The following is a 56717-nucleotide window of genomic DNA, read 5'->3' on the forward strand; positions in this document are numbered from 1 at the left end:
CCAGCGCCCGTCCGCGGCCAAGTCCCGTACCGCGTCCTCGATGATGCCGAGCAGCGGGGTCAACTGGTCCTCGGGGCGGTCCAGGTTGTCGGTGGAGAGCAGCCAGAGGGTGACGACCTCGACGTCCGTCTCGGCACACCAGCCGAGCAGTTCCTGGATCTTGCTGGCACCGGCCTGGTGTCCCTGCTCGGGGCTGCGGGCGGAGGCCTTGGCCCAGCGCCGGTTGCCGTCCAGGATGACGCCGATGTGCTTGGGCACCTGGTCGTGGTCGAGGCGGCCTTCCACCCGGCGCGCATAGAGCCTGTACACCAGGTCGCGCAAACTCACCGATTCCACCCTCTCGTTGCCTTCCGGGGGCCCGCCGCCGCCCCGCACTCCGGCAGCCCCAGGGAAAGCACAGTACTGCCGACCGGTCACGGCGGCCCAACTCGGTCTGTCACAAGTCCGTGATAAGCAGGGAAACGTGACTGAATCGCTCCGCTACCTCGCCGCCGCCGACCGCTACGACTCCATGGAGTACCGCCGCACCGGGCGCAGTGGCCTCAAGCTTCCCGCCGTCTCGCTCGGTCTGTGGCACAACTTCGGTGACGACCGCGCCCTGGATTCCCAGCGTGCGATCCTGCGCCGGGCCTTCGACCTGGGCGTCACCCATTTCGACCTGGCCAACAACTACGGCCCGCCGGCCGGCTCCGCCGAGCTCAACTTCGGCAAGATTTTCGGCCAGGACTTCGCCGGGTACCGGGACGAGCTCGTCATCTCCACCAAGGCCGGCTATCTGATGCACCCCGGGCCGTACGGCGAGTGGGGTTCGCGCAAGTACCTGCTGTCCTCGCTCGACGCCTCCCTGAAGCGCATGGGCCTGGACCACGTCGACATCTTCTACTCGCACCGCTTCGACCCGGAGACCCCTCTGGAGGAGACGATGGGCGCGCTCGCGTCCGCCGTCCAGCAGGGCAAGGCGCTGTACGTGGGCGTCTCCTCCTACACCAGCGAGCAGACCGCCGAGGCCGCCCGGCTCCTGAAGGAGATGGGCGTGCCGGCCCTGATCCACCAGCCGTCCTACTCGATGATCAACCGCTGGACGGAGGAGGACGGGCTGCTCGACACCCTGGAGACGGCGGGCATGGGCTGCATCTCCTTCGTGCCGCTCGCCCAGGGCCTGCTCACCGACAAGTACCTCAAGGGCATCCCGGAGGGCTCGCGCGCCACCCAGGGCAAGTCCCTGGACCCGAACCTGCTGAGCGACGAGGTGGTACGCCGTCTGGTCGGCCTGAACGACATCGCCTCGCGGCGCGGCCAGTCGCTGGCGCAGCTGGCACTCGCCTGGGTGCTGCGCGACCCGCGCATGACGTCCGCGCTCATCGGCGCGTCCAGCGTGAAGCAGCTGGAGGAGAACGTGGCGGCACTGGCCGGACCGGCGCTCACCGACGAGGAGTTGAAGGAGATCGACACCTTCGCGGTGGACACCGAGGGCACCAACATCTGGGCCGGCCGCAGCTGACGGCACCCGTCTCGGGCCGCGCATCCCCGCCTCGGCCGGGGGGTGCGCGGGCCGGCACGGCCGACGGAAGCGGTGCCGTACGGCTTCCACGGCCGTACGGGCCCTGGGGGCAACGGAGTTGACTGCGGCCCCGGCCGCCCTCGGCCGGACCGCGCGGATAGGGCCCGGGCGAACTCGCTCCGCCGGTAAGGGACTTGGCCGTTCGCGCGCTGCCGGTCGGACGTGATCCAGAACCTTCGGCCGCGCTTCGCGAGGAACACTCCCGCGCGGAACACCCCGCACATGAAAAAACGGGCCGGTCCGTGGGGGGGATACGGACCGGCCCGAGGGGGGGTTTCCACCATAACCCTTCGTAAGTGATGCTGGGCGCCACGGCGCTCCGGAACTACGCTCCGAAACCGGGCCAGTACGGCACGGCGGTCCCCCTCAGGAGTGACCCGGGTACCGGGAGCGGCCTTGACCGTGCAGGTCAGAGGCTCGCGGCCGGGTCGGCGGGGCACTCACGGGCTCGTTCGGAGGGCGGAAATCCGCTCCGGATGTGCTTCACCCCACTGGCCCAAGCGGGACAGCACCGTGTGACCGTCCGGTGCCGTCCCGTGCACGAGAGCGCTTGCCCCGCGCGTCCCGCCACGCCCTCCGATCTCGCGTCAGCCCTTGCGGCGCAGCAGCGAGACTCCGTCCGCCTCCGCCACCCGTACGTATCCGTAGCGCGCGAGCGTGGTGGCGTACTCCTGCTCCTGCCGGGGGGCCGGGTAGGGCCAGGGCCCCGGCGGGTAGGGCCAGGACTCCGGAGGGACGCGGTCGTAGGCGATCCACTGGGCCGTGGGCGGCGGGATGGGGCCGTCCGTCGAGTACAGCGTCCAGTGCACCGGGAAGGTCGGGAACAGGGCGACCGTGGTACGTGAAGTGAGCTGCGGCACCAGGCGGTTGGAGGCGGCGACGGTCGCGCCGTCGGGGATGCGGCTCAGCAGCTCGCGTACGGCCGTGACGTGCGGGGTGGTGCGCCAGGTGGAACGGTGGGCGATCTGGGCGAGCGGGAAGGACGGGACCAGGATCAGCGTCACCGCCGCCACCGTGGCGAGGGAGGCCCGCACGTGCCGCCGGGCGAGTGGGTCGTCGGCGGCGGCGTACGGCCGCAGTGCGTCGATGAGGGCGGCGAACACCACGGGCATCAGGACGGCCGTGTAGTGGAAGGCCGTCCCCCAGTGGAAGGCGTTGGTGGACAGCATCCGCCAGCCCAGCGTCGGCACCGCGATCAGGGCGAGCGGTGAGCGCAGCGCGATGAGCGCGGCCGGTGCGAAGACGAGGACGAGGGTGGTCGCCTTCACCTCCGGCCGCACCGCATCGAGCGGCGCGAGGGCCAGCGTGGTGAGCAGGGAGTGGTGACCGGACGCGAGGTTGGCCGCGTGCGCGTAGGTGCCGGCCGGGTTGAAGTACGGCATCAGGAACTTGAATTCGAGCGCGCTGCCCACCAGGCCGAGGACGGCGGCGGCGATGCCGAGGCGGCGCGGGCCGCGCCAGGCCACGTACGCCCCGATCGCTGCCAGGGTGAGTCCCAGGTCCTCCTTGACCAGGAGCAGCGGCACCGCCCAGGCGATCGCGCGCCGCCAGCTGCGCCGTGCGAGTGCTTCGAGGGCGTAGGACACCAGCGGGACCGCGAAGCACACCTCGTGGAAGTCGAACCCGACCGCGGAGGCGATGCCCCAGCTCAGCCCGTATCCGCACGCCACGACGTGGGCGGCCCGGCGGCCGAGGACGCGGGCGGCCTGCCGGGCGAGCGGCACCACGGCGAGCGCGAGCAGCGCGGCCTGGGCCACGAGCAGGGTGTACGGGGAGGGGAAGGCGCGGTAGAGGGGGGCGAGGACGGCGAGCACGGGGTGGAAGTGGTCGCCGAGGAGGTTGAAGCCGTCGCCGCGCAGCGGGACGACGGGCGCGCGCAGCCGGGCGTACGCGCGGACGGCCTGCTCGAAGATGCCGAGGTCGTAACCGGTGGTGCGGACGAGCGCCTGGCGGCGGGCCGAGACGGTGGCGTACAGCAGGAAGAGCGCGGCGGCCCACCCCCACCACAGGAGGGCGGGCCGGCCGATGCGTACGCGCGGGATGCGGAAGATGACGGGTACGGACGTGCTCGGCGACCGCGCGCCCCGCCCTACCCTTTGATCGGCAATTGTCCCCATATGCCCCGATGCTAAGCAGCGCGCGTGGGCCTCAGTGGCTTCCGCGCCTCGATCAGGAAGCGTGTCGTGTGCGCGACGAAGGGGCCTTCGGTACGGATCTGCTCGTCCAGCGCCTTCAACTGGTCGCGGTACTCCTCGACCGTGAAGCCCGGCACCATCCAGATCACCTTGCGCAGGAAGTAGACGACGGCGCCGATGTCCAGGAACTCCGTCCGCAGCTTTTCGAGCCTCAGGTCGACGACTTCGAGCCCGGCGCTCTCGGCCTCCTTGCGCGCCTTGCCGGGGTCGCGCCCGCCGCGCACCTCCGGCGGCTGCGGTCCCAGAAAGTACTCGACGAGCTCGAACACGCTTGCCGGGCCCACCTGTTGGGAGAAGTACGTACCACCCGGGGAGAGGACGCGGGCGATCTCCGACCACCACGTGGTGACGGGATGCCGGCTGACGACCAGGTCGAAGGCGCCGTCGGCGAACGGCAGCGGGGGCTTGTCCTCGTCGGCGACGACCGCCACTCCGCGCGGGTGGAGCAGGCCGGTGGCGCGGGCGACGTTCGGTGGCCAGCCCTCCGTCGCGACGGCGAGCGGGGGCAGCTGCGGCACGGCGGCGAGGACCTCGCCGCCGCCGGTCTGGACGTCGAGGGCGGCGGTGGCCTTCGCCATCCGCCCGGCCATCGAACGGGCGTACCCCCAGGACGGCCGCTCCTCGGTCGCCCGGCCGTCGAGCCAGGAGAAGTCCCAGCCGTCGACGGAGACGGACGCGGCCTCGTCGATCAGTTCCTCGAAGGGGCGGTTGTTGTGGTTCCTGATGTTTCGGCCCATGCTGCGGACCCTACGCGGCGGCCCTGCGAGCGACTACCGTTTATCCATGGGCCGATGGAGGGACGGAACGGGCGAGTTGAGTGTGCTCGACGGCGCCGGGGAGCCGGTCCCGCCGGTCCCGCTGGAGATCGCGGCGTCGTACCGGGCCCGCACCCGGGGGCTGCTCGGCCGCGACGGCATCGACGGCGCGATCCTCCTCACCCCGGCGAGCAGTGTGCACACGTTCCGGATGCGCTTCGCGATCGACGTGGCCCATCTGGACCGGCGCTTCCGGGTGATCGCGGTCCGCACGATGCGCCCGGGCCGCCTCGGCGCGATCCGGCCGCGGGCCCGGTACGTCCTGGAGGCGGAGGCGGGCGCGATGGCCGCCTGGGGCCTGCGTCCCGGCGTCCGGATCGCGATCGCGACCGGTCAGGATCTCAGGACTTGAGCTTGGCCGCCTGCGCAACGGCGAGCTCGGACGGAATCCGGGGCGTGTCGTCGCCGGAGACGTCGACGGCGTAGTACGTCACGACCGTCGTGCCGCTGCGGACCACCAGGAACACCATCGGTACGGGGTCGCCCTGCGCGGTGCCCATCAGTTCGTACGCGAGGGCCTCGTCGCCGACCTTCGGCGCGGGCACCTCCTTGACCTCGGTGAACTCGTTGGGCTCCAGGTCGCCGCCCTTGGTCTTGAACCCGTCGGCGCAGGCGTCGATGGCGGTACGCAGCCGGGGCAGCACATCGGTCGCGCCGGAGGGGTGGGCGCCGAGCACCTCGGTGACGACGGTCTGGTCGGCCTGCCCGTCCTCACTGGCCTTCACCAGGCGCCGGTAGACGGTCGCGGAGGGCGCGGGGTCGGGCGTGCCGTTGATGACGGCCACGAACGGCATGCACTCGGCCTTGGCCGTACGCGAGCTGCCGGTGGGGGTGCCGCCCTCCAGGGGTTCGGCCGAGAAGTCCTTCACGTCGCCGGTCACCAGCGCGGCCTTGGCGAGCTGATCGCCGCTGAGCGCCCCGGCGGCCGCCTTCACCTGCGCGGTACCGCTCGCGCCCGGCGCGGCCGAGGTGTCCCGCACGGAACCCTCGGCACCCTGGCCACTCGCCCCGCCGGGCCCGCACGCCGCCGCGGCGGCGAAGGCGATCAGACACACCCCAGCCGTTGCCACACGGCTCCGTACCAGCCTTGGCTTCATACCCCGCACCGTAACAACCACTCCTGTGGATTGGCTGGGTCCTGGCCCACCCTTTTCCCACCCCCGACGGGCCGCCGGAGCACGGCACTGCCGCCGCCACAGCCCGGATACCCGGGGTGGGGGGCGGCTAACTCGTGCGGGGCGAGGGCCGGTTGATCCCGTCCGCAGGACGCGCGGACCGCTACCCGCCGCTCCGCGTGAAGCTGACCTCCACGCGGCGGTTCTTCTTGCGGCCGTCCTCCGTCGAGTTGTCCGAGATCGGGTAGTCCTCGGCGTAGCCCCGGATCTCGAAGGTGACGTCCGGGCCGAGAGACAGGGAGAGCGCCTTCTGGACCGCGTCGGCCCGCTCCTTCGACAGCACCACGCCGTGCTCGTGCGTGCCGAGGTTGTCGGTGAAGCCGAAGACGCGGACGTTGCTCGCCTTCTGCTTCTTGATCTCGGCGGCGATGCCCTGGATGCGGTCGTTGGCGTCGGGTGAGAGGGCCGCGCTGTCCATGGCGAACAGCACCTCAGCCTGGAGCGCGAACGTCACGCTGGTGTTGGTGTCCGAGCGGCGCTCCTCGCCGCCCTGGTCCTCGACGATCGACTTGATGTCGAGCACCTTGGGCGCGGCGAGCGTGCCGCCCTCGGGAAGCTTCAGGTTCGGCGAGGTCCCGTCGACCTTCACCGAAGGATCGGTGGTCGCCTCGGTGCCGGGCAGTGGGGGGCTGCTCGGCGTCTCGTCGGCGTACGCGGTGGTACCGCCGGCGGCCAGGACTAGCGCGGCGGCGATCGCTACGGCTGCGTGCCGGGTTCTGGTCATGGTGCGATCACCCGGAGACGGGGACGGTCATGGTGGGGAAGGTGGGGAGCTGGAAGTCGAGCTGCTGGGCGCTGCTCGGCGGTGCCGGGAACTGAGCGAAGAAGGGAATCGCCTGGCCGGGCTCGATGCCCAGGATTCCCATGGTGCACAGGCACTTGCCCCCGGTGTCGCGGAGCACGTAGTACCGCTTTTTGCCCACCTTGTCCACGAGCGTCGCCCCCGCGACTGACTGGCCGCTGGCGAGGACGTCACGTTCGGTACCGGCCCACGAGGCCGTGCCGTAGAACTTCGCGCTGCCAGTGTTCTTCACCTGTCCGGACACCGTTACGAACCCGCCCGAGTCCCGCTTCACGCTGGTGATGGTGAGGACCATGCCCGCCTGCCCCGTCGTCTCCGCGAGTTTGGTCGTGGGCGTCGCGTCCGGTGAGGACGCGGTCGTCTTCTGGCTGCCGTCCGTCGAGGACGACTGCGCCGACGTAGTGGTATGCGCCTTGCCGTCCTGGCTGTCACCGCCGCATCCGGCGACGGTCAATGCCACGGCGACCGTCATTGCTGCCGCCACGGCCCCCCTCCGGGGCCCCCACGTATGCCGAACACTCATCGGTGCCATTCCTCTGCTCGTCACTTGGTGTCAGTCGACCAGTTTCACGGTGAAGATCTTCTCCAGATCGGGCATGGGATCGACGGGCATGTCCTGGCCGTCACAGGTGATCGTGACCGGAGACGGCGTAGGTGACGATGTCGGCGTCGGTGTGGGCGTGGTTGTCGGCGTCGGACTGGACCCGCCACCGCCGTCCCCAGCTTCGGGCGGAAGACTGCACCTCAGCTCGATCATCGCTGTGGCGCGAGCGGTCCCGTGCTTCTGCTCGGTACCGGGAATCACCGACTTACCGACCGTGTAATCGGTCGTGGTACCCACGGTGAACATGAACTGGCCGACGTCACCGGGGTGAGGGTCGAAGCCTGTCAGATCGGCATGGTTCTGCGCTGCGAAGTTCACGGCCTCGGCCCGCGCATCCGCCAGGACGATGCCGTCCTTGAAGATGTTGTCGAGCCCGCCGGAAGTCGTGAGCGCCGTCAGTACCTTCGGGCCCCACTCCTCTCGGGCACGCTGTGCGGCTGCGAGTGCCGCCGCGTCGGCCGCGCCTTGGGCACCGTTGCGCGTGGCAGCCGCCTGACCGACGGCGAAGAAGGCCAACGCGAGAAAGAGCAGACCCGCCACCATCACGATGTAGATGGGGAAGGCCTGCCCTTTGTCCGAGCGGGCTGGTGCGGTCAGCCTCCGGCCTTGATGTTGTCGATCTGCTGCTGGATCTTGGCGGTGATCGCGGAGCCAATGCCCGTGGCCATGATCCCCGCAATGATCGCCACCACCACCAGAATGATCCCCAGATACTCGAACGACGTCTGCCCCCGATCCCGCTCCCCGGAGGCGTACCGGGCGCGGGTCCGGGTGATGGCGGTGTCCCTCCAGCCGCGCACCCGCAGCTGCGCGGCGACGGCGGTCCTCAGCAGCGTGTCCTGCGGCATCTCGCGGCTCTCCTCCGGTTGCGGCATCGCGTACGTCACCGGGAACGTAAGCCGGGGCCAGGGGGGCCACCGAGGGTCCAGGGGCCCAAATGCGGGCCCAAATGCTGGAGTTACGCATGGCTCACCCCCAGCCAGCGGGCGATCGCCTCGCTGCGGGTCGTGCTGTGCAGCTTCGCGAAGATGCGGTTGATGTGGTTCTTGACCGTCTTCTCGCTGATGAAGCACGTGGCCGCGATCTGCTGATTGCTCATGCCCGCCGCGATCAACTCCATCACCTCGGCCTCCCGCGAACTCAGCCTGAAGTCTTGCCTGTTGCGCATGGACACCGCTCGCCGTGCAGTTGAAGACTGTGCCACAACCGGTTGCAGTTGCGAAAGGGGTTCCGAAGAAATGGCAGCCGGCCGATCCGGTTGCCCGCGTACATGAGCCAGCAGCGCGTCCGCCGCCGTGGCCGTGAACGCCGCCCTTCCCTGCCCCATTCCCCTTACCGCCGCCGTGAGTTCGTCTGCCGTGAACTCGCCGTGGACCAGGTAGCCCCCGGCGCCGAGACGCAGCGCCTCCCGCACGATCTCGCTCTCACGGCTGTACGTCAGCATCATTACAGGTGCAAGGACCACCAGGTGCGGCAGTGCCGAGATGCCGTCGACGCCCGGCATCCGTACGTCAAGGAGGATCACGTCCGGGCGGTGGCGCAGCGCCGCCTCGTGCGCCTCGTGGCCGTCCGCCGCCTGCGCCACCACCTCGATGCCCTCGCGGCCGTGCAACAGCGCGGCCAGGCCCGCCCGCACCACCGGATTGTCGTCCACCACCACGATCCGCAGCGGCCCCCTCTTGACGCGGCCACCCCCGTACGTCATGCCTTCGCCCGGCACCGCGCCTCCTCCGGTGGTCATCACGGCCTCAACCTCGCTGACGCGCAGGGGAGTTCCACCCGCACCTCGGTACCCGCGGCGGCGCTTCCCCGCCCCACTCTGATCCGCGCGCCGATCGCCGCGGCCCGCTCCACCATGCCCACCAGGCCGAAGTGGCCCGTTCGCTTCAGGTCGTCGAGGGTGGTGCCGGGCGGCAGGCCCCGGCCGTCGTCCTGGACGCTGAGACGGAACAGGGCGCCCTCGACGCCCGCCGACACCTGGACGCGGGCCGGGCCCGCGTGCCGGTGGGCGTTGTCCAGGGCCTCGCCCGCGATCGTCAGGAGCTGGCGGGCCACTCCCGCGGGGAGCATCGGCGCCGGGTCCCGGCCCAGCACCCGCCACTCCGCCCGCACGGCGGTTCGGGCGGTGAAATCCGCGACCAGGGACGACAGTTCGCGCAGCACGTCCACCTCGCCCCGCGTCCGCCTGAGGTCGCCCAGGAGTTCGCGGGACTCCGCTGCCGCCCGCCGCGCGGCCCGGGCCACCAGTTCGGCCCGGTGACGCAGCGCGGCCGGGTCCATCCGGTCCGCGGAGGTCGCCAGGCCTTCGGCGGCGAGGGCCAGACCGTGCAGGGTCTTGGCCACCGAGTCGTGCAGGTCGCGGGCGAGCCGGGCCCGCTCCTCCTCGACCGCGTCGTGCACGGCGAGCCGGGCCCGGGTCTCCGTGAGGGCCTGGCTCGCGGCGCCGAAGCGGAACAGGAGGTTGCGGATGGTGACCCCGACCGCGCCCGCCATCACGCAGAAGCCCGGCAGCAACAGGGCGCTGGCGTCGGCCAGTTGATGGCGCGGGCCGGTCGCGTACACCAGGGTCAGGATCGCCACTTGGAGGCCCGCGAAGACACCCGCGCCGCGCCAGCCGTAGACCAGTCCTGCCAGGAGCGGGGTGCACGTGGTGACGTAGCCGAGGGAGGACTCCGGGGTCGCCGTGATGAGCAGCAGCGCGCCGAACACCGCGTCGACGGCCAGCAGCCAGGGGTGGTTGAGCAGCAGCGGGCCGAAGCGCTCCCAGTCGCGGAACAGGACGTACGAGCCCATGAACGTGACCAGGACCGCCAACCCCACCAGCAGGCCGGGCGCTCCCTTCGCGGCTCCCGCCAGCGCGAAGGGGGCGCCTGTGGCGATCATCGCCAGGCGGAACCCGAACACCTGGCGGCACATCGCCTGGAGGGCGTTGACCTGGAGGGCGAGGGTGGGCGGCCGCAAGGGTTCCGTCGTTGCTCCGCGCGGTAGCCGCATGTTCAACCCCCTTGCAGCAAAGGCCGGTTGGAGGATCACTTCGGGCCTCCCAGGAAGCCCCCGAAGTCCAGGTCGGCCCCGTACACGAAGCCCACGCTGAGCAGGATCAGGGTGCCCGGAAGCAGGAAGGTCGTGACGGCGAAGGTGGCCTTGGGGACCGCGCGGGCCGCTTTGCGCCGGGCGTTCTGCGCGTCGGTGCGGCGCATGTCGGCGGCGATCGCTATCAGGGTGTCGACGATGGGCGCGCCCAGCTCCTCGCCCTGCTGGAGCGCGGTCACGAACATCGCGACCTGCTCGGAATCGTTGCGCTTGCGCAGTTCCTCGAAGGCCTGGCGGCGGCTGACGCCCATGTCCATCTGGCGCAGGGTGATGCGCAGTTCGTCCGCCCAGGGCCCCTCGTACTTGTCGGCGACGCGGTCCAGGGCCTGCCGGAAGCCGAGGCCCGCGCTGACCACGACGGCGAGGACGTCCAGGAAGTCGGGCAGGGTGCGTTCGATGTGGTCGCGGCGCACCCGCACCGCCGACCAGATGCCGACCTCCACCCAGAACAGGGCGAAGCCCACCATCACCAGGGCGATGATCCAGTGCCCTTCGAGCAGCATGATCAGCGCCGCCGCCGCGCCGAGCGCCCCGTACACCGCGCGGCGGGCCGCGTACCGGTCGACGGTGAGGCCGCCCGGGTTGCCCGCCAGGTCGATCTGGCGGCGCTTCCTGGCGACCCGCTCGGGGCCCATCATCCGCAGCACGGCGGGTGCCCAGCGCATGCCGAGCCGGTCGACGGCCGACCCGACGGCCGTGGTGCGCGTCGCGCCGACCTCCAGGGCCACCGAGAGGTCGCTCGGGAGCTTCACCTCGGCCCGGTACATGCGGATGCCGAGGAACATCCCGTACACGCCCAGGCCCATCAGGGCCGCGAAGAGCAGTCCCATGTGTCGCTCACTCCCCTCTCTCGTGCCGGGTGGTCATACGTCGATGCGGGACAGGCGTCGGACCACGAAGAATCCGAGTGCGTACAGGGCGATCGAGACCAGCACGGCCGCCTGGCCGAGGAAGGCGCCGGTCATCCGGTCGAGCGCGCCCGGCATCACCGCGTTCAGCATCAAAAGTGCGGCCATCCCGAAGCCGGGCACGGCGTACGCGGTGACGGTCACCTGTGCCAGCGTGGTGCGGACCTCGCGCCGGGTCTCCTTGCGCTCCTCCAGGGTGGTGGTCAGGTTGCGCAGCGAGCTGACCACGGTGCCGCCCGCACGGTTGGCGAGCACCAACGTCGTTACCAGGACGACCAGTTCACGTGAGGGAAGACGCTCCGCGATCTCCCCCAGGGCGTCCTCCAGGGACTCGCCGACGGCGAGGCGGTCGGTGACCCGGCCCAGTTCCTCGCCCGCCGGCGCCTCCATCTCCTCGGCCGCCATGGCGATCGCGGTGCGCAGTGCGAGACCGGCCTGGGTGGCGTTGGCGAGGATGCGGGACAGTTCGGGCAGCTGGTTGATGAAGCGCTCGATGCGCTTCTGGCGCTGCCAGTTGAGGAAGGAGTTGGCGCCCCACAGCGCGGCGAGCCCGGCGAGCGGGCCGAAGAAGGACGCGAGGACGGACGCGGCGATCAGCCACAGCGCCGCCACCCCGGCCAGCATGTAGACGAAGAACTCGCCGGGGGTCAGGTCCAGGCCGGTCGCGGCCAGCTTCAGCTCGATGCGGCGGCCCAGCTTCGTACCGCGCAGCCGCCGGTCCACACCCCGGAAGGGGCGGTTCCGGCCGGATGCGTGCGGGGCGCCGGGGTTGCTGAGCCGGTCGATGAGGGCGTCGCGCTGGGCGCGGCCCGCACCGTAGGAGCGCAGCCCCAGGACCGCCAGCACCCCGGCGAGCAGGTTGACGCCGAGCGTGAGGAAGGAGAGGTTCATCTGCGCGTTCCCTGTCGGTTGGCGTGGGCGTGCGGCCAAGTGGCTTCGATTGCAGGTCAGTTGGCGTGGCGGACGGCGAGCTGTTCGGCGTGCGAGGCGACCCCGTACGCCTGGGGGACGGGTTGGTTGGCGAGGTAGAGGCGGTCGGCGACGCGCCGGGGCAGCGGGAAGTACTGGAAGCGCCCGTGGATGCGGCCGTCGGCGGCCATCGGCTGGGCGTCGAAGCGGCAGACCGTGGTGATGCGGTACGGCTCCCGGCCGTGCGATTCGAGCAGGGCGATCTCGGTGATCTTGCGGGCGCCGTCGGCGTGCCGGGTGAGCTGGACGATGACGTCGACGGCCGAGTTGATCTGGTCGTGCAGCGCCTCGAAGGGGACCTCCACCTCGGACATGGAGGCCAGCGTCTGGAGGCGCATCAACGCGTCCTCGGCGCTGTTGGCGTGGACGGTGGCGAGCGAGCCGTCGTGTCCGGTGGACATCGCCTGGAGCATGTCGAGCGACTCGCCGCCGCGGACCTCGCCGACCACGATGCGGTCGGGGCGCATGCGCAGCGAGTTGCGCACGAGGTCGCGGATGGAGATGTGCCCCTTGCCCTCGACGTTGGGCGGACGCGACTCCAGGCGGATGACATGGGCCTGCTGGAGCTGGAGTTCGGCGGAGTCCTCGATGGTGATGATGCGTTCGTGCGGCGGGATCAGACCGGAGAGCGCGTTGAGGAGCGTGGTCTTGCCGGTGCCGGTGGCGCCGGACACGATGACGTTGAAGCGGGCCTGTACGAGGCCGGCCAGGAGCAGCAGCATGTGCTCGTCGAGCGAGCCGAAGGTGATCATCTCCTGGAGCGTGAACGACCTCGGGAAGCGGCGGATGGTGAGCGTCGCACCGGTCAGCGACAGCGGCGGGATGATCACGTTGACGCGCTCGCCGGACGGCAGCCGGGCGTCCACCATCGGGTTCGACTCGTCCACGCGGCGGTTGACGGTCGACACGATCCGCTCGATCGTCTGCATCAGCTGCTCGTGCGAGGCGAAGCGGAGCGGGAGCTGCTCCACCCGCCCGCCGCGCTCCACGAAGATCTGGTCGGGACCGTTGACCATGATCTCGGTGATCGAGGCGTCTTCGAGGAGCGGTTCCAGGATGCCGAGCCCGAGCGCCTCGTCGACCACCCGGCGGATCAGCTGGGCCCGCTCGCCGGTGGAGAGCACCGGGCCCTCACGGCTGATGATGTGTCCGAGCACCCGTTCAAGGCGTGCCCTGCGCTCGGCGGCGGCGAGGGACGACATCTCCGCGAGGTCGATCTCCTCCAGGAGCTTGGCCCGGTAGGAGGCGACCAGATGGCCGTCCTCGCGCCCGGGCCCCGTCTCCTCGGGAGCGGCGATCCGTGCCCGCAGACTCATGTCCTGTCTCCAGTCTTCTCGGGTCGGCTCGTTCGCATCAGTTCTGCGGCCGGAGCTTCGGCATGGTCGACGTGCGGGTGGCGGTGCCGAAGAAGCCGTCGCCCAGGCCGGGGATGACGCTGGGGATCGCGATGGTGACGGTGTACGCCACGCCGCCTCCGCCACCCCCGGCGGGCGCCACCTGCGGCTTGAGCCAGCCACTGACCGCGGCCGTGCCCGCGGCCACGGGGTCCGGCGCCGGCTCGCCCGCCCGCGGCTCGTCCAGGCTCGCCGCCCGCGCCGCGGCCCGCGCCCCCGTGCCCGCCTGGTTCGCGGCGTACGCGGCCACCCCCAGCTGGATCGCGGCGAGGCCGACGAACAGCAGGATGGTCACGAACCCGATGTATTCCAGGGCGACTTGGCCCCGGTCGCCGCGGTCGCGCCCTCGGTGCGTACGGATGCGCACGGCTCAGCGCTCCTTCACGTGGGCGGCGGTGCCCTCGATGGAGAAACCGTTGAGGACACCCGGGACCAGGATGGGGATCTTCAGAGTGACCTTCGCCCCGTACATGCCGGCCCCGTCCGCTCCGCAGGCAGGAGGACCGGCCTGCAGGGACGAGGGCACCTCGCGCAGGGCCGCCGCCTGGCACGCCGCGCCCCCGTTCTCCGCCGCCGCCCCCGCCCGCGCCCCCTCGTCCGCCGCGTTGCCCGCGAGGACGAAGGCGTAGCCGACCAGGGCGCACTGCCACAGCGCGACGAGCAGGAGCAGGATCAGCGGGACCACGCCGATGAACTCGATCACCGTCTGCCCCCGGTCCCGCCCGCCCGCGCCGATCCGCCGCCCCCGCACCCCGCGAGACCGCACCCCGCGCACCAGGCGCACCGCCCGCATCAGGCCCCCCTGCGCCGGAGCACCAGGCCGGAGCCCCGGGCGGCGCGCGCCTTGGCTCTGCCCTCGGGCGCCTTGAGCAGGCCGATCTCGCCGGCCAGCGCCCACAGCGCCTGCTTGACCGTGCTCCTGCTGTCCAGGTCCTGGAGCCGGCCCGCGTCCACGGCGGCCTGCAGTTCTTTGAAGTGGGCCGGTACGGCGGTCTGGGCGACCCGGGTGCCGGTGATCTTCTGGACGAGCGGGGGCTGGATCTCGGTGTTGCGGGTGTGCCGGTTCACCACGGTGGTGGTCTCCTCGGCCTTGCGGATCTGGAGCCGGTCCCACATCCGTACCGTCCGTTTGGCGCCGCGCACGGAGACGACGTCCGGGGTGGTGACGAGGAGTGCCACGTCGGCCATCTCGACCACCGCCGCGTTGGCGGCCGTCGTCTGGGTGCCGCAGTCCACCACGACGGCCTCGTAGCGGGTGCGCAGGGCGCCGATGATCTGGCGGGCGGCCCGGTCGGTGACCTCCTCGCCGCGTTCGCCCTCGGCGGGGGCGAGCAGCAGGGCGAGCCCGCTCTCGTGGTTGAAGACGGCGTCGGCCAGGACGCGGGGCGAGATGTCGGTGATCGCGGCCAGGTCGGCGATGGAGCGCCGGAACTGCACGTCCAGGTAGGAGGCCACGTCCCCGGCCTGGAGGTCCAGGTCGAGCAGCACGGTGGTGCGGCCCGACGCCCGTGCCGCCAGGGCGAGTTGGACGGCGACGAGGGTGGTGCCGACGCCGCCCTTGGCCCCGGTGACGGTGGTGACGGTGCCGCCGGGCCCGGTGAAGACGTCGAGGCTCGCGCCCAGGTGGCGGCGTACGCCCGCGGACCACTGGGCCGCCGCCTGCACGCGGACCGCGAGCTCCTCGTACGACAGCGGCAGCGCCACCAGCCCGCGGGCGCCGGAGTCCATCGCGGCGGAGAAGACGGCGGGCCCGGCGTCGGAGGAGATCAGGACGACGCCGACCGCGGGGAAGCGCAGGGCGACCTCCCGGATCAGTTCGAGGGCCGGTACCGGGCCGATGCGCTCGTGGACGAGGACGACCTCGGGGAGTTCGTCGAGGGACTCGCCCGCGAGCCTGGCCAGGGTGTCGAGCAGCTGCGTGGAGTCGCCGACGGGCACCGCGGGCTCGGCGTCGGGGAGCTGGCTGAGCAGGGTGGTGACGGATCGGGCGGCGTCCGCGTCGGAGACGGCCGGAAGGATTCGGGTGGTCATCCGCACCTCACTGGTCCTTTTCGAGCCGGTACGTACGGTCACCGGGCGGAATCGTGCTGTCGCCGTTGCCGCGGCCGACCAGCGCGAGGCGGACATGGGTGGCGAACGACTCGGCGTAGGCGACCCGTTGGGCGTCCAGGGTGCTGAGGGCGAAGGTGATCGGGACGGCCTGGGTGGTCTGGTTCTTGTCGGAGGCGCTCGGGTTCAGCGCCTGCAGCGAGCCGACGGCGAGGACCCGGGCGTTCGCCACGATCAGCTTGGACTCGGGGGTGTCGCCCTGCTTGGTGGCGGCGAAGGTGGCGAAGATGTTCACGTTGTCGTTGCCGTTGATCTTGCCCGCGACCCCGGTCGACGCGTCGATCATGATGGCGATCTCCTGTTCGCCCGGCTTGAGTTGGGGCCGGTCGGTGAACATGCCGGCCTGGAGCAGCGAGCCCTTGGTGAGATGGGTCGCGGCCATCTTTCCGATGACGTCCGAGAGATCGGTGACCGCGCCCTGCGAGAGCCAGCGTTTGGGCATGCTCGTCCTGGCGAACTGGTCGGCCTTCAGGGGCGCGTAGGCGTCGATGTCGTCCTTCAGTTTGTACGCCGTCACCTCGGGCCCCACCTTGGAGTCCACGTCGCTGATCACCGTGAGCACTCCGGCGAACGCTCCGAGGGCGCACAGGAGCGACAGGAGGAGAAGGATGATGCCGCGGCGCTGGCGGGAGTTCATTGACCGTACGACCTCGTTCGCTGACGTGGGGCAGAGCGGGCAAGTGGCGTGCTGGTGGCGGGCGTTGTGGTCAGGGCCCCGGGGCGATGGCGCGGCGGCGCTCGGCCCGGGTGAGGGGCCGGGCACGGTGGGCGGAGGCGGGTACGGGGCCGAGGGCCGCGGCCGCGTGCGGCGGGGCGGGCTCGTCCTCGGGCGGCTGGTGCGAGGCACAGAAGCCGCACCGGTCGCCGATGAGCTCCATGGGGCACCAGCGGCACTGCTCCCGTCTTACGGAGGCGACCAGTTGGTAGAGCACCGCGATGTCGGGCAGGTAGGCGGCGAACTCGGTCAGCTTGCCGGTTCCCCACCAGGCGGCCGAGTCGGCGGGCAGGGCGGTCTCCTGGACTGCCTTGATCCCCCAGGCCGGGGCGAGCGTGTGGGTGATCCAGTCGGGGCTCGCGGGCCCTCTGGCGAGGAGCAGCTCACAGGCGAAGTCGGGCCCTTCCAGGGTGGCCGCCGGGCCGACCTTGACGAGCTGGGGCCGCGGGTTGGCGAGGACGGCGAACTGACTCCCGGGCATCCACGACTTGGCGTGCGCCGTGAGCCCTACCGGGACGCGTTCCAGGCGGGCCACGGAGTTGAGGACGGCCCCGGTGTGGATGTAGTGCGAGAGCAGCCGGGCCGCCGACGCGATGACGCCGGGGCTGAAATCGCACACCGACAGTTGCCTCAACTGCCTTACCAGGATGGCGAGTCCGAGCGGCGGCAGATCGGATTTGATCAGCGCGATCCGATCGGTTTCCAGGAGCGACCGGACGGTGTGCAGCCGGTGTTCATGGGCCGCCGGAATGGACGCCGGACAGAAGGCGATGACATACCCGTGCTGTTCCAGGAGACGGTGCATGTCGACGAGCGCGGAGTCGAGCGGCTGGGCGTCCGGCGACTGGAGCAGCGCCGCGAGGGGCGTCTGCGGGTCGGTCGGCGGCAGCACCAGGTCGGGGCTGGTGACGGCTATCGCGGTCGGCACGTCCCGGACCCCCGTTCACTGATCGCGGTCGCCACCTTGGGGCCCCCGTTCCGTGTGGCGCGCGAGCCTGTGCGAGCCCCCACGACCGCAACTGATCCCTGCAATTCCCACCTGCATCAGCACTTTATCCACGACCTACCGGCCGGAGAACCGTCTTCTCCTTTCCTGTGTGCTTCCGAGGCCGGTTTTGGTGCGCGTGGGACGGGAGTTGCGTACGAAGTCGGCCATGCCGTGGGCCGGAATTGATCCCGCACCGCCGGAGGGGAGCCGCACCCGCGCCGGTGCCCGGCCGGACACCGGGTCCGTGCGGGAGGTCTTGACAACCGAATTGGTCTGGACCAAGTTGTGCGACCAGGACGACGACCTCCCAACTCCCGTCCCGCTTCCCCGCCCTCCTCACCTCCCACCCCCGCACTCCCCACCCTGCCCACCCTCCCCACTCCCCTCCCGGAGGCAGCAAGTGAACCGCGCGAGACATGCAAGGCTCGCCTTGGCCGTGGCCGCGGCCGGCGCCCTGTCCATAGCCGGGTTGGCCGGCACCGCCCAGGCGGCCGACGTCAACAACGCCAAGAACGCCGGGTTCGAGTCGGGCCTCGGCAACTGGAGCTGCTCGGCCGGAAGCGGCGCGACCGTCTCCTCCCCCGTGCACGGCGGGACCGCCGCCCTCAAGGCCACCCCGTCGGGCTCGGACACCGCCCAGTGCTCGCAGACCGTCGCCGTGAAGCCCAACTCGACGTACACGCTGAGCGCCTGGGTCCAGGGCAGCTACGTCTATCTCGGCGCGAGCGGAACCGGCACCACCGACGTCTCGACCTGGACGCCCGGCACGGGCAGCGGCTACGGCCAGCTGACCACCACCTTCAAGACCGGCTCCGCCACCACCTCGGTGCAGATCTACACGCACGGCTGGTACGGCCAGACCGCCTACTACGCGGACGACTTCTCGGTGTTCGGACCGGACGGCGGCGGGGGCGGCGACCCGGCCCCGACGGTCCCGGGAGCGCCCGCCGGCCTCGCGGTCGGCTCGGTGAGCTCGTCCTCGGTGAACCTGTCGTGGGGCGCGGTGACGAACGCGACCGGGTACAACGTCTACCAGGGCGGCACCAAGGTGCAGTCGGTGACGGGCGGTTCGGCGACCGTGACCGGGCTGAGCGCGTCGACCTCGTACCAGTTCCAGGTGAGCGCGACCAACGCGGCGGGCGAGTCCCCGAAGTCGGCGGCGGTGACCGGCACCACCTCGGCCTCCGGCGGCAACCCGGGCGGCGGCGGCAACGTGCCCAAGCACGCGGTGACCGGCTACTGGCAGAACTTCAACAACGGCGCGACCGTCCAGAAGATCAGTGACGTGCCGGCGAACTACGACATCATCGCGGTCGCCTTCGCGGACGCCACCAGCACGCCGGGCGCGGTGAGCTTCACGCTCGACTCGGCCGGTCTCGGCGGTTACACCGTCGACCAGTTCAAGGCGGACATCGCGGCCAAGCACGCGGCGGGCAAGTCCGTGATCATCTCGATCGGCGGCCAGAACGGCACGATCTCGGTGAGTGACTCCAACTCGGCGAACAACTTCGCCAACTCCGTCTACTCGCTGATGCAGACGTACGGCTTCGACGGTGTCGACATCGACCTGGAGAACGGCCTCAACTCCACCTACATGACCCAGGCGTTGAAGTCGCTGGCGGCGAAGGCCGGGAGCAAGCTGGTCATCACGATGGCCCCGCAGACGATCGACATGCAGTCCCCGTCGAACGAGTACTTCAAGACGGCGCTCAACATCAAGGACATCCTGACCGTCGTCAACATGCAGTACTACAACAGCGGTTCCATGAACGGCTGCGACGGCAACGTCTACTCGCAGGGCACGGTCGACTTCCTCACCGCGCTCGCCTGCATCCAGCTCCAGGGCGGACTCGACCCCTCGCAGGTCGGTCTCGGTCTGCCGGCCTCCACGTCCGGCGCGGGCAGCGGCTACGTCTCGCCGTCCGTGGTGAACGCGGCGCTCGACTGCCTGACCAAGGGCACGAGCTGCGGCAACTTCAAGCCGTCGAAGACCTATCCGACCCTGCGCGGCGCGATGACCTGGTCCACCAACTGGGACGCGAAGTCGGGCAACGCCTGGTCCGGCGCGGTCGGCCCGCACGTCCACGCCCTTCCGTAACGCGCGGCCCACCACGAACAGCAGCGCCGCCCGCTCTCCCGGGCGGCGCTGCTGCCGTGCTGTCCCAGCGGGTCAGGCCCTACGGGTCACGGCTTGGGCAGGGTGCAGCCCGCGCGGCTCAGGTCGATCTTGTTGCCGGCGCCTATGCAGGGAACGATGATGTACGTCTCCTCGGCGTAGTTGATGCCCTGGCGGACGGTGACGTTGCCGTTCTGGTCCACCTCGCACGGGTTGTTCTCCGTGCAGCGCTCGCCGTCCTCGTTGCCGGTGTTGTTGACGGCGACGACCTTGCCGGTCGTCGTGTCGATCACCGGGGAGCCCGAGGTGCCGCCGATGGTGTTGCACGACGGGGTGTAGCGGACCGAGTCCTTCCAGGTCCAGTCGCCCTCCTTCAGCCGGTAGACGAAGCCGTCCACGTTGCAGCTGTAGGTGCGCTTCCAGTAGCCGGACACGACCTTGATGGCCGAACCCTGCGTCGGATGGGCGTCGTTGAGGGTGAGGGCGCTGATCCCGTAGCTGCTCTGGATCTGCGCGTAGGTCGTGTTGAGCTGGTAGATCGTGATGTCCGTGTCGGTCATCGTGGCGTACGCGACCTTGCTGGCGCGCAGGGTGGCGACCTTCGAGCCGGAGGCGTTGAGCAGCGAGAAGGTGCGGGACGACGGCTGGTTGGTGATGACCTCGCCGGCGGCCGGGAATCCGGTCTCCAGGCAGTGGCCGTTGGAGAGCACGAGCGCGGGGTCGCTCGGCTGTGAGCTGGGCGTACGGACCACCGAGCCCGAACAGTTGCTCAGCGCCACGGTGCCGGCGAAGTTGACCGCCTTGACCGGGGCCGGGGCGGCCTTGCCGACGGAGGTCTGCGCGGCGACGGGGGCCGGGCTGTCGGTGGGCTGTGCGGCCACGGCGGGTACCGCGCCGGCCGCCGCGAGCAGCAGGGCGCTGACGGCGCCGAGTGCGCCGACGAAGGACTTCTTCATGTGGGGGTTCCCTTTTTGAGGGTGCTCGGATGATGAAGGAGTGCTGTTTTGTCATGCGCATTGTTGGGGGTCACGCGGTGAACGGGCAAGTGGACAAAAGGAGTTGTCGCGGCGGCGAACGCGTTCGAGGGCGCCCTCACCGGAAGGGCGCCCTCGGTTCTGCGGGGTCGGCGTGGTGCCGGGCCGTGCGGCTAGATCACCAGGCTGAGCAGGGCCGCCACGGCGAATCCCGCGACCGACAGGACCGACTCCAGGACCGTCCAGGACTTCAGGGTGTCGCGCTCGGTGATGCCGAAATACTTGGCGACCATCCAGAAGCCGCCGTCGTTGACGTGCGAGGCGAAGATCGAGCCCGCCGAGATCGCCATGATGATCAGGGCCAGGTGGGCCTGGGAGTAGCCGGAACCCTCCACCAGGGGGACCACGATGCCGGCCGTGGTGACGATGGCCACCGTCGCCGAGCCCTGGGCCACGCGCAGGACGACCGAGATCAGCCAGGCCAGGAGGATCACCGGCAGGCCGACGCTGTGGAAGGTGCTGGCGAGCGCGTCGGCGATGCCCGACGCCTTCAGGACCGCGCCGAAGATGCCGCCCGCGCCGACCACGAGCAGGATGTTGCCGACCGGCTTGAGCGAGGAAGTGGACACCGCCTCAAGGGACTTGCGGGACCAGCCGCGCCGGATGCCGAGCAGGTAGTAGGCGAGGACCAGGGCGATGGTCAGGGCCACGAACGGGTTGCCGAAGAACTCCAGGACCGAGCGGAGCGTGGAGGGGTCGAGGGCGATCGAGGAGAACGTGGCGGCCAGGATCAGGATCAGCGGGGTGCCGATGATGGCGAGTACGGCGCCGAGCGACACCGGCTCCTCCCGCGGGGTGACGCCGGAGGCCTGCTGCTCGGCGGCGACGGCTGCCCTGGCCTCCTCGGCGGCCTCGACCATGTCCTGCGGGACCTCGACGAAGATCCGCTTGCCGATCCAGGCGGCGTAGCCCCAGGCGGCGAGCACGGACGGGATGCCGACGAGCGCGCCCATCAGGATGACCCAGCCGAGCGAGACGTGGAACAGACCGGCGGCCGCGACCGGGCCGGGGTGCGGCGGCAGGAAGGCGTGGGTCATGGACAGGCCCGCGAGCAGCGGCATGCAGTAGAGCAGGATCGACTTGCCGGAGCGCTTGGCGGCGGCGTACACGATCGGCGCGAGGACGAAGATGCCCACGTCGAAGAAGACCGGGATGCCGAAGATCAGGCCGGTGAGACCCATCGCGAGGGGGGCGCGCTTCTCACCGAAGAGGGTGAGCAGCCGGGTGCTCAACACCTCGGCGCCGCCGCTGACTTCGAGGATCGCGCCGAGCATCGTGCCGAGGCCGATGATGATCGCGACGTGTCCGAGGATGCCGCCCATGCCGGACTCGATGACCGAGACGGCGGCGGACTTCTGCACGGTGCCGAAGAGCTCGGTGACCGAGAGCCCCGCGCCGAGGCCGACGGCTATGGAGACCGCGAGCAGCGCCACGAAGGGCTGGAGCCTGACCTTGATGATCAGGAAGAGCAGCAGGGCTATGCCCAGGACGGCGACGGTCAGCAGACCGGCGGTGCCGCCGATGAGGGGGAGGATGCCGCCCGTGTGCACGGGGGGTGGTGGGGCGGCGGCCGCGACAGCGTGGAACAACATGTGCCAACTCCGTTGTACAGCAGGGGGGTTCCAGGGCAGGGGGGACCGCGGCACGGCGCCCCGGCGGTCCGGGGCGCCGCACCGTGCGGCGGGTCGAGCGGTGTGACTAAGGGCAGCAAGGAACTAGGCGTCCAGCACCGCGAGGGCGTCGATCTCGATGAGCAGGCCCGCGGGGAGACCGACGTACACGGTGGTACGGGCGGAGGCGGGGGCCTTGAGGCCCTGCTCCTCGAAGTACGCGTTGTAGATCTCGTTCATCTCCGCGAAGTGGTCCACGTCCGTGAGGTAGACGCGCATCATCATCACGTCGTCCCAGCTCGCGCCGCCCTCCTCCAGGATCGCCTTGACGTTGGCGAAGGTCTGCAGGGTCTGCTCGCGCAGGGTGGGGCCCGCCGGGGTCGGCGCCTGGCCCTCCACCGCCGGCAGGAAGCCGACCTGGCCCGCTACCTGGAGGATGTTGCCCTTGCGCACGCCGTGCGAGAACTTGGCGGGCGGCGTGGTGTGCGTGGCCGGGGTGATGGCGGTCTTATCGGTCATCGGAACTTCCTTGTGCGGAGGGGGTGTTGGGTGCGGTGCCGGAGTACTCGCGGCTGATCGCTTCCGCGGTGCGGCGCACCTGGGGAAGCAGGGTGAGGAGTTCCTCGGCCGTGACGACGACGTTCGGCGCGGACACCGACATGGCGGCGACGACCCGGCCGTCCGCACCGTGGATGGGGGCCCCGATGCAGTTGATGGACTCCTCGTGGCCACCGAGGTCGGTGGCCCAGCCCTGTTCGCGCACCGTCGCCAGCTCCGTGAGGAAGGCGGCGGCGTTGGGTGTCGAACGGGACGTGTAGGTGGGGTAGTCGAGCTTCTCCGCGACGGCGCGGCGCTCGGCCTCGGGCAGGTCGGCGAGCAGCAGCTTGGCCACGGCGGCCACCGTTATGGCGACGGGCTTGCCGATGCGGGAGTACATCCGCACCGGGTAGCGGCTCTCGACCTTGTCGATGTAGAGGACCTCGCCCTCCTCGTGCACGGCGAGGTGGACGGTGTGCCCGATCCGCTCGTTGAGCGCGACCAGGTGGGGGTGGGCGATCTCGCGCACGTCCAGGTTCTCGACGGCCTCCTGCGCGAGGGCGAAGAGCCGGGCGCCGAGCCGGTAGCGCTGGTCCTCCTGGCGGTAGACGAGACCGTGCTCGTGCAGGGTGCGCAGGAGCCGCAGCGCGGTGGACTTGTGCACCCCGAGCCGGTCGGCCACCTGCCCGAGGTCGGCGGGGCCCTGCGCGAGCAGCGGCAGGATGCTCAGCGCCCGGTCGACGGTCTGGCTCATGACGTACGTACCTCCTGGTCGTCCCCCGTCCACCCGGGGCCGAGACGAAGTCTCCCCCAGGCGGTGCCGTCCAGGGCCACGAGCCGGTCGGCGTGGGCGCGCGCCGGGGGCTGGGTGAGGTCGCCCGGGACGGTGAGCACGGCGGCGGCCATGAGGTGCCCGTGCCGGATGCGGTCGCGGACGCCGAGGCCGCGCAGGGTGGCGGAGAGGAAGCCCGCGGCGAACGCGTCGCCGGCGCCGACCGGAGCGACCACGTCGACGCGGGGGGAGGGCGCGAAACAGCCGGCTTCGCCGGAAGCGGGGGAATCCTCGCGGGCGAACACGGTCGCCCCGGCAGCGCCCTGCTTGACCACGAGCACCTCCGGCTCGGGCAAAGCGGCCCGCACGGCGGCGGCGCCGCGCAGCCCCCACGCCGCCTCCGCCTCGTCCTCGCCGACGAAGACGATGTCCGCGCCCCGGGCGAGGTCGAGCAGGACGCGCGGCCCGGCCGCGTCCCGCCACAGGCCGGGCCGGTAGTTCACGTCGAAGGACACCAGGGGGCGGCCGGGGCGGTGCACCACGAGGTCGCGCATCAGGGCGAGGCAGTCGTCGGACAGGGCCGCGGTGATCCCGGACAGGTGCAGGATGCGGCCCGTCCACAGATCGCGGTACGGGACGGTCGCCGGCGACATCGCGGAGGCGGCCGACCCGGCGCGGTAGTAGAGCACCTCGTGCCCGTCGGCCGCCCGGTCGTCGGCGGTGCGGAAGTAGATGCCGGTGGGCCGGTCCGGGTCGCGGCGCACCGCCCGTACGTCGACGCCGTACGAGCCGATCGCCTCGACGAGGTGGTCGCCGAAGCCGTCCGCGCCGACCCGGCTGACCCAGCGCGTGCCGTGTCCGGCAGCGGCGAGCGCGCAGGCCACGTTGGACTCGGCGCCGCCGATCGTCCGCTCGAAGGCCGGAACGTCGGCGAGGCGGCCCGGCCGGGCGGGCAGGAAGGTGACCATGGACTCGCCGAGGCAGACGACGTCGACGGGGGTGTCGGCGTCGTCCTTGGCGGCTGGCGATCCGGTGGTCACTGCTGGCTCCTCGCTGCTGGGCGGCCGGGGCCGGTCATTGACCCGGCATTGGCCCGGATGTTAGACAGCATTAAGCGATATGCGCAATGGGTGTTGCAGATGTTGCAACGCCGTCCCCGAGGAGGGTGAGGTTTCCGTGGCAGCCACCGATCGCGAAGACAGGCTTGCGGCGCTGGGCGCCGAACGCGTCGACCACCGCTTCAAGGGCCTGCCGCCGGACGCCGAGGGCCTCACCGTGGCCGAGCTCGCCGCCGAGCGCCGCGACCTGTTCACCGGCGGCTTCACCACGCCGGTCCTGACCCTGTCGGCGGAGGCGGTCGAGCACAACCTCGCACTCCTGGAGACATACGCCGAACGCCACGGACTCGCCTTCGCGCCGCACGGCAAGACCTCGATGGCGCCGCAGCTCTTCGCCCGCCAGATCGAGCGCGGCGCCTGGGGCATCACGCTCGCGGTGCCCCACCAGGTGCGCGTGGCAAGGGCGTTCGGGATCGAGCGGATCTTCCTCGCGAACGAGCTCGTCGACGCGGTGGCGCTGCGCTGGATCGCGGGAGAGCTGGCGCGCGACGAGGCGTTCCGCTTCATCTGTTACGTCGACTCCGTACGCGGGGTCGAGCTGATGGACCGGGCCCTGCGCGGCTCGGCGCGGCGGGTCGACGTCGTCGTCGAGCTCGCGGCGGGCGACGGTGCGCGCACGGGGGTGCGTACGGAGGCGGAGTGCGCGGAGGTCGCCGACGCGGTGGCGGCCACGTCCACGCTGCGGCTCGTGGGGGTCGCCGGGTACGAGGGCGAGGTGCCCTCGGCCGACCCCGAGCGGGTCCGCGCCTACCTGGCCCGGCTCGTCTCCCTCGCGGCGGACTTCGACAGGGCCGGGCGGTTCGCCGGGCTCGGGCTCTCCGAGATCGTGCTCAGCGCGGGGGGCTCCGCCTGGTTCGACGCGGTGGCGGACGTGTTCGCCTCCGTGCCCGAACTGAGCCTTCCCGTACTGAAGTTGCTCCGCTCCGGGGCGTACGTGTCGCACGACGACGGGCACTACCGGAAGCTGACCCCCTTCAACCGGGTGCCCTCGGAGGGTGCGCTCCAGCCGGCCTTCCGGCTCTGGGCCCAGGTCGTCTCGCGGCCCTCCCCCGAGCAGGCGTTCGTGAACGCGGGGAAGCGGGACGCGGCGTACGACCTCGATCTGCCCGAGGCGCAGGTGGTGCGGGACGCCCGTACGGGAGAGCTGCGCGAGGCCTCCGGCATTTCGGTCACCGGGCTCTCCGACCAGCACGGGTGGCTCCGCACGGAGCCGGGGGTTTCGCTGGCCGTCGGGGACTGGGTGGGCATGGGGCTCTCGCATCCGTGCACCGCGTTCGACAAGTGGGGGCTGGTGCCGGTGGTCGGGGCGGACGGGGCGGTCGCGGACTACCTCCGCACCTACTTCTGACCCCGGCCGGCCGCAACCCCCTGGGGGCTCCGCCCCCAGACCCCCGTTCGCGCCTGAACGGCGCTCGTCCTCAAACGCCGGACGGGCTGGGTATGCCCCTGCACCCGGTGCCGCCAAGGGGCGCGGGGAACTGCGCGAACGGGCCCCACGGGCCGCACCCCGCCCGCGCGGCCGCATCCAGCACCGACAATGAAGAGGCAGCATGGACCTGGTCATCCGGGGCGCCCGCGTCATCGACGGCAGCGGCTCCCCCTCCTACACCGCGGACGTCGGCCTGGGCGACGGCCGGATCGAGCAGATCCGGCAGCCCGGCGAACCCCCGCTCACCGCACCCCGCACGCTCGATGCCCACGGCCTCGCCCTCTCCCCCGGGTTCATCGACATGCACGCCCACTCCGACCTCGCCCTGCTGCGCGACCCGGATCACAGCGCGAAGGCCGCCCAGGGCGTCACCCTGGAGGTGCTCGGGCAGGACGGACTCTCGTACGCGCCCGTCGACGACCGCACGCTCGGCGAGGTGAGACGTGCCATCACCGGGTGGAACGGCGACGGCAGCGACATCGACTTCGACTGGCGGTCCGTCGGCGAGTACCTCGACCGCCTCGACCGCGGCATCGCGGTCAACGCCGCCTATCTGATCCCGCAGGGCACCGTGCGGATGTACGCCGTCGGCTGGGACGACCGGCCCGCCACCGCTCAACAGCTGGACCGCATGCGGGAGTTGGTGGCCCAGGGCCTGGAGGAGGGCGCCGTCGGGATGTCGTCCGGGCTCACCTACACGCCGGGCATGTACGCCACCGACTCCGAGCTCACCGAGCTGTGCCGGGTCGTGGCCCGCTACGACGGCTACTACTGCCCGCACCACCGCTCGTACGGCGCCGGCGCCCTGGGCGCGTACGAGGAGATGGTCCGCCTCACCCAGGACGCCGGCTGCGCGCTCCACCTCGCCCACGCCACCATGAACTTCGGCGTGAACAAGGGCCGCGCGCCCGAGCTGCTCGATCTGCTCGACGCCGCGCTCGCCGCCGGCGCGGACATCTCGCTCGACACGTACCCGTACACCCCCGGCTGCACGACTCTCGTGGCCATGCTGCCCAGTTGGGCGAGCGAGGGCGGCCCCGAGGCCATCCTCGCGCGGCTGCGCGACGACGACACCGCCGAGCGCATCCGGCACCACATGGAGGTCGTCGGCGCCGACGGCTGCCACGGCGTGCCCATCGAGTGGGACACCATCGAGATCTCGGGCGTGAGCGACCCGGGGCTCGCCGGCTGCGTCGGCAAGACGGTCGCCGAGGCGGCGGCCCAGCGCGGCGAGGCGCCCTGGACCACCGCACGCCGGCTGCTCGTCAACGACCGGCTCGGGTCGACCATCCTCCAGCACGTGGGACACGAGGAGAACGTGCAGGCCATCATGCGCCACCCGGTGCACACCGGCGGAAGCGACGGCATCCTCCAGGGCTACAAGCCGCACCCGCGCGCCTACGGCACGTTCCCGCAGTATCTCGGGCGCTACGCAAGGGAGTTGGGCATCATGTCCCTTGAGGAGACCGTCGCCCACCTCACCTCCCGGCCGGCCGCCCGGCTGCGCCTTCCCGACCGGGGTCTGGTCCGCGAGGGCTACCGCGCGGACCTCGTCCTCTTCGACCCGGACACCGTCGCCGCGGGCTCCACCTTCGAGTCCCCGCGCACCCTGCCCGTCGGCATCCCGCACGTCCTGATCGACGGCAGGTTCGTCATCCGGGACGGCCGGCGGACCGACGTACTGGCGGGCCGCTCGGTGCGGCGGACGCCCGGCGCGCGCTGACGCGGCCGGCCGCCAGTTCGCGCGCCGCCGTCAGATAGACCGTGCGCAGCGGGCCGTACTCGGCCGAGTAGGCGAGCTGGGTCAGCGCGAGGGCCTGCAGCGCCTTCGCGCTGCGCAAAGCGGCGCCGGGCACAGCCGCGCCGACCACCTGGTCGAGCAGTTCGATGACCTTGTCGTAGTGGGGAGTCGGAGCGTCGTACTCCCGCTGTGCGGCGGCCAGCAGCCCCCGCCAGCGCATTCGTCCACGGGACCGGTCGGTCGTGGCCATGGCCTCTGCCTCCTGATGCGTGCGGTGCGATGGGTACGTACGCCTTCGGACGCATCCAGGAGGCTAGGAAGCGGTCCCTACCCCGCACAACTCCCCGCCGTTCCCGGTGGCTCAATCCGTCCCCGGCCCCGCTCACGCCCGGGGCCGTATGCGGACCGAGACCTCCTTCGCGTCACCCCGCCCCGAAGTGATGTGCAGGGTCCGGGACTTGGGGTCGAAGCCCGCCGCCTCGCCGCCGCCCGTGACCTCGGCCCCGTGCGGGAACAGGCGGGCGGGCAGATACACCTCCGTGTTCCCGCGCACGTCCGCCTTCGGGCGCCAGGTCACCGACAGCGTGCGGCTCGTCCGGTCCCAGGCGTAGGAGACCGGGTCGCCGGCGATCGCCTTCGGCGCCGGGCGGTCCAGGACCGGGAGGAGGGGGGTGGGTCTCAGCTGCCGGTCCCAAGGGGCCCACGAGCCGGGGTCGTTGGACCAGTAGGCGGTGCCCGCACCCATCTCGTCGGTCAGGCTCCGCACCTTGGCGACGTAGTCCAGCGCGCCGGGCAGCGTGGCGTCCAGGCCGTACTCGCCGACGAGGACGGGCGCACCGAGGCGCCGGGCTGTCTTCTCGGTCTGCTCGCGCCAGGAGGCGAGCGTGCGGTCGACCCACTTCTTCGTGTCGCCGGTGTAGCCGCCGCCGAGGTCCATGGGGAGCGGGTAGAGGTGGGGCGCGTACGCGATGCGGGCCCGCGCGCCGTCGCCGCGCGGGTCCTTCAGGTACGGAAGTCCGCTCGGCAGGCCCCAGTTGGCGCTGACCGCCTCGGGTTCGACGAAGATCCAGGAGTCGTGGTCGACCCGGCGGATCGCGGCGATGGCCTCCCGGTAGAGCGCGGCGAGCGGGCCCGCCTCGAAGGCGGGGCCCTGGACGCTGCCGCCGAAGGGCTCGTTCATCAGGTCGTAGCCGATGACGGCCGGATCGGCGGCGAAGCGCTCGGCGACGTGCGCCCAGGCGGCCGCGTAGTGCGCCCGCAGATCACGGCCGCCCGGCCGCGTCCCCCAGAAGTGGTCGAAGGCCCGTACCGTTCCGGGCTCGATGTACTTGAGCTCCCACTGGCTCCGCTCGGCCACCGGCAGGCCGTCGGACTCGGTCGCCCAGACGGGAGCCCCGTTGCCCTTGACGGCGGGGCCGTAGACGTCCTGGTGCAGGTCGAGCATGACGTGAATGCCGCGCGCGCCGTACCAGCGCACGCGCTCGGCGACCTGGGCGAGATAGCCGTCGTCGTACGTCCCCGGCTCCGGTTCGACGTTGCGCCACTGGATGAGGAAGCGGACGAAGTCGGAGCCGAGCGCGTCGGATTCGCGCTGCACGTCGGCCTCCTTGATCCAAGGGAGGCCGTCCGGACGGGACTTGGCGCTTGAGGCGGTGTTGAGCCCGGTCAGGACGAGGGCGCGGCCCTGGTCGTCGGTGATCCAGCGATGGCCGGTCGCCGTGTGCGCGGGCCCCGCGTCGGCGGGGCCGACCGCCACCAGGAGGGCGGCGGCCACCGCCACCGTCGCGCCCGCCGCCGTCCATCTCCTCGCCCGTTGTCGCATGGGCGGACTCTAGAGGCTGCGTCTTTTGTCCAACACCCCTGTTCACAGCCGGAGTTGAGAATAGTTCAGCATCTTCTCATCGCTCGCGCGCTGCCCTAGGGTCCGGCCATGCGTCTGCCCGTGCGACCGCCCGTGCGTCCGTCCACGCGTCCGCGACCGCGGCCGCCCGGGACCGATCCCGCGGTGGCCGCCGTCGCCGGGGTCTGTCTGCTGCTCGCGCTCCTCCTGGGCCTCACCCCGGCCCTGACCACGTTCACCGCGCACCTGGGCGCGGCCCTGGTGCCGAGCGCGCTCGGGGCGCCGTTCGCGCTGCCGTCACTGCGTGCGGTGCCGCTGGGTGGCACCGGCGTGGCCCAGCTGCTCTGCGAGGACTTCGCCGTGGCGGTTCTGGTGGCGGTGGCCGTGCTGCGGATGCGGCGGCATCTGCGGCTGCGGCCGGACGCGGGCCGCCCGCGCCGCTTCCTCGCGGGCTGGAGCGCGCTGGTCGCGGGCGGGGCGGCCTCCGGGGTCTGGCGCGGCCTGGTCACGGCCCGCCTGGTGGAGGCCGGGCCCGCCGGCTGGCTGCTCCACGCGGCGGCCGGAGCGGTGTTCGGCGCGGTGTGGGGGGTGGCGGCCGGGTGGCCGGCGGGGATCGCGGCGTCGACCGGGGTGGGCAAGATCTCACCCCCTACGCCCCGCACCCCCAATCCAAGCCGGGCCGCCCCCGGCGACCAGCAATCCCCCGGCGACCCCGGGCCGGCACATTGCGATGGAAGCCGGCGCCCGCACCCCCACGACCCGACCGCACCAAATGGCGAGGCACCCGGCGAAACACGGTCGTAAGGTGGCCGTCATGCAGGTGATCCAGTCGACCAAGCTCGCCAATGTCTGTTACGAGATCCGGGGCCCGGTTCTCGAAGAGGCCATGCGCCTGGAGGCGGCGGGCCACCGCATCCTCAAGCTGAACACGGGCAACCCGGCGGCGTTCGGCTTCGAGTGCCCGCCGGAGATCCTGGAGGACATCCTCCGGAACCTGTCGGGCGCGCACGGCTACGGCGACGCGAAGGGACTGCTGTCCGCGCGCCGCGCGGTGATGCAGCACTACCAGACCAAGGGCATCGAGCTCGACGTCGAGGACGTCTACCTCGGCAACGGCGTCTCGGAGCTGATCCAGATGTCGATGCAGGCGCTGCTCGACGACGGCGACGAGGTACTCGTACCCGCACCGGACTACCCGCTGTGGACGGCCTCCGTCTCGCTCGCGGGCGGCACCGCGGTGCACTACCGCTGCGACGAGCAGGCCGACTGGATGCCGGACCTCGCCGACATCGAGCGCAAGGTCACCGACCGCACCAAGGCGATCGTCATCATCAACCCGAACAATCCGACGGGTGCGGTGTACGACGACGAGATGCTGCGCGGGCTCACCGAGATCGCCCGCCGCCACAACCTGGTCGTCTGCTCGGACGAGATCTACGACCGCATCCTGTTCGACGGCGCCACCCACACGCCGACCGCGGTCATCGCGCCCGACTTGATGGTGCTCACCTTCAACGGGCTCTCGAAGAACTACCGGGTGGCCGGCTTCCGCTCGGGCTGGCTGGCGGTGTGCGGGCCGAAGGCCCACGCGTCCTCGTACATCGAGGGCCTGACCATCCTCGCGAACATGCGCCTGTGCGCGAACATGCCCTCGCAGCACGCGGTGGCCACCGCGCTCGGCGGCCGGCAGTCGATCGAGCAGCTGGTGCTGCCGGGCGGGCGGCTCCTGGAGCAGCGCGACACGGCGTACGAGCTGCTCACGCAGATCCCCGGGGTCAGCTGTGTGAAGCCGAGGGGCGCGCTCTACCTGTTCCCGCGGCTCGACCCGGCCGTCTACAAGGTCAAGGACGACCGGCAGATGGTCCTCGACCTGCTGCGCGCCGAGAAGATCATGGTGGTGCACGGCACCGGGTTCAACTGGCCCGAGCCCGACCACTTCCGGATCGTGACGCTGCCCTCCGCGAAGGACCTGGCGGACGCGGTGACGCGGATCGGAAACTTCCTGGACGGCTACGGCCAGATGTAGCCCCGGGCGCTCCCGGCGCCGCGGGCCCCGCCTCCGACGGGCTCCGGGGCCGGCCCTCGGACCAGCCCCGGGACCAGCCCTAGGACCGGCTCAACTTTAGACTGAATCTAAGCTAGGATGGCTTCCTGAAACACTCAGGAGGCCATTCCCATGTACGAGCCGATCCGCACCAAGTCGGTCCACACCACGATGGCCGCCGACGACGCCCGCATCCCGCACCGCTCCCGCGGGGACGAGCTGGACATCCAGCTCGCCGGACACCTCTCCGCGCTGCTCGCCGTCACCGACGAGCTCGGTCTCGCCGAGGCCGGGGACGCCATCGCGCGCCAGGTCGCCCGGCTGCGCGGCGGGCTGCCGCCGGTCCGCCACGCGGGGCTCAGCGGTGCGGACGCCAGCGCCCTGCACGCCCGCGCCCACGCGCTCGCGGGCCGCGCCCTCCTCGTCGCCGCCTCGCGCGCCGACACCGCCGCCGCGATCCTGGCAGCGGAGCGCATGGACGCCCACGCGGCGGCCGGCTCCCTCACCGCCGCTTCCTGAAGCGGCCCCCGTTCGGCCCCGGTCCGCGAGCCGCGGAGGTCTGCGGACCGGGTGCCACTGACGCGAAAGGCCGGCCCCCGGAGCCGTGAGGGAACTCCGGGGGCCGGCCGAGGCGCGGCGGGTCACGAGTGACCCCACAGGTCAGGGCGGATGTCGAACCGACCCGCCGCGCACCTCCGGCCGGGCCAGGACAGGCGGCCGCGACCGGAGGGGGTTTCGGGCGGTTCAGCCGAGGCGGGACACCAGGGCGCGGTACTCGTCCCACAGCTCCTTGGGCGCGTGGTCGCCGAAGGTGTTGAGGTGCTCGGGGACCAGCGCCGCCTCCTCGCGCCAGACCTCCTTGTCGACCTTGAGCAGGAAGTCGAGGTCGGCCTCGGGCAGGTCGAGCCCGGCGGTGTCCAGGGACTCCTTGGTCGGCAGGATGCCGATGGGGGTCTCGACGCCGTCCGCCTTGCCTTCGAGGCGCTCCACGATCCACTTCAGGACGCGGCTGTTCTCGCCGAACCCGGGCCACACGAACTTGCCCGCGTCGTTCTTGCGGAACCAGTTCACGTAGTAGATCTTCGGCAGCTTGGCGGCGTCCGCGGCGGCGCCGACCTTGACCCAGTGGGCCATGTAGTCGCCCATGTTGTAGCCGCAGAACGGCAGCATCGCGAACGGATCGCGGCGCAGTTCGCCGACCTTGCCCTCGGCGGCGGCGGTCTTCTCGGAGGCCACGTTCGCACCGAGGAAGACGCCGTGGTTCCAGTCGAACGACTCGGTGACCAGCGGCACCGCGGAGGCGCGGCGGCCGCCGAAGAGGATCGCCGAGATCGGCACGCCCTTGGGGTCCTCCCACTCCGGGGCGATGGTCGGGCACTGCCCGGCCGGCACGGTGAAGCGGGCGTTGGGGTGGGCGGCCGGGGTGTCGGACGCGGGCGTCCAGTCGTTGCCCTTCCAGTCCGTGAGGTGCGCGGGCGCCGTCTCGGTCATGCCCTCCCACCACACGTCGCCGTCGTCGGTCAGCGCGACGTTGGTGAAGACGGAGTTGCCCCACAGCGTCTTCATGGCGTTGGCGTTGGTGTGCTCACCGGTGCCGGGCGCGACGCCGAAGAAGCCGGCCTCGGGGTTGATCGCGTACAGCTGGCCGTCCTCGCCGAAGCGCATCCAGGCGATGTCGTCGCCGATCGTCTCGACCTTCCAGCCGGGGATCGTCGGCTCCAGCATGGCGAGGTTGGTCTTGCCGCAGGCGCTCGGGAAGGCCGCGGTGACGTACTTGGCCTCGCCGTTCGGCGGGGTCAGCTTCAGGACGAGCATGTGCTCGGCGAGCCAGCCCTCGTCGCGCGCCATGACGGAGGCGATGCGCAGCGCGTAGCACTTCTTGCCGAGCAGGGCGTTGCCGCCGTAGCCCGAACCGTAGGACCAGATCTCGCGGGACTCCGGGAAGTGCGAGATGTACTTCGTGGAGTTGCACGGCCACGGCACGTCCGCCTCGCCCTCGGCGAGCGGCGCCCCCAGGGTGTGGACGGCCTTCACGAAGAAGCCGTCGGTGCCCAGCTCGTCCAGGACGCGCTGTCCCATGCGGGTCATGGTGCGCATCGAGACGGCGACGTACGCGGAGTCGGTGATCTCGACGCCGATCGCGGACAGCGGCGAGCCCACCGGGCCCATGCAGAACGGGACGACGTACATCGTGCGCCCGCGCATCGACCCGCGGAAGATGCCCTCGTCGCCCGCGGAACTGCTTCCTTCTCCGGTAAAGATGGCCTTCATCTCGGCGGGGGCCTTCCAGTGGTTGGTCGGGCCCGCGTCCTCCTCCTTCTCGGAGCAGATGAAGGTACGGTCCTCGACCCGGGCGACGTCACGCGGGTCGGAGGCGGCGTAGTACGAGTTGGGGCGCTTGGCCTCGTCCAGCTTCTTGAACGTGCCCTTGGCGACGAGCTCCCCGCACAGGCGCTCGTACTCGGTCTCGGATCCGTCGCACCAGACCACACTGTCCGGCTGGGTCAGTTCCGCGATCTCGTTGACCCACGAGATCAGTTCCTGGTGCTTGGTGGGGACAGAGAGGGGAGCCGCGATATCGCGCGCCACGATCGCTCCTAGATGAGGGTCTTTTGAGGGGTTGACGTACTACTTCATTGCCGCCCCGTGGGGGCTGCGACCCGGATGCTTGACCCCGTGGATCCTCTTGGCGCTCATCCGGTGCCGACCGCACTCATCTGATCTTCCGCGTCGTTCGCCCATATGTCCAGGGGGCCTCTCACGTGAGCATCACCACTTACCGCCTTCTTAACTGCCATTTGCCGTTCACTTACCCGACGGCCGGGAGACGCACGGTGACGGGCCGTACCTATCCGTAACCTACGGTTCCGTAGGTAGCATGCGGACCATGACTGATCAGGTGATGGCTCACGCGATCGACCCGGTGACACAGATGGTGAAACCGAAGATGCGCGGCTGGCTGCACGCCGGGATGTTCCCGGCCGCACTGATCTCGGGCCTGGTACTGACCGCGTTCGCGGGTTCCACCAAGGCACGGATCGCCTGCGGGATCTTCGCCCTGACCGCCTGTCTGCTCTTCGGCGTCAGCGGCATCTACCACCGGGGCAACTGGGGCCCGCGCGGCGAGGCGATCCTGCGCCGCCTGGACCACGCCAACATCTTCCTCATCATCGCGGGCACCTACACCCCGCTCACCCTGCTCCTGCTGCCCGGCTCCACCGGCCGGGTCCTGCTGTGGGCGATCTGGGCGGCCGCGCTCGCCGGCATCGCCTTCCGGGTGTTCTGGATCGGCGCCCCGCGGTGGCTCTACACCCCCTGCTACCTCGCGATGGGCTGGGCCGCCGTGTTCTTCCTGCCCGACTTCATGCGGGCCGGCGGCATCGCGGTGCTCGTCCTGGTCGTGGTGGGCGGGCTGCTCTACAGCGCGGGCGGCGTGATCTACGGCATCAAGCGCCCGAACCCGTCCCCCCGCTTCTTCGGCTTCCACGAGGTCTTCCACTCGCTGACGCTGGCCGCGTTCGTCGTCCACTACGTGGGCATCTCCCTCGTCGCCTACCGGCACGGCTGACCCCGACCCCGCCCGACCCAGGGCCCCGGCGCACCAGCGCCGGGGCCCTTTTCGCTCGGGCGCGCGTGGACGGTCGGCACCTCGCGGCCCCTGGCCGATGGCGGACAATGACGACCATGGCCGCCACCTCCCGCCCCAGCCCCGCCGCCGCATCGGCCGGCTCCCTCGACCCGGCCGGCTCCCTCGACCCGGCCGGCTCCCTCGACCCGGCCGCGGAGAGCCTCCAGCCTCAGCCGAGCCTGCGCGAACGCAAGAAGATCAAGACGCGCTCGGCGATCCGGCGGGCCACGTACCGGCTGATCGACCGGCAGGGATACGAGGCGACGACGGTCGAGCAGATCGCGGAGGCGGCGGAGGTGTCCCCCTCGACGGTGTTCCGGTACTTCCCGACGAAGGAGGACATCGTCCTCACGGACGAGTTCGACCCCGTCATGCTGCGGGAGATGCGGTCCCGGCCGGCCGGGGAGACGCCGCTGGAGTCCCTGCGGTACGTCGTCACGGAGGCGGCCCGGCGCTCGCTGCTGCACGCGCGCGAGGAGACGTTGCAGCAGACCGCCCTGATCGCGGAGGTGCCCGCGCTGCGGGCCCGGATGATGGAGTCGGTGGCGGCGACGAGCCGACTGCTGTGCGGGGTACTTGCGGAGCGGGCCGGTCGTCCGGTGGACCTGGAGGTCCGGGTCTTCGCCATGGCGGTGCTGGGGGCGCTCCACGAGGCGTCCGTGTACTGGGCGGAACGCGGTCACCAGGACGACCTCCTGGACCTCGTCGCCCGGACCATGACCACCCTGGAGTCGGGGCTTCCGCCGAGCCCGCTCCACGGTCCCGGACCGGTCGCCCGGCACAGTTCCCCGCATCCCTGAGAGCCGCTGAGCCGCTGAGCCGCTGAGCCGCTGCCGGAAGAGCAACTCCCCGTATCGGAAGCCCTGGTGACGCAACGTCAGCCGGGGCGGTAGCGCCACGCCGGCCGACGCGGAGCCGGGGTCAGACTGCGGCGTGCTTGGGCGTGACTCCCTGGGGCTCGGTGTGCTCCTTCTTCATCGAGCGGACGGTCCACAGGACAAGACCGCCCACGAAGGTGAACATGAGCAGTTGCGACACGTTCGAGGCGACCTCGATCGGAAGCAGGTACACGGCGGCGATGCGCAGCGAGGCGTCGACCAGCAGCCCGGTGCCCCAGACCAGGGTGACGCGGCGCCAGCGGGCCGCCATGGTGGCCGTGTCCGCCATGGCGTGGAACTCGGCCGCCTGCCTCGACCCGGCCTGGCGGGCGAACCGCTGCGCGGCGTAGTAGGCCAGCGGGCGACGGACGGCGCAGCTGCCGACGAGCAGCAGGCCGGCCACGGCGGACTGCGCCGAGTCCTTGGCCAGGATGAACCTGGCCCCGCCGCTGGTGAAGCTCAGGGCCAGGCTCGCGCCGAACAGGAAGAGCAGGAACAGTGCGAACGGATCGACCCGGCGCTGTCGCAACGCCACCCAGATCATGCGCGCGCCGGCGACGAGGGTGCCGGCCAGCAGCGCGACGTAGGTGGTCGCCCCGAGCAGCTCGGCGGCGAAGTACGCCATGACCGACAGGCCGATGTCGTAGAAGAGCGTGGCGACCATCGCACGCTTCACGGCACGGGACCGCGAGGCGCGGGTGCTGTTTCCGCCGTGACCTGCGGGGCTTGACGGGTTCGAGGACATGGGAAACCCCCAGTTGCGAAGGAAGGGGAGGAAGTTGACGTTCAGGACCATCTGGGGAAAACGTTAGGGCGACCCCGGTCGCCTGTCCTGATGCGTCGGGAGTAGATCCGGGTGGAGATGTCTCTCCACCCGGCTCCACCCCCCCCTCCCTGGCAGCCGGCGTCGTCCGGCCGAGAGCCCGGCCCGTGCGACGAGGCCGTGCTGCGGGGCTTCCTGCGGGGGCTTCCGGTGCGGGCTTCCTGCGTGCCCACCGTGGCCGTACGGCACTGTTCCGTCCCGGCCGACCGGCCCCCAGGGGGTCGGGCGGGGTCCGCGCCGGCCCCCAGAGGGTCAGGCGGGGTCCGCGCCGAGCCCCAGAGGGTCAGGCGGGGTCCGGGGCGGAGCCAATGGGCCAGGGCCACGGGGCCAGGTCAAGGGCCGGGCCACGGCGGCAGGCCAGAGGGTCAGGCCAGGGCCTCCGCCAGGGATTCCGGCGTGGTCACCGGGGCTTCGCAGGTGAACCGGCGGCACACGTACGCCGCCGCGGCCCCGCCCACCAACGGCCGCCCCGCGAGCAGGGGGAACTCCTCGGAATCCGGCACTCCCACCGCCACCACCGCTCCCGGGGCGGAGGCGAGGAGCGCCGTGCGGTGCAGCGCCCCCGTGAGGGGGTCCGTGGGGGAACCCACCACCGCGACCTCCCGGGGCCCGTCGAGCACCGCCTCGGCCGCCGCGAGCCCCCACCCGATGAACCGCGGCGCCCGCGGTCCGAGCGCCCGGACCACCCCCAACGCCCCCTCCGCGGCCTCCCGGTGCGCCGAGGAACCCGTGTGCGCGGCGTAGGACAGCAGGGCCGACGCCGCCGCCGTCCACCCCGAAGGCGTCGCGTTGTCCGTCGGGTCCTGGGGCCGCCGGATGAGCTTCTCCGCGTCGTGCGCGGTGTCGTAGAGCACGCCCTCCTCGCCGACGAACTGGTCCAGGACGATGTCGAGCAGGAACCCGGCGAACTCCAGCCAGACCCCCTCCCCCGTCACCCCGGCCAGCGCGAGGAACCCCTCGGCGGCATCGGCGTAGTCCTCCAACACCCCGGCGTTCACGCCCACTTGACCGCCCTTGGAGGTCCGGGCGAGCCGGGCGTGGCCGTCCATGTGGACCCGTACGAGAACGTCCGCCGCCTCGGTCGCGCGCTCGACGAGGTCCGGGCGGTCGAAGAGCGCACCGGTCTCGGCGAGCGCCGCGATCGCCAGGCCGTTCCACGCCGCGACCAGCTTGTCGTCACGCCCCGGCCGCTCCCGGAGCTCCCGCGCCGCGAGCAGTCGGTCACGCACTCCGTCGGCCAACTCGGCTGCTTCCTGGGGAAGTTGGAGAACGGAGGCGCCCTCTTCGAAGGTGCCGTCCGCCGTCACTCCGAAGTGCAGCGCCGCCGCCTGCCCGTCCTGCTCGCCAAGCACCGCGGCGAACTGCGCGGGCGTCCAGACGTAGAAGGCGCCCTCGACGTGGCGCCCCTCGCCGTCGTCGCTGTCGGCGTCCAGGGCAGAGGCGTACCCGCCCTCGTTGGTGCGCAGCTCGCGCACCATGAAGTCGGCTGTCTCCAGGGCGACCCGGCGCGCCAGAGCGGAGCCGGTGACCCGCCACAGGTGGGCGTACACCCGGCACAGCAGGGCGTTGTCGTACAGCATCTTCTCGAAGTGCGGCACCAGCGTCCCGCCCGGGCGCGGCCGCAGTACATAGCGGTGGAAGCCGCCGCCCAGCTGGTCGTAGAGGCTGGAGCGGGCCATCGCCTCGCACATGCCCTCGGCCATCTCCAGGGCCGCCTCCGAGCCGGTCCTGGTGTGGTGGCGCAGCAGGAACTCCACCACCATGGCGGCCGGGAACCTGGTGTCCCCGCCGCCCAGCCAGCCGCTCGCCGGGTCGTACTCGCGGGTGATCCCGAGCAGCGCCTGGGCGAGTTCCTCCTCGCCGGGCAGCCCGCCCGTGCCGTGGTCCAGCTCGCGGGCCGCGAGGTCGCGGGTGATCTTCTCGGCGACCTCGGCGACCTCGTCGCGCCGGTCGGCCCACGCGCTCCGGACCCCTTCGAGCACCTGCCGGAAGGAGGGCATGCCGTGCCGCGGCTCGGGCGGGAAGTAGGTACCGAAGTAGAAGGGTTCGCCCTCGGGGGTCATGAAGACGGACATGGGCCAGCCGCCCTGGCCGGTCGCGGCCTGCACGGCCTCCATGTAGACGGCGTCGACGTCGGGCCGCTCCTCGCGGTCCACCTTCACATTGACGAAGTGCTCGTTCATGTAGGCCGCGGTGACCTCGTCCTCGAACGACTCGTGCGCGAGGACATGACACCAGTGACAGCTGCTGTAACCGACGCTGAGCAGCACCGGAACCCCGCGCTCGCGGGCCTCCTCGAAGGCCTCGGACGACCAGGGCCACCAGTCGACCGGGTTGTCGGCGTGCTGGAGCAGATAGGGGGACGTCTCGTCAGCAAGGCGGTTCGACATGCCCCCATCCTCGCGCACCGCCCCCCACCCCGCCGAAGCGCCACAGCGCCACAGCAGCCGGCTCCGTCAGCGGGCAGTCGCCTCGGGGCGGGGCAGCTCGTCCAGATCAAGGGTGTGAGTGGGCCCGTCGGCCAAACCCGATCAGTAAGCTGGGCGCAGCAGCGCCGAGACTGCCGAGGCTCCTCGAAGGAGGTACACCATGACCGCCGAGATGGTGGCGCCCGCGTGGATGCATACGCAGATCAGTGCGGAGCAGTACGACTCCTGGTCCGAGGAGCAGTGCGCCGGCATCGAGGTCGTGGACGGGATGGTCGTCGTGAGTCCGAGCGCCTCCAAGCGGCACAACCGGCTGGCCAGACTCCTGGCCAATGCCCTGGACGCCGCCGCAGGCCCTGACTGGAACGCGGACACGGACTTCGACGTCCGCCTGCAGGACGTCCCGCTGACCAACCGTCGCCCGGACGTCATCGTCTACCGGGCGGAGACGATCGACCTCACGCCCACCCGCCCCGAGCACGTGCTCCTGGTCGTCGAGGTCGTGTCGCCCGGTTCGGAGACCACTGACCGGATCGTGAAGGTGGACCAGTACGCCAAGGCCGGCATCCCCTTCTATTGGCGAGTGGAGCAGGCCGCCACCGGGGTCCCCATCGTCTACACGTACGTCCTCGACCCTGCCACCCGGGCTTACCGGGACGGCGAGATGTTCACCGGCACGGTGAAGGCCACCGCACCTTTCTCCGTCACGGTCGATCTTGGGGCCATGTAAGGACGGAGAGCCCCCGTGCCGCTGTCGGGGCGACCGTCAGCCCCGCCGACTCAAGCCCGGATACTTCCTCCAGGCCGAGAGTCCGGGCAAGTCCGCCGGCCAGGTGGATGGGCGGCTTGGCCGAGCCCTCCTTGTGTGTGGGCCACGATGCAGCCGGAGCCGGTGTGTGGGATGCGTACGGCGACCATCGGGGGTAGCCCCTCATAGGCCTCGGCGGACCAGAAGCACCATTCGAGACTCCCCCACACGGGAGATGATCCGCCGACTCCCTCGCGCCGACGCGCGTCACGCACGACACTTGGAGGCGCAGGCGAAGGACGGGCTCTCGGAGGGGGACGCACATGCGGGACAGCCATCGGGCCGAGGCCGAGCGGCTGTTGGTACGCGCCGTGGAGGAAGAGGTACGGCGCTCCGGCGGACGCTCCGACGGGAGCGCACTGCTCTCCCGGGGCCGGGGCGCGCTCGACGCGCTGGCCCAGAGCGCCGCGGAGGAGTACGCGGCGTATACGCAGGCGCTGGACGAGGCGGCCGTCGGACAGCTCTCGTTCGGCGAGCGGTTCCGGCGCGAGGGTGGTTCAACCGGTCTGCTGGCAACGGGAGTCGGCGCTCTCGCCGCCATCGTCGTGGATGTGGCGCTCGGGGTCGGCGCGGGCGGCGCGGTGGGTACCGGCGCGGCCGTGGCGGTCGCCGGGGCCGCCGGAACGGTCGCCAGGGTGACGGCCGCGCATGTGCCGGCCGCCCACCGGCGGGCCGGGGCGCTCGGCCAGCCGGGCGGCCCCGAGCAGTTGCGCCTCCAGTGGCTGACGGCCCTGGAGGTGCGGGGCATCCGTCCGTTCCTGGACCAGCAGCGGGCGGTGAGCCCCAAGCCGGCGCAGAAGAAGGTGCCCACACAGTTGCGCGGCACGGACAAGAGCGCGGCGGCCCGCCGCCGCTCGGTGCTTGAGCAGTCGTTCGGCCATCTCCCGGACCTCCAGGGCCCGTTCGCGGGGCGCCGGGCGGAACTGGCGCGGATCGGGCAGTGGGTGCAGGCGGCCCGCGCCTCCACCGAGACGCGGCCGGTGGTCGTGGTCCTGCACGGCCCGCCGGGCTCGGGCCGCAGCACCCTCGCGGTGCGCGCGGCGCACGCCCTGCGCGACCAGTTCCGCGGCGCCTGTCTGGTCGACATGCGCGGCGGCCTGTCCGGCGAGAGCCCGCTGCCGACCCGCGACGCGCTCCTGCACCTCCTGAACCGGCTCGGCGCGCCGCGCGAGCAGCTCCTGTTCCGCGAGCGGTCGTCCCCCGAGCAACAGGTGCGCCGCCTGGCCGAGCTCTACCACCAGCATCTGACGGGGCTCGCGGTCACCGTCGTCCTGGACGACACCGACGACCCCGAGCAGGTGCGCACCCTGGTGCCGCAGCGCTCCGAGGGCCTGGTCCTGGTCACCTCCTCCAAGCCGCTCGACCTGCCCGACGACTTCCCGGCGTGGGTGCACCAGCTGGCCGTCGAGCCGCTGGACGCGGCGGGCGCGGAGGAACTCCTGCGCGAGGCGGCCGAGGAGAAGGAGACCGGGCCCTACGACGCCGAATCCACCGATCTGGTACGGCAGTTGTGCGGTGGACTCCCGCTGGCGCTGCGCATCGCCGGGTCCTCCCTCGGACCGCGTTCGGCACGGGCGCTCGCCGCGGACCTGGGCGCGTACGGGCCGGTGGCACCCACCGAGCGGGCCCTGTGGCTGCGCTACACCGACCAGTCCGAGCCGGCCCGCCGCCTGCTGCGCCGCCTGGCGCTCGCGGGCCGCGCGTCCCTGGGGGCGGCGGCCGCCGCAGCCCTGCTCGCGGCCGACGAGCAGGAGGCGCAGCGCCAGCTCACCGCGCTCGCCTCGGCCGGGCTCATCGACCACGTACGCGGCAGCCGCTACCGGCTGCACGACGTCGTCCGCGCCTTCGCCGAGGCCCGCCTGGCCGACGAGGAGGAGCAGGCCGAGCGGGTGGCCGCGCAGGAGCGCCTGATCCGCAACTACGCGGAGCTCGCGGACGCGGTGGGCCGCATGGTCGACGGCAAGATGTCGACCCGGGCCGGCCAGTTCGGCGGGCACGGCTTCCCCTCCCTGGACGCGGCGCTGCGCTGGCTGGACGACGAGTCGAGCTTCATCACCGCGGCCCTGCGCCAGGCCGAGGGCGTCGACCAGGAGGCCGTGCTCAGCCTGCTGGGCGCGCTGTGCGACTACTGCCTGCTGCGCGGCGACCTCTACCGCCTGGGCGAGATCAGCGAGTTGACCCAGGCCGTCGACCAAGGCCTGCTCGTACGGTCGGTGCAGTGGCGCACCGGCATCGCGGCCCGCCAGCTCGGCGAGCTGGACACGGCACGCACCACGCTGTCGTCCGTGGTCAACCTCTACCGCGAGGCACAGCACGACGCGGGCCAGGCCCTCGCGCTGTGTTCGCTCGGCATCACGCTGCACCACCAGGGCAACCTGGCCGAGGCCGCGGTGCGGCTGCGCGAGGCGATCGACCTGCAGTCGGGCGACGAGCTGGCGGGCGACCGCGCGTGGTCGCTGCACGCGCTCGCGGCCGTGGAGCGCGACCGTTCCAACCTGTCGGTCGCCCTGACGCTGCTGGCCACCGCCCTCGAACTGCACCGCGAGAACGAGTCCCTGCACGGCGAGGCCTGGACCCACTTCCAGCTCGGCCAGCTCTACCTCCGCACCGGTGAAGTCCCGCGCGCGGAGGGTGAGTTGCGTACCGCGCTCGACCTGTACGGGCGTACTCGCGACGGCCGCGGCGAGGCGTGGGCGATGACCCAGCTGGCCCGCGCCCGCCTCGTCGAGGGCGATGCGCCGGCCGCGGTCGACGGGCTGCGCCAGGCCCTGTCGCGCCACCGCGAGCAGGAGGACGCGCGCGGCGAGGCCTGGACGCTGTACTACCTGGGCCAGGCCCTGGAGGAGCGCGGCGACCGCGACCAGGCGGTGCGCGAGCTGGAGCGGGCCCGCACCATGTTCTCGCGGATGCGGGACGTGTACGGGCTCGCCTGCGCCCGCCACCACTCGGGCCGGGTCACCCGCGACCAGCGCGCCGCCCAGACCGGGAACCTGCGCAACTCCGGCTTCGCCCGCCAGCTCCTGGTCGACGCGCGGGCCGACTTCCACCGCATCGGGGTGGCGCACGGCGAGGCCTGGACGTGTCTGGAGCTCGCCCTGATCGACGCGGGCAACAACCGGCCGGGCCCGGCGCTCGCCCTGTGCGACGAGGCGACCGCGCTGTTCGCCTCGTACGACGACCGGCGCGGCGGGGACTGGTCCCGCTTCCTGCGCTGCACGCTGCTGCCGTACGCGGGCGCGGGCGGTGTGGAGGTGGGCACGGCGGTCGCCCAGGAGGAGCTGGCCCAGCTCCTTCGGGCCCGCCACCACGCCCGTGACGCCAAGCTGGAGGACTGCGCGGAGGCCTTCGCGCTGATGCTGGAGCGCGGCGTCTCGCTGGAGTCGGGCTGGCAGGCCTGGCAGCTGGGCATGGTCCCGGACCGGCACGCCCGGGAGGTCATGGGGGTGCCGGTGGGGGCCGACCGATGAACGCCCCCTTACGGCCGCCCCGCCCGTGCGCGCCGTTCGCGGGCCGGGCCGAGGAGACGAGGGACCTTCGGGAGTTCCTCGCCGCGGAGACGGGACCGGACCCCCGGGTGCTGCTCCTGCACGGGCCGGCGGGCGTGGGCAAGTCGGCCCTGGCGGCGCATGTCGTCGCGCCCTCCGCACCCGGCGCGAAGGCTCCCGCCCCCGTCTGCTGGATGCCGGCCGGGGCCGATCCGCCGGACCCCACCGCCATCCTGTTGCGGGTTCTCGGTCAACTAGGAGCGGACTGGCGCGGGTTGGCGCTGCCCGGCGGCGGGGCCGATGCCGCGGTCGGGAGCCTGACGGTACGTCAGGCCTGTCGACGCCACTTCGCCGCGCGCCGGGCGCTGGTGGTCTTCGACGACGTACCGTCCCCCGGGGTCGCGGAGGCCCTGCTGGCCGCGTTCGCGCAGACGCGGGCCACGGTCGTCCTGACCGCCCGAACCGCGTTCGCGCTGCCGCACCCCCGGATGCGCCGGCACGAGGTCCGGCCGCTGGACGTGCACGACTGCGCCGTCCTCGCGTGGCGGGCGGGACGCCGCCTGCCGGCGGGCGCCGAAGCCGAGTCGCTGCTGCGGCTGACCGGCGGACTGCCCTTCCTGATCCGGCTGGCGGGCCCCCTCCTGGAGGCGGGCGGCCGCGAGGCCGGCGAGACGCTGGCGGAGTGGGAGCGGACGTTTCCGACGGACGCCGCCGGGCGGGCAATCGCTTTGACCCGCCTGGCCATTGCCGGCCTGTCAGACTCCTGCCGGGCGGCCCTGGAGCGGCTCCTGCTGTACGGCACGGTGCCGTTCGGAATGCGCACCGCGGCGGAACTGCTCGGCCCCGGAGGGCCGGGACACCTCGACGAACTGGGCGAGGCAGGCCTCCTCACCCGGGCCCACGACGATCGCTGGTCCCTGGCGTCCGCGAGGCTCAGCGAGGAAGAGGAAGCCGCACGGCTGACACCGCCGACCCCGTACTCCTCCTCCCGCTTCTTCCGTTCCGTCCGCGATGATCTGCTGGAGGTCCTGGACGGCGAGGCCGCCGACGCAACGTGCGACAGCGTGTTGCGCGCCACGGACGAGTACCTCGACATGGTGCTGCGGCTGGCCGCCGCCCGCGAGGAAGTCACCGGCCCGCTCGCACGTCTGCTGGCCATGCGCTGCGACGCCTACCGGCTGGCGGTGCTCCGACGGTCCCTGCCCGACGGCCGGGCGGACCTGAGGGCCGCGTTCGCCGAAGGGGTCCGCGATCCGGAGTGCGCGCCGCCGCTCCCCTTCCGCCAGAACACCGCGGGAGTACGTCGGGCCGTCGCCGCCTATGCGTCCGGCGATCTGCGCGACGCGCTGCGTGCGCTCGGCCCGGAGCCCTCCCCCGACCCCGGACCCCGGGCCCTCACCGACACGCTGCGCGGCCGGATCCTGCGCGACCAGGGGTGGGTCACCGAAGCCGAGGCCGCCTTCACGGACGCGGCCGCCCGCTACCACGAAGGGCAACAGGTCCGCCCCGGCGCCTGGACGTCCCTCCACCACGCCGGGCTGCTCCTCCTGACGGGGCGCCCCGACACGGCTCGGACCTTCACCGAGCAGGCCCTCGCCGTGTTCCGCCGGACCGGGGACGAACGAGGCCAGGCCTGGTGCACCACCACGCTCGGTCGCGTCCACCTGGCCACCGGCCACCTGGAGGACGCCCTCGTCGACCTGACCGCGGCGAAGGCCATGCACGTGGTCAACGGCGATTTCCGGGGACAGGCCTGGTCGCGGTACCACCTGGCCCTCGCCGAGGCGGACCGGAGCGCCGACGAGGAGGCGACCGGAGAGCTCACCGCCGCGCTCGAACTCTTCGAGTTCCTGACCGACCGGTTCGGTGCAGCCTGGGCGATGCACCAGATCGCCCTGCTGGAAAGGGATTCCGAACAGGCACGGAAACTGCTGCGCGAGGCCGCCCGGGTCTTCCGCGACATCGGCTGCCCGCACGGCCTCGCCTGGACGGAACTCGCCCTGGGAGCCCACCCGGCCATCAGCCCCTACCCGGCGCTCGGCAGGCAGCACAAGGCCGCTCACGTGGAGCGGGCCCGGTCCTTGTTCTCCCGGCTCGGCGACAAGAGCGGTGAGCTGTGGGCCCGTTACTGCCTCCGCCTGTTCGAGGGCGACGATGCCGGGGTGGACGACACGCTCGGCGAGCTCTCCACCGGCAGGTTCACCACGTCGGGGGAGGCCGGGCGCATCCTGGAACACCGGCGCAACAAGCGGCCCTTTCCCTACCGTCGCGACGGCGTCCCCCGCCGCGCCCGCGACACCGTCTGGTCCGAGCGGGCATTCGGACCACCCGTCGAATGCCGGGTCCGCCTCACCCTCCTCGACGGCTCGCCCACGCGCATCCTGTTGCGCGTCGAAGCCGCCGGCGGCCACCCGTGGGCCGGAGACGGGGGGCGCCCGGTATGGCTGCGGGCCGTCGGCACACCGCTCACCCCGGCGGACATCGAGCCCGCCATGTCCCTGGTGCGGCCCTCCCCGCACGCGACGCACGGCGCCGAGTTCACCATCGTCGCCCACCGTGCCGGCCTGCACCGACTGCGCTTCACGATCGCCGACGAGCAGACGGGGAGCGTGCTGCAGCAGGTCGAGACGGAGTTCGACCTGCCCGACACCTCGGCCCCGCACCTCGTCACAGCCCCGCATCCCGAACACGCGCGGGGAGCGTGAGGCATGCCGACCGAGCTGCCCGTGCGGGTCGTCCAGGACCCGAGCCGTCAATTCACCCGTCTGCCCGGCCTGCACACCGCACCGCCCGACGTGATCGTCAGCTTCGACGTGTGCGCCGGTGACCGGATCCGAGCCCGGCTCTACGGTCCGGGGGTACCCGCCCTGAAGGGGACCGAGCACAAGGCCGACCTCGTGGCCCGGCCCGGCGAAGTGCGGGCGGCAGCGGCCCGGCTGTGCGCCGCCTGGCAGGAACTCTTCGTCGGGCACCGGCCGTTGGGCGCGGACGGCATGCCCGATCCGGACCGCCCGGAGTATCCGTACACCCGACTGGTGGATCTCAGCGAACAGCCGCGACCCGAACTGGACGCGATACTCGACGAGTTGGCGTTCATGGGCGCCGACCTGCTCTTCGGCGTACTGCTCGGCGGCGACGGGCGCCGGACCGAACTGATCCGCACCTATCTCACCGATGCCCTCGGCGAAGAGGGGCTCCGCATCCGTTTCGACTCCGATCTCTTCCTGCCCTGGCCGATGCTGGCGCTGCCCGCCGCCGGGGGCCTTGGCCTCTTCGACCGCTTCCTCGGGCACCGGCACCGGATCGAGCAGACCGGCGGCTCCTATCCCTGGCCGGGCGACCGGCCCGCCGCACCCGCCGTCCCCGTCGTCAGTCTCAACCGGGACGAGGCGATCGACCGGCGGGGGCTCACCCGGGCCAGGGAGGTCGCCGTCGCGCTGGCGCGTGGCACCAAGCTGGTGGAGCGCACGACCCGGCGCGAACTGGTCGAGGCGTTCGCCGACCGGGACCTGGACGACCAGCTGATGTACTTCTGGTGCCATGGCGACTTCCAGCCCGTGGCCGATCAACCCCCTTGCCTGGTCGTCAAGTTGAGCGACGGAATGCGGATCGACGCCCAACTGGTGCGCGAACGTCGCAGGGGGTTCGGTGACCACACCCCGTTCCAGCCGTTCGTCCTGCTCAACGCCTGCCATGCGGGCGCGCCGGGCGGCGACGGCGACCACGCCCATCTCGGCCGGGCGCTGATCGAGCACGGCGCGCGCGGGGTGCTCGGCCCGCAGATCGCGATGCCGCAGGCGTTCGCCGCCGAGTACGCGCTGGCGTTCGTCACCCGCTATCTGAGCGGCACGGAGACCGCGGGCGCGATCGCCCACGCCCTGGCGCGACACTTCGCCGACGCCTTCCGCAACCCGCTCGGCCTCGCCTACGCACTGCACTGCGGCATGGACGCCCGCCTCGAACGCGCACCGGAGTCGCCATGAAGACCGTTGATCTCGACGAGTCCGGACGGGTCCTCGACGGCGGGCACCCGGTCCCCGTCCACCGCCTCGACGACCACTTCGCCGAGGCGCTCCGGCCGCCGCCGGGCACCACGGACATCGTGCTGTACGTGCACGGCTGGCAGACCGGGCCGGAGGCGGCGGAGCGGGCCGCCGGCCGGCTGCTGGCGCTCGTCGCCGAGCAGTACCGGCGCCACCACGACCTCTACCCGGCGCTCGCCCCCTGGGCCCCGTGGCCGGTCCTGGTGCGCTGGCCCTCACGCAGCGGGCCACTGCGCGGGGGTTACCGCAGGATCAGGGACCGGGCGCACGCACTGAGTGGTGCCGACGGGCACGCGGGGCGGGTGATCGGCTCACTGCTCGGCTATCTCGACGCCGGACGCGGTGATCCGCGAAGCCCGGTGCTGGCCGGCCGGGACGGCCAGTACCTGCACCTGGTGGGGCATTCGTTCGGCTGTCGCGTGCTGTGCGAGGCCGTGCAGTGGGCTGCCCAGGAGCCGGGCACGCTGGGCTGGAGCAGACCGGGGCCGACGCATCTGCCGTTCACGGTGGACTCGATGCTGCTGCTTCAGATGGCGGCGCCCCGCGACGCCTTCGCGGAGACGTTCACCGCACTCGCCGAGGCGCCGCTGCGCGGCCCGCTCGTGGCCACGTACACGCAGCGGGACTGGGCCACCGGCTTCTGGCACCGGGTCGCCGAGCGGCGGGCGGGGATCGGAAGCCAGGGCATCGGGACCGCGCCCCAGCCCGTGTCGGCCATCCGGATGCTGGCCCCGGACACCCCTTACCCGCCCTCCGCGCTCGATCACTGGTTCGTCAGCGTCGACGCCGGAGCGGTGTTCGTGAACGGGCGCGGGCCCGCCGGCGCGCACTCCGACCATCTACGGCCGGAGTCCGCGCATCTGCTGCTGTCGCTGGCCGGCCACTCCCGCTGAAGCCGGAGCGGCCGGTCGGCGTCAGCCGTTCTTCGCGGCGCCCTTGCCGGCGGCGGCCGCCGCCGGGGTCGTCTCCGCGGTCGCCGCGGACGGGTCCGGGGTCTCCTCGAAGTCGACCTTGCCCATGTGCCGGTTCATCGACTTCATCAGCAGCCACACGCCGAGGGCGAGTGCCGCGAACACGATGAAGCCGAGGACACCGGGCGTCACCTTGTCGTTGTCGATCTCGGCGGCCAGCGGGACCATGTGCGTCATTGCGAGGCTTGCGCTCATATCAGGCATTGTCGCGCACGCCCGCGAAGAGGTCGTCCTCGGGGAGGGAAGTGTCCACGAGCGACTTCGCGAGCTCGTACTCCTCGGTCGGCCAGACCTCCTTCTGGAGGTCGAGCGGAACGCGGAACCAGCCGCCGTCGGGGTCGATCTGGGTGGCGTGCGCGATCAGCGCCTTGTCCCGGATCTCGAAGAACTCGGCGCAGGGAACGTGCGTGGTCAGCGTGCGTTCGGCGCGCCCGAACTCCTTCCAGCGCTCCAGCCACTCGCCGTACGGGGACTCCATGCCGCGGCCGATGAGCGCCTCGTGCAGGGCGACGGTGCGCGGCTTGTTGAAGCCCTGGTTGTAGTAGAGCTTCTGCGGCTGGAAGGCCGGACCGAACTCGGCCTCCGGGAACTTCTCGGTGTCGGCCGCGCCCTCGAAGGCCACCATGCTGATCTTGTGGGTCATGATGTGGTCGGGGTGCGGGTAGCCGCCGTTCTCGTCGTAGGTCGTGATGACCTGCGGACGGAAGTGGCGGATGGAGCGGACCAGACGGCCGGCCGCGACGTCCACGTCCTCCAGGGCGAAGCAGCCCTCGGGCAGCGGCGGCAGCGGGTCGCCCTCGGGCAGGCCCGAGTCGACGAAGCCGAGCCACTCCTGTCGGACGCCGAGGATCTCGCGCGCCTCGTCCATCTCCCTCTTGCGGACCTCGTGGATGTGCTCCTCGATGTACTTGTCACCCTGGAGCTTCGGGTTGAGGATGGAGCCGCGCTCGCCTCCCGTGCAGGTCACGACCAGCACGTCCACCCCCTCGGACACATACTTCGCCATGGTGGCCGCGCCCTTGCTCGACTCGTCGTCGGGGTGGGCGTGGACGGCCATCAGTCGCAGCTGCTCAGTCAAGACTCGATCCTCGGTGACTCAGTAAGTGAATTCGGCGCCCTCTGTGATCGGCGCAACGGGCGGCTTCTATAGTGACCGAATCGGGGGACGGAAAATTCCGGTGACCCCCACCAGCAGGAGGACGATCATGGCCGCTGTGCGCGAGCAGCTTCCCCAGGGGCGCTACGGGCGTTCGGCGGACCAGCGCGCGGACCGCAAGCTGAAGATCGTCGGCTCGGTGCTCGCGGTCGTGCTGCTCGGCGTGATCGGCTGGATCGGTTACGACTACGTGGGCGGGCAGTCGCTCTCCGCGCAGGTGATCAAGTTCAAGGTCGTCTCGGACACCTCGGTCGAGGTGCACCTCGAAGTGACCAAGGACAAGAACGCCAGGGGGACCTGCACCCTGCGCGCCCAGCAGACCAGTGGTGACGACGTGGGCCGCGCGGACTTCCGGTTCGACGAGCCGGCCAAGCAGGTCGACAAGGTCGTCACGATCACCACGACCTCCCGGGCCACCGCCGCGGATCTGGTCGGCTGCCAGTCCGACTGAGCGGTACTTCCGGGTCGGGCCGCTGGGCCGTATGCCCCGGCCCGCCTCGCCACGTACTGCTCAAGTTATTGATCAAGGTTGACGACGCACCCGATCTGACCTGCGTTGATGAAGTTCTAGCGGTTTATGTCCTCCCCCTACGGCGCCTGAATTGTTAGGCTCGTGGTTTCGCCCACCCATCCAGGCACATGCTTTGGGGTAGGGCGCTTTGTATACCCAGTACCGACGAGGAGCACCTGTGACCCAGACCAGCGACAACGTCACCTGGCTGACCCAGGAGGCGTACAACCAGCTCAAGGCCGAGCTGGAGTACCTGTCTGGTCCCGCGCGCACGGAGATCGCCGTAAAGATCGCGGCGGCCCGTGAGGAGGGTGACCTCCGGGAGAACGGCGGGTACCACGCGGCCAAGGAGGAGCAGGGCAAGATGGAGCTCCGGGTGCGCCAGCTCACCCAGCTCCTGGAGCACGCCAAGGTCGGCGAGGCTCCCGCCGCCGACGGTGTGGTGGCTCCCGGCATGCTCGTCACGATCGCCTTCGACGGCGACCCGGACGACACCCTGGAGTTCCTGATGGCCTCGCGCGAGTACGCCTCGACGGAGATCGAGACCTACTCGCCGCAGTCGCCGCTGGGCTCCGGCGTGAACGGCAAGAAGGTCGGCGAGAACGCCGAGTACGAGCTGCCGAACGGCAAGAAGGCCTCGGTGAAGATCCTCGCGGCCGTCCCGTTCAACGGCTGACACCCGGCGCCCCCGCACGTAAGGAGCCCCCGGCCGCGCTTGAGCGGCCGGGGGCTCCGTGCGTGGGTCAGCCGGCCGCCCGGCGGTACTTGCGGACCGCCAGCGAGCGGAAGACCACCAGGATCAGCACCGACCACAGCACCGACGCGAGCACCGCGTGCTGCATGGGCCAGGCGTCCGGGGTCCGGAAGCCCGGCGGCAGGTTGCCGAAGAGCTCACGGGCCGCCTGGACGGTGGTGCTGAAGGGATTCCACTCCGCGATGTGCCGGAAGAACGTCGGCAGGTTGTTGGAGTCCACGAAGGCGTTGGAGATGAACGTCAGCGGGAACAGCCAGATCAGCCCGCCGGAGGTGGCCGCCTCGGGGGTGCGTACGGTCAGGCCGATCAGGGCGCCGATCCAGGAGAACGCGTACCCGAGCAGGAGCAGCAGGGCGAACGCGCCCAGCGCCTTCGGGATGCCGTTGTGGGTGCGCCAGCCGATCAGCAGGGCAACTCCGGCCAGGACCACCAGAGTTACGGCGGTCTGCGCCAGGTCGGCCAGGGTGCGGCCGGTCAGGACCGCGCCGCGCGCCATGGGCAGCGAGCGGAAGCGGTCGATGAGGCCCTTGTGCATGTCGTCGGCGATGCCCGCGCCCGCTCCGGCGGTCGCGAAGGTGACGGTCTGCGCGAAGATGCCGGCCATCAGGAACTCGCGGTAGCTCTGCTGCGAGAGCGAGCCGCCGACCTGGATGGATCCGCCGAAGACGTAGGTGAACAGCACCACGAACATGATCGGCTGGATCAGGCCGAACAGCACGACCTCGGGAATCCGCTTCATGCGGATCAGGTTCCGCTTGGCGACCACCAGCGAGTCCCGCACGGACCCGGCGATGCCGCCGCCCGCCCGGGGGGCCGGCGCTGCGTCGGTGATGGCGCTCATTTACCGGCCTCCTTGCGGCCCTTGGACTTGGCGGCACCGTCGGCGCCCTCGGTGTCCTCGGCGTCCTCGGCGTTCGCGGTCTCGGCCGCGTGGCCGGTCAGCGAGATGAAGACGTCGTCGAGGGTGGGGCGGCGCAGGCCGATGTCGTCGATCTCCACGCCCCTGGTGTCGAGTTCGCGGATGACCTCGGCCAGCAGCTTGGCGCCACCCGTGACCGGGACGGTCAGCTGGCGGGTGTGCGGGTCGGTCTTGACTTCGCCCTTGCCGAAGCCTGCGAGGACCTCGCGGGCCGGGGCCAGCTGATCGCTCTGGTGCACGACGACCTCGACGCGCTCGCCGCCGGTGCGGGCCTTGAGCTGGTCGGAGCTGCCGCGCGCGATGACCTTGCCGTGATCGACGACGGCGATGTCGTGGGCGAGGCGGTCGGCCTCTTCGAGGTACTGGGTGGTGAGCAGCAAGGTGGTGCCGCCGGCCACCAACTCCTGGATGACTTCCCACAGTTGCTGCCGGTTGCGCGGGTCGAGGCCGGTGGTCGGCTCGTCCATGAACATGACGGGCGGCGAGACCACGAGGGCCGCCGCGAGGTCGAGGCGCCGTCTCATGCCGCCCGAGTACGTCTTGGCGGGGCGGTCGGCGGCGTCCGCGAGGTTGAAGCGGTCGAGCAGTTCGCCCGCGCGCACCTTCGCGGCCTTGGCGTTCATCTGGTAGAGCCGGCCGACCATGTGAAGGTTCTCGCGGCCGGTCAGGTATTCGTCGACGGCCGCGAACTGGCCGGAAAGGCCGATGGAGCGGCGCACCTCGTTGGGGTGCTTGAGGACGTCGATGCCCGCGACGAACGCCTTGCCGCTGTCGGGCTGGAGCAGGGTGGTGAGGACGCGCACGGCGGTGGTCTTGCCGGCGCCATTGGGGCCGAGGAGGCCGAGGACCGTGCCTTCGGGGACGTCGAGGTCCACGCCGTCCAGAGCCGTTACGTTGCCGAACGTCTTCACCAGGCCTTCGGCGTAGATGGCGCCTGGCATGTGAGTACCCCCAGTGGTGGGTGTGACTTTCTGGACAAATCCTAGATTTTCCGGGCATGGATCGCCCGGTGGAGCCTTTGTCAAGCCATACCCTAACGCGATACATCGCGTTCTGTCAGCGGCACTGCGCACACCGCCCTCGTGGGCCCTATTCGACGACGGTGTAGCCCGCCTCCCGCAGCGCCGACGCCAGCTCGGCGCAGTGCTCCGGGCCCTTCGTCTCCAGGTGCAACTCGACCTCCACCTCCGTGAGTCCGAGCCGGGGATCGGTCCGTACGTGACTCACGTCCAACACATTGGCATCGAGCACCGACAACTCGCCGAGGAGCGAAGCCAGTGCCCCCGGCCGGTCCGTCAGACGCAGGCGCAGCGACAGATAGCGGCCCGCCGCCGACATGCCGTGCCGCAGGATGCGCTGCATGAGCAACGGGTCCACGTTGCCGCCCGAGAGCACCGCGACGACCGGCCCGCGGAACGCCCCGGGATCGCTGAGCAGCGCGGCCACCGGGCTCGCCCCGGCCGGCTCCACCACCAGCTTCGCCCGCTCCAGGCACAGCAGGAGCGCGCTGGACAGCTCGTCCTCGGAGACCGTGCGCACCTCGTCCACCAACTCGCGGACCAGCGCGAACGGAATGTCGCCCGGCCGGCCCACCTTGATCCCGTCGGCCATCGTGGGCGCGGTGTCGACGGCCACCGGATGCCCGGCGGCGAGCGAGGGCGGATAGGCCGCGGCGGCCGCCGCCTGCACCCCGACGATCCTGACGTCCGGCCGCAGCGCCTTCACCGCGACCGCGATGCCCGCCGCGAGCCCGCCGCCGCCGATCCCGACGACGATGGTGCGCACCTCGGGGCACTGCTCCAGGATCTCCAGGCCCACCGTGCCCTGCCCGGCGATGATGTCCTGGTGGTCGAAGGGGTGGATGAACACCGCCCCGGTCTCGGCCGCGTACGCCTCGGCCGCGGCCAGCGTCTCGTCGACGACCGTGCCGTGCAGGATCACCTCGGCCCCGTAGTGCCGGGTCGCGGCGACCTTCGGCAGCGGGGCGCCCATCGGCATGAACACCGTCGAGTGCACGCCGAGCAGTGACGAGGCGAGCGCCACGCCCTGTGCGTGGTTGCCGGCACTGGCGGCCACCACACCGGCCGCCCGCTCCTCGGGACGCAGCCCGGAGATCCGTACGTACGCGCCCCGCAGCTTGAAGGACCCCGTGCGCTGGAGGTTCTCGCACTTGAGGTGCACCGGCGCACCCACGAGTGACGAAAGATGGCGTGAACCTTCCATCGCGGTGGTGCGGGCCACTCCCGACAGCATCTTCTGCGCACCGCGGACGTCGTCGAGGATGAGGTCGTGCAAGGGGCCAGACGTACCGAAGCTCATGACCGCAAGTCTCGCAGCTCACACCCCTTCCGGCCGCTGGGCGGCCGATCCGCCCGGGACTTGTCCACAGCTTTGCGCACCGCCGGTACGTATGCGGGTCAGGCCGCGTACTCTGTCCCCCACCACACCGATACCCGCACGAGAGAGCCCCGGCCATGCCCCCAGTTCAGGACATGACTCCCCCGCTCGATCCCGGCCTCCTCGATGCCCTCCAGCACCAGGTGGCCGTGTTCGCCCGCCGTGCCGAGCAGACCAGGCTCGGCGGCGTCGGGCAGGTCCGCAACTCGATGGACCGGGCGGCCTATCTGCTGCTCAACCGGCTGGACCTGGAAGGCCCGATGGGCGTCAAGGCGCTCGCCGCGGGCATGGGGATCGACTCCTCGACCGTGACCCGCCAGGTCGCCCCGCTCGTCGACACCGGCCTGGTCAAGCGGACCTCGCACCCCGAGGACGGCCGGGCGGTCGTGCTCCAGCTGTCCCCGCGCGGCCAGTCCCGCCTCGAAGAGGTGCGCTCCTCGCGGCGCGAGCTGATGGCCCAGGTCACCGACGGCTGGACCGAGCACGAGCGGGAGTCGTTCACCTCGCTGCTCACGCGCTTCAACTCCGCGCTCTCGGCCCGCCAGTCGGCCGCGCAGGAGCCGTCCGCGCCGACCTCTTGACCGGGGGCTCGCGCCTGCCCTCATATGAGGCTCATGCGCGAGCGGCACTCCACCCGACACCGCCGCCGCACCCGGGAGTTCGAGGCATTCGTGGCGGGCGCGGGAGGCCGGTTGCTGCATGCCGCCACCCTGCTGACCGCCGAGCCCGTCGACGCCAACCCGCGTGCCCGGCGCCTGCTGACCTCCGCCCTCGCCGAGACGTACGCCCGCTGGCACCGGCTGCGCGGTGAGGACCCGTACGACCGCACCCGGCAGGAGCTCGCGGCCCGCTTCGCCCGCGCCGCCTGGCGCCACCACAGGCCCGCCGTCCCGGGCCTCCCCCGGCCGGCCGCCGAGACCGGGCTCCTGGCGCGGCTGACCCCGCAGGAACGTCTCATCCTGGTCCTGCGCCTGTACGAGGGCGTCGCCGAGGAGCAGACCGCGGCGACGGTCGGGCTCCCGGTGGACCGGGTCCGCGCGATCTGCACCCGGGCCGTCACCGCGATGCGCAGCACCCCGCCCGCGCCACCCGCACCCGCCGCCCCGGCCCCCGAGGTGGCCACGTGAACCGGCCCGGGGCCCCGGCACGGGAGGCCGTATGAGCACGCCCGACCGCAAGACCGCCGAGGTCCGCCACCTCCTGGAGAGCGGCGCCCACCCGGTCGTCCCCGCCGAACTGGCCTATCGCGCGGCCGAGTTGGGACTGCGCATGCTGCACAGGCGCCGCATCGTGCGGCGCCTGATGTGGCTGCTGCTGGCGGCGGCGGTGATCGTCTTCGTGGTGTGGGCCGCGACGGTCCAGCCCTGGGTGGCGCCACCGTCCACGGTGACGCCACCCGTCGACGGGCTCTAGCTCAGACCTGGCCCAGCGCCTGCTGGAGGTCGGCGAGCAGGTCGTCCGCGTTCTCGATGCCGACGGAGACCCGGACCAGGTCCGCCGGGACCTCCAGGGCCGAGCCGGCGACGCTGGCGTGCGTCATGCGGCCCGGGTGCTCGATCAGCGACTCGACGCCGCCGAGGGACTCGCCCAGCGTGAACAGCTTCGTGCGGTTGCAGACGTCCACCGCCGCCTGCTCGCCGCCCTCGACGCGGAAGGAGACCATGCCGCCGAAGGCACGCATCTGCTTGGCCGCGATCTCGTGGCCGGGGTGCTCGGGCAGCCCCGGGTACAGGACCTGGGTGACCTTGCCGTGCCGGGTCAGCATCTCGGCGACCTTGCCCGCGTTCTCGCTGTGCCGGTCCATGCGCACCGGAAGCGTCTTGATGCCGCGCAGCACCAGCCACGCGTCGAACGGCCCGGCGACCGCGCCCATCGCGTTCTGGTGGTACGCCAACTCCTCGCCGATCTCGGCCGAGTTGGCGATCAGCGCGCCGCCCACGACGTCCGAGTGCCCGCCCATGTACTTGGTCAGCGAGTGCACGACGACGTCCGCGCCGAGCGACAGGGGCTGCTGGAGGTAGGGGCTCGCGAAGGTGTTGTCGACGACGAGCTTGGCGCCGGCGGTCGAGGCGACCTCGGCGACGGCGGCGATGTCGGTGATCCCGAGCAGCGGGTTGGAGGGCGTCTCGACCCAGACGACCTTCGTGCGCGGAGTGATCGCGGCCCGCACCGACGCCGGGTCGGAGGTGTCGGCGACCGACCACTCGACGCCCCAGCGCGAGACGACCTTCGCGAACAGGCGGAACGTGCCGCCGTAGGCGTCGTTCGGGATCACCACGTGGTCACCGGGCGCGAGCAGCGTGCGCAGCAGGCAGTCCTCGGCGGCGAGACCGGAGGCGAAGGCGAGGC

Annotated in this window: 54 protein-coding genes (2 of these 54 running past the window's edge); 20 read left to right on the forward strand and 34 right to left on the reverse strand. The window is 71.7% G+C overall.

Annotation, left to right across the window (positions count from 1 at the left end):
• Window positions 1-327: the start of an isoprenyl transferase gene (locus IE267_RS01495; protein WP_161257504.1), read on the reverse strand. 435 nt of this gene lie to the left of the window's left edge; 327 of the gene's 762 nt are visible here — the first part of the coding sequence; it begins with the start codon at window positions 325-327; the stop codon falls past the left edge of the window.
• Between the two features lie 136 nt (window positions 328-463).
• Here IE267_RS01495 and mgrA point away from each other — a divergent pair, with 136 nt between their 5' ends.
• The gene (mgrA, locus tag IE267_RS01500; protein WP_189761924.1) at window positions 464-1501 is read left to right on the forward strand and encodes an L-glyceraldehyde 3-phosphate reductase; all 1038 of its coding nucleotides are present in this window, start codon (window positions 464-466) and stop codon (window positions 1499-1501) included.
• Window positions 1502-2148: 647 nt separating this feature from the next.
• On the opposite strand, the gene IE267_RS01505 is transcribed toward mgrA, so the two are convergent.
• Window positions 2149-3678 carry a DUF2079 domain-containing protein gene (locus IE267_RS01505; protein ID WP_189761925.1) on the reverse strand — a complete coding sequence of 510 codons (1530 nt, stop codon included), beginning with the start codon at window positions 3676-3678 and terminating at the stop codon, window positions 2149-2151.
• An 11-nt stretch (window positions 3679-3689) separates the two neighbouring features.
• The gene (locus tag IE267_RS01510) at window positions 3690-4493 is read right to left on the reverse strand and encodes a class I SAM-dependent methyltransferase (RefSeq protein WP_100574852.1); all 804 of its coding nucleotides are present in this window, start codon (window positions 4491-4493) and stop codon (window positions 3690-3692) included.
• Between the two features lie 46 nt (window positions 4494-4539).
• On the opposite strand from IE267_RS01510, the gene IE267_RS01515 reads away from it, so the two are divergent.
• Complete coding sequence (locus tag IE267_RS01515; RefSeq protein WP_189761926.1) at window positions 4540-4923, forward strand: DUF192 domain-containing protein; 384 nt, start codon at window positions 4540-4542, stop codon at window positions 4921-4923.
• Here the strand turns inward: IE267_RS01515 and IE267_RS01520 are convergent.
• The 15 genes from IE267_RS01520 to IE267_RS01590 form a co-directional block, all read right to left on the reverse strand.
• Window positions 4913-5641 (reverse strand): hypothetical protein, encoded by a 729-nt coding sequence (locus IE267_RS01520; RefSeq protein WP_189761927.1) that lies wholly within the window; start codon window positions 5639-5641, stop codon window positions 4913-4915. The two genes, IE267_RS01515 and IE267_RS01520, sit on opposite strands and share 11 nt — an antisense overlap.
• A gap of 208 nt (window positions 5642-5849) precedes the next feature.
• Window positions 5850-6470, reverse strand: a complete 621-nt coding sequence (locus IE267_RS01525; protein WP_167157313.1) for an OmpA family protein — start codon at window positions 6468-6470, stop codon at window positions 5850-5852.
• Window positions 6471-6477: 7 nt separating this feature from the next.
• The gene (locus tag IE267_RS01530) at window positions 6478-7032 is read right to left on the reverse strand and encodes a hypothetical protein (protein ID WP_229860557.1); all 555 of its coding nucleotides are present in this window, start codon (window positions 7030-7032) and stop codon (window positions 6478-6480) included.
• Window positions 7033-7101: 69 nt separating this feature from the next.
• Window positions 7102-7749: a pilus assembly protein TadG-related protein gene (locus IE267_RS01535; RefSeq protein ID WP_268251522.1), complete on the reverse strand. Its 648-nt coding sequence runs from the start codon at window positions 7747-7749 to the stop codon at window positions 7102-7104.
• A complete protein-coding gene (locus tag IE267_RS01540) occupies window positions 7746-8039 on the reverse strand; it encodes a hypothetical protein (protein WP_373304456.1) in 294 nt (97 codons plus the stop codon). Before IE267_RS01540 ends, IE267_RS01535 begins: the two co-directional genes overlap by 4 nt.
• Before the next feature lie 71 nt (window positions 8040-8110).
• Complete coding sequence (locus tag IE267_RS01545) at window positions 8111-8857, reverse strand: response regulator (RefSeq protein WP_229860643.1); 747 nt, start codon at window positions 8855-8857, stop codon at window positions 8111-8113.
• 35 nt (window positions 8858-8892) lie between these two features.
• On the reverse strand, window positions 8893-10146 hold the full coding sequence (locus tag IE267_RS01550; protein WP_189761928.1) for a sensor histidine kinase: 1254 nt from the start codon (window positions 10144-10146) through the stop codon (window positions 8893-8895).
• A 35-nt stretch (window positions 10147-10181) separates the two neighbouring features.
• Window positions 10182-11075, reverse strand: coding sequence for a DUF5936 domain-containing protein (locus IE267_RS01555; RefSeq protein ID WP_189761929.1), 894 nt, complete (start codon window positions 11073-11075; stop codon window positions 10182-10184).
• 33 nt (window positions 11076-11108) lie between these two features.
• Window positions 11109-12044, reverse strand: a complete 936-nt coding sequence (locus IE267_RS01560) for a type II secretion system F family protein (protein ID WP_189761930.1) — start codon at window positions 12042-12044, stop codon at window positions 11109-11111.
• A gap of 56 nt (window positions 12045-12100) precedes the next feature.
• Entirely contained in the window at window positions 12101-13438 is a 1338-nt protein-coding gene (locus IE267_RS01565) for a TadA family conjugal transfer-associated ATPase (RefSeq protein ID WP_100574844.1), read from the reverse strand.
• A 37-nt stretch (window positions 13439-13475) separates the two neighbouring features.
• Window positions 13476-13883 (reverse strand): hypothetical protein, encoded by a 408-nt coding sequence (locus IE267_RS01570; RefSeq protein ID WP_229860559.1) that lies wholly within the window; start codon window positions 13881-13883, stop codon window positions 13476-13478.
• 3 nt (window positions 13884-13886) lie between these two features.
• Window positions 13887-14309, reverse strand: a complete 423-nt coding sequence (locus IE267_RS01575) for a TadE/TadG family type IV pilus assembly protein (protein WP_189761931.1) — start codon at window positions 14307-14309, stop codon at window positions 13887-13889.
• Entirely contained in the window at window positions 14309-15547 is a 1239-nt protein-coding gene (locus IE267_RS01580) for a CpaE/TadZ family protein (protein WP_189761932.1), read from the reverse strand. The genes IE267_RS01575 and IE267_RS01580 overlap by 1 nt, the downstream gene beginning before the upstream one ends.
• A gap of 7 nt (window positions 15548-15554) precedes the next feature.
• Window positions 15555-16262, reverse strand: a complete 708-nt coding sequence (gene cpaB, locus IE267_RS01585; RefSeq protein WP_167157330.1) for a Flp pilus assembly protein CpaB — start codon at window positions 16260-16262, stop codon at window positions 15555-15557.
• Window positions 16263-16332: 70 nt separating this feature from the next.
• Entirely contained in the window at window positions 16333-17268 is a 936-nt protein-coding gene (locus tag IE267_RS01590; RefSeq protein WP_229860562.1) for a hypothetical protein, read from the reverse strand.
• A gap of 460 nt (window positions 17269-17728) precedes the next feature.
• Between IE267_RS01590 and IE267_RS01595 the strand changes: the two genes are divergently transcribed.
• Entirely contained in the window at window positions 17729-19426 is a 1698-nt protein-coding gene (locus IE267_RS01595) for a chitinase (protein WP_189761933.1), read from the forward strand.
• An 86-nt stretch (window positions 19427-19512) separates the two neighbouring features.
• Here the strand turns inward: IE267_RS01595 and IE267_RS01600 are convergent, their stop codons facing one another.
• The 5 genes from IE267_RS01600 to IE267_RS01620 form a co-directional block, all read right to left on the reverse strand.
• Entirely contained in the window at window positions 19513-20400 is an 888-nt protein-coding gene (locus tag IE267_RS01600) for a S1 family peptidase (protein ID WP_167157334.1), read from the reverse strand.
• 191 nt (window positions 20401-20591) lie between these two features.
• Window positions 20592-22070 carry a GntP family permease gene (locus IE267_RS01605; RefSeq protein WP_189761934.1) on the reverse strand — a complete coding sequence of 493 codons (1479 nt, stop codon included), beginning with the start codon at window positions 22068-22070 and terminating at the stop codon, window positions 20592-20594.
• A 123-nt stretch (window positions 22071-22193) separates the two neighbouring features.
• Complete coding sequence (locus IE267_RS01610) at window positions 22194-22607, reverse strand: RidA family protein (protein WP_161256983.1); 414 nt, start codon at window positions 22605-22607, stop codon at window positions 22194-22196.
• A complete protein-coding gene (locus IE267_RS01615; RefSeq protein ID WP_161256980.1) occupies window positions 22597-23379 on the reverse strand; it encodes an IclR family transcriptional regulator in 783 nt (260 codons plus the stop codon). Before IE267_RS01615 ends, IE267_RS01610 begins: the two co-directional genes overlap by 11 nt.
• Window positions 23376-24437 (reverse strand): sugar kinase, encoded by a 1062-nt coding sequence (locus tag IE267_RS01620; protein ID WP_268251516.1) that lies wholly within the window; start codon window positions 24435-24437, stop codon window positions 23376-23378. The genes IE267_RS01615 and IE267_RS01620 overlap by 4 nt, the downstream gene beginning before the upstream one ends.
• Before the next feature lie 136 nt (window positions 24438-24573).
• Between IE267_RS01620 and IE267_RS01625 the strand changes: the two genes are divergently transcribed.
• Entirely contained in the window at window positions 24574-25863 is a 1290-nt protein-coding gene (locus tag IE267_RS01625; RefSeq protein WP_373304440.1) for an amino acid deaminase, read from the forward strand.
• A gap of 202 nt (window positions 25864-26065) precedes the next feature.
• Window positions 26066-27667, forward strand: coding sequence for an N-acyl-D-amino-acid deacylase family protein (locus IE267_RS01630; RefSeq protein WP_189761936.1), 1602 nt, complete (start codon window positions 26066-26068; stop codon window positions 27665-27667).
• Here the strand turns inward: IE267_RS01630 and IE267_RS01635 are convergent.
• Complete coding sequence (locus IE267_RS01635; RefSeq protein WP_167157344.1) at window positions 27597-27935, reverse strand: alkyl sulfatase dimerization domain-containing protein; 339 nt, start codon at window positions 27933-27935, stop codon at window positions 27597-27599. The genes IE267_RS01630 and IE267_RS01635 overlap by 71 nt on opposite strands.
• Window positions 27936-28067: 132 nt before the next feature.
• Entirely contained in the window at window positions 28068-29507 is a 1440-nt protein-coding gene (locus IE267_RS01640) for a cellulase family glycosylhydrolase (protein WP_189761937.1), read from the reverse strand.
• 183 nt (window positions 29508-29690) lie between these two features.
• On the opposite strand from IE267_RS01640, the gene IE267_RS01645 reads away from it, so the two are divergent.
• The 3 genes from IE267_RS01645 to IE267_RS01655 all read left to right on the forward strand — a co-directional run bounded on the left by IE267_RS01645 (window position 29691) and on the right by IE267_RS01655 (window position 32088).
• On the forward strand, window positions 29691-30329 hold the full coding sequence (locus tag IE267_RS01645) for a hypothetical protein (RefSeq protein ID WP_229860563.1): 639 nt from the start codon (window positions 29691-29693) through the stop codon (window positions 30327-30329).
• A 10-nt stretch (window positions 30330-30339) separates the two neighbouring features.
• Entirely contained in the window at window positions 30340-31551 is a 1212-nt protein-coding gene (locus IE267_RS01650) for a pyridoxal phosphate-dependent aminotransferase (protein ID WP_189761939.1), read from the forward strand.
• A 150-nt stretch (window positions 31552-31701) separates the two neighbouring features.
• Complete coding sequence (locus IE267_RS01655) at window positions 31702-32088, forward strand: SCO4983 family protein (protein WP_167157352.1); 387 nt, start codon at window positions 31702-31704, stop codon at window positions 32086-32088.
• 225 nt (window positions 32089-32313) lie between these two features.
• Here IE267_RS01655 and IE267_RS01660 read toward each other — a convergent pair whose 3' ends face one another.
• Window positions 32314-34158 (reverse strand): phosphoenolpyruvate carboxykinase (GTP), encoded by a 1845-nt coding sequence (locus IE267_RS01660; RefSeq protein WP_167157354.1) that lies wholly within the window; start codon window positions 34156-34158, stop codon window positions 32314-32316.
• Window positions 34159-34456: 298 nt separating this feature from the next.
• Between IE267_RS01660 and trhA the strand changes: the two genes are divergently transcribed.
• A complete protein-coding gene (gene trhA, locus IE267_RS01665; RefSeq protein ID WP_229860565.1) occupies window positions 34457-35137 on the forward strand; it encodes a PAQR family membrane homeostasis protein TrhA in 681 nt (226 codons plus the stop codon).
• Window positions 35138-35253: 116 nt separating this feature from the next.
• Complete coding sequence (locus IE267_RS01670) at window positions 35254-35997, forward strand: TetR/AcrR family transcriptional regulator (RefSeq protein ID WP_189761941.1); 744 nt, start codon at window positions 35254-35256, stop codon at window positions 35995-35997.
• Between the two features lie 121 nt (window positions 35998-36118).
• On the opposite strand, the gene IE267_RS01675 is transcribed toward IE267_RS01670, so the two are convergent.
• Together IE267_RS01675 and IE267_RS01680 are read right to left on the reverse strand one after the other, a co-directional pair.
• On the reverse strand, window positions 36119-36739 hold the full coding sequence (locus tag IE267_RS01675) for a VC0807 family protein (protein ID WP_189761942.1): 621 nt from the start codon (window positions 36737-36739) through the stop codon (window positions 36119-36121).
• A 524-nt stretch (window positions 36740-37263) separates the two neighbouring features.
• Window positions 37264-39288: a thioredoxin domain-containing protein gene (locus IE267_RS01680; RefSeq protein WP_189761943.1), complete on the reverse strand. Its 2025-nt coding sequence runs from the start codon at window positions 39286-39288 to the stop codon at window positions 37264-37266.
• A 199-nt stretch (window positions 39289-39487) separates the two neighbouring features.
• On the opposite strand from IE267_RS01680, the gene IE267_RS01685 reads away from it, so the two are divergent.
• The 5 genes from IE267_RS01685 (at window position 39488) to IE267_RS01705 (ending at window position 48553) form a co-directional block, all read left to right on the forward strand.
• Window positions 39488-40054: a Uma2 family endonuclease gene (locus tag IE267_RS01685; protein WP_189761944.1), complete on the forward strand. Its 567-nt coding sequence runs from the start codon at window positions 39488-39490 to the stop codon at window positions 40052-40054.
• Window positions 40055-40395: 341 nt separating this feature from the next.
• Window positions 40396-43599 (forward strand): tetratricopeptide repeat protein, encoded by a 3204-nt coding sequence (locus IE267_RS01690; RefSeq protein WP_189761945.1) that lies wholly within the window; start codon window positions 40396-40398, stop codon window positions 43597-43599.
• Window positions 43596-46322 carry a tetratricopeptide repeat protein gene (locus IE267_RS01695; RefSeq protein ID WP_189761946.1) on the forward strand — a complete coding sequence of 909 codons (2727 nt, stop codon included), beginning with the start codon at window positions 43596-43598 and terminating at the stop codon, window positions 46320-46322. Before IE267_RS01690 ends, IE267_RS01695 begins: the two co-directional genes overlap by 4 nt.
• Before the next feature lie 3 nt (window positions 46323-46325).
• A complete protein-coding gene (locus IE267_RS01700; RefSeq protein ID WP_189761947.1) occupies window positions 46326-47600 on the forward strand; it encodes a CHAT domain-containing protein in 1275 nt (424 codons plus the stop codon).
• Window positions 47597-48553: a hypothetical protein gene (locus IE267_RS01705; RefSeq protein ID WP_189761948.1), complete on the forward strand. Its 957-nt coding sequence runs from the start codon at window positions 47597-47599 to the stop codon at window positions 48551-48553. The genes IE267_RS01700 and IE267_RS01705 overlap by 4 nt, the downstream gene beginning before the upstream one ends.
• A gap of 21 nt (window positions 48554-48574) precedes the next feature.
• Here IE267_RS01705 and IE267_RS01710 read toward each other — a convergent pair whose 3' ends face one another.
• Together IE267_RS01710 and mca are read right to left on the reverse strand one after the other, a co-directional pair.
• Window positions 48575-48826 carry a hypothetical protein gene (locus tag IE267_RS01710; protein ID WP_161248120.1) on the reverse strand — a complete coding sequence of 84 codons (252 nt, stop codon included), beginning with the start codon at window positions 48824-48826 and terminating at the stop codon, window positions 48575-48577.
• 1 nt (window position 48827) lies between these two features.
• On the reverse strand, window positions 48828-49709 hold the full coding sequence (gene mca / locus IE267_RS01715) for a mycothiol conjugate amidase Mca (protein WP_189761950.1): 882 nt from the start codon (window positions 49707-49709) through the stop codon (window positions 48828-48830).
• A 127-nt stretch (window positions 49710-49836) separates the two neighbouring features.
• On the opposite strand from mca, the gene IE267_RS01720 reads away from it, so the two are divergent.
• Window positions 49837-50238: a DUF4307 domain-containing protein gene (locus IE267_RS01720; protein ID WP_161248124.1), complete on the forward strand. Its 402-nt coding sequence runs from the start codon at window positions 49837-49839 to the stop codon at window positions 50236-50238.
• A 238-nt stretch (window positions 50239-50476) separates the two neighbouring features.
• Complete coding sequence (gene greA, locus IE267_RS01725) at window positions 50477-50974, forward strand: transcription elongation factor GreA (protein ID WP_161248126.1); 498 nt, start codon at window positions 50477-50479, stop codon at window positions 50972-50974.
• Window positions 50975-51041: 67 nt separating this feature from the next.
• Here greA and IE267_RS01730 read toward each other — a convergent pair whose 3' ends face one another.
• From IE267_RS01730 to ilvA, 3 genes are all read right to left on the reverse strand, one after another.
• Window positions 51042-51893 (reverse strand): ABC transporter permease, encoded by an 852-nt coding sequence (locus IE267_RS01730; RefSeq protein ID WP_167157369.1) that lies wholly within the window; start codon window positions 51891-51893, stop codon window positions 51042-51044.
• Complete coding sequence (locus IE267_RS01735) at window positions 51890-52912, reverse strand: ATP-binding cassette domain-containing protein (protein WP_167157371.1); 1023 nt, start codon at window positions 52910-52912, stop codon at window positions 51890-51892. The genes IE267_RS01730 and IE267_RS01735 overlap by 4 nt, the downstream gene beginning before the upstream one ends.
• A gap of 148 nt (window positions 52913-53060) precedes the next feature.
• Window positions 53061-54290 carry a threonine ammonia-lyase gene (ilvA, locus tag IE267_RS01740; protein ID WP_167157373.1) on the reverse strand — a complete coding sequence of 410 codons (1230 nt, stop codon included), beginning with the start codon at window positions 54288-54290 and terminating at the stop codon, window positions 53061-53063.
• A gap of 155 nt (window positions 54291-54445) precedes the next feature.
• On the opposite strand from ilvA, the gene IE267_RS01745 reads away from it, so the two are divergent.
• The 3 genes from IE267_RS01745 to IE267_RS01755 are packed head-to-tail and all read left to right on the forward strand — an operon-like array spanning window position 54446 to window position 55781.
• A complete protein-coding gene (locus IE267_RS01745; RefSeq protein ID WP_167157375.1) occupies window positions 54446-54949 on the forward strand; it encodes a MarR family winged helix-turn-helix transcriptional regulator in 504 nt (167 codons plus the stop codon).
• Between the two features lie 33 nt (window positions 54950-54982).
• The gene (locus IE267_RS01750) at window positions 54983-55495 is read left to right on the forward strand and encodes a sigma factor-like helix-turn-helix DNA-binding protein (RefSeq protein ID WP_167157377.1); all 513 of its coding nucleotides are present in this window, start codon (window positions 54983-54985) and stop codon (window positions 55493-55495) included.
• A gap of 31 nt (window positions 55496-55526) precedes the next feature.
• Complete coding sequence (locus tag IE267_RS01755; protein ID WP_189761951.1) at window positions 55527-55781, forward strand: hypothetical protein; 255 nt, start codon at window positions 55527-55529, stop codon at window positions 55779-55781.
• Between the two features lies 1 nt (window position 55782).
• On the opposite strand, the gene IE267_RS01760 is transcribed toward IE267_RS01755, so the two are convergent.
• Window positions 55783-56717, reverse strand: the 3' portion of a protein-coding gene (locus IE267_RS01760; protein ID WP_189761952.1) for a cystathionine gamma-synthase. Its footprint extends 226 nt past the window's final position; 935 of the gene's 1161 nt are visible here — the last part of the coding sequence; its start codon lies beyond the right edge, outside the window — the gene reads right to left on this strand; the stop codon is at window positions 55783-55785.

Source organism: Streptomyces xanthochromogenes (assembly GCF_014650455.1).
Taxonomy (GTDB): domain Bacteria; phylum Actinomycetota; class Actinomycetes; order Streptomycetales; family Streptomycetaceae; genus Streptomyces; species Streptomyces xanthochromogenes.

Bases quoted from the DNA above. Each gene is read 5' to 3' on its own strand.
- IE267_RS01615 (WP_161256980.1), bottom strand. From the start codon at position 23,379: ATGAGCCAGACCGTCGACCGGGCGCTGAGCATCCTGCCGCTGCTCGCG.
- IE267_RS01675 (WP_189761942.1), bottom strand. From the start codon at position 36,739: ATGGTCGCCACGCTCTTCTACGACATCGGCCTGTCGGTCATGGCGTAC.
- IE267_RS01670 (WP_189761941.1), top strand. From the start codon at position 35,254: ATGGCCGCCACCTCCCGCCCCAGCCCCGCCGCCGCATCGGCCGGCTCC.
- IE267_RS01655 (WP_167157352.1), top strand. From the start codon at position 31,702: ATGTACGAGCCGATCCGCACCAAGTCGGTCCACACCACGATGGCCGCC.
- IE267_RS01605 (WP_189761934.1), bottom strand. From the start codon at position 22,070: ATGTTGTTCCACGCTGTCGCGGCCGCCGCCCCACCACCCCCCGTGCAC.
- cpaB (WP_167157330.1), bottom strand. From the start codon at position 16,262: ATGAACTCCCGCCAGCGCCGCGGCATCATCCTTCTCCTCCTGTCGCTC.
- IE267_RS01525 (WP_167157313.1), bottom strand. From the start codon at position 6,470: ATGACCAGAACCCGGCACGCAGCCGTAGCGATCGCCGCCGCGCTAGTC.
- IE267_RS01700 (WP_189761947.1), top strand. From the start codon at position 46,326: ATGCCGACCGAGCTGCCCGTGCGGGTCGTCCAGGACCCGAGCCGTCAA.
- trhA (WP_229860565.1), top strand. From the start codon at position 34,457: ATGACTGATCAGGTGATGGCTCACGCGATCGACCCGGTGACACAGATG.
- IE267_RS01555 (WP_189761929.1), bottom strand. From the start codon at position 11,075: ATGGGACTGCTCTTCGCGGCCCTGATGGGCCTGGGCGTGTACGGGATG.
- IE267_RS01550 (WP_189761928.1), bottom strand. From the start codon at position 10,146: ATGCGGCTACCGCGCGGAGCAACGACGGAACCCTTGCGGCCGCCCACC.
- IE267_RS01680 (WP_189761943.1), bottom strand. From the start codon at position 39,288: ATGTCGAACCGCCTTGCTGACGAGACGTCCCCCTATCTGCTCCAGCAC.
- IE267_RS01730 (WP_167157369.1), bottom strand. From the start codon at position 51,893: ATGAGCGCCATCACCGACGCAGCGCCGGCCCCCCGGGCGGGCGGCGGC.
- IE267_RS01735 (WP_167157371.1), bottom strand. From the start codon at position 52,912: ATGCCAGGCGCCATCTACGCCGAAGGCCTGGTGAAGACGTTCGGCAAC.
- IE267_RS01685 (WP_189761944.1), top strand. From the start codon at position 39,488: ATGACCGCCGAGATGGTGGCGCCCGCGTGGATGCATACGCAGATCAGT.
- IE267_RS01580 (WP_189761932.1), bottom strand. From the start codon at position 15,547: ATGACCACCCGAATCCTTCCGGCCGTCTCCGACGCGGACGCCGCCCGA.
- IE267_RS01600 (WP_167157334.1), bottom strand. From the start codon at position 20,400: ATGAAGAAGTCCTTCGTCGGCGCACTCGGCGCCGTCAGCGCCCTGCTG.
- IE267_RS01610 (WP_161256983.1), bottom strand. From the start codon at position 22,607: ATGACCGATAAGACCGCCATCACCCCGGCCACGCACACCACGCCGCCC.
- IE267_RS01710 (WP_161248120.1), bottom strand. From the start codon at position 48,826: ATGAGCGCAAGCCTCGCAATGACGCACATGGTCCCGCTGGCCGCCGAG.
- IE267_RS01505 (WP_189761925.1), bottom strand. From the start codon at position 3,678: ATGGGGACAATTGCCGATCAAAGGGTAGGGCGGGGCGCGCGGTCGCCG.
- IE267_RS01575 (WP_189761931.1), bottom strand. From the start codon at position 14,309: ATGCGGGCGGTGCGCCTGGTGCGCGGGGTGCGGTCTCGCGGGGTGCGG.
- IE267_RS01745 (WP_167157375.1), top strand. From the start codon at position 54,446: ATGCCCCCAGTTCAGGACATGACTCCCCCGCTCGATCCCGGCCTCCTC.
- IE267_RS01650 (WP_189761939.1), top strand. From the start codon at position 30,340: ATGCAGGTGATCCAGTCGACCAAGCTCGCCAATGTCTGTTACGAGATC.
- IE267_RS01510 (WP_100574852.1), bottom strand. From the start codon at position 4,493: ATGGGCCGAAACATCAGGAACCACAACAACCGCCCCTTCGAGGAACTG.
- IE267_RS01755 (WP_189761951.1), top strand. From the start codon at position 55,527: ATGAGCACGCCCGACCGCAAGACCGCCGAGGTCCGCCACCTCCTGGAG.
- IE267_RS01545 (WP_229860643.1), bottom strand. From the start codon at position 8,857: ATGACGTACGGGGGTGGCCGCGTCAAGAGGGGGCCGCTGCGGATCGTG.
- IE267_RS01720 (WP_161248124.1), top strand. From the start codon at position 49,837: ATGGCCGCTGTGCGCGAGCAGCTTCCCCAGGGGCGCTACGGGCGTTCG.
- IE267_RS01565 (WP_100574844.1), bottom strand. From the start codon at position 13,438: ATGAGTCTGCGGGCACGGATCGCCGCTCCCGAGGAGACGGGGCCCGGG.
- IE267_RS01560 (WP_189761930.1), bottom strand. From the start codon at position 12,044: ATGAACCTCTCCTTCCTCACGCTCGGCGTCAACCTGCTCGCCGGGGTG.
- IE267_RS01635 (WP_167157344.1), bottom strand. From the start codon at position 27,935: ATGGCCACGACCGACCGGTCCCGTGGACGAATGCGCTGGCGGGGGCTG.
- IE267_RS01690 (WP_189761945.1), top strand. From the start codon at position 40,396: ATGCGGGACAGCCATCGGGCCGAGGCCGAGCGGCTGTTGGTACGCGCC.
- IE267_RS01640 (WP_189761937.1), bottom strand. From the start codon at position 29,507: ATGCGACAACGGGCGAGGAGATGGACGGCGGCGGGCGCGACGGTGGCG.
- IE267_RS01695 (WP_189761946.1), top strand. From the start codon at position 43,596: ATGAACGCCCCCTTACGGCCGCCCCGCCCGTGCGCGCCGTTCGCGGGC.
- ilvA (WP_167157373.1), bottom strand. From the start codon at position 54,290: ATGAGCTTCGGTACGTCTGGCCCCTTGCACGACCTCATCCTCGACGAC.
- IE267_RS01750 (WP_167157377.1), top strand. From the start codon at position 54,983: ATGCGCGAGCGGCACTCCACCCGACACCGCCGCCGCACCCGGGAGTTC.
- IE267_RS01705 (WP_189761948.1), top strand. From the start codon at position 47,597: ATGAAGACCGTTGATCTCGACGAGTCCGGACGGGTCCTCGACGGCGGG.
- IE267_RS01630 (WP_189761936.1), top strand. From the start codon at position 26,066: ATGGACCTGGTCATCCGGGGCGCCCGCGTCATCGACGGCAGCGGCTCC.
- IE267_RS01515 (WP_189761926.1), top strand. From the start codon at position 4,540: ATGGGCCGATGGAGGGACGGAACGGGCGAGTTGAGTGTGCTCGACGGC.